The 57,671-nt window shown below is 69.4% G+C and carries 45 protein-coding genes (2 of these 45 running past the window's edge); 21 read left to right on the top strand and 24 right to left on the bottom strand.

Annotation, left to right across the window (positions count from 1 at the left end):
* The 8 genes in view from OHA25_RS48180 to OHA25_RS48215 are tightly spaced (at most 47 nt apart) and all read left to right on the top strand, a layout consistent with a single transcriptional unit that may run on beyond the window.
* Window positions 1-1,724 carry the 3' portion of an AGE family epimerase/isomerase gene (locus OHA25_RS48180; RefSeq protein ID WP_327583550.1) on the top strand. 76 nt of this gene lie to the left of the window's left edge, so 1,724 of the gene's 1,800 nt are visible here — the last part of the coding sequence; the start codon falls outside the window, past its left edge; its stop codon occupies window positions 1,722-1,724.
* Window positions 1,721-2,065 carry an STAS domain-containing protein gene (locus tag OHA25_RS48185; protein WP_327583551.1) on the top strand — a complete coding sequence of 115 codons (345 nt, stop codon included), beginning with the start codon at window positions 1,721-1,723 and terminating at the stop codon, window positions 2,063-2,065. The genes OHA25_RS48180 and OHA25_RS48185 overlap by 4 nt, the downstream gene beginning before the upstream one ends.
* Window positions 2,062-4,176 carry a glycogen debranching protein GlgX gene (gene glgX / locus OHA25_RS48190; protein ID WP_327583552.1) on the top strand — a complete coding sequence of 705 codons (2,115 nt, stop codon included), beginning with the start codon at window positions 2,062-2,064 and terminating at the stop codon, window positions 4,174-4,176. Before OHA25_RS48185 ends, glgX begins: the two co-directional genes overlap by 4 nt.
* A 17-nt stretch (window positions 4,177-4,193) precedes the next feature.
* Complete coding sequence (locus OHA25_RS48195) at window positions 4,194-4,505, top strand: STAS domain-containing protein (protein WP_327583553.1); 312 nt, start codon at window positions 4,194-4,196, stop codon at window positions 4,503-4,505.
* Window positions 4,506-4,512: 7 nt separating this feature from the next.
* Window positions 4,513-4,929, top strand: a complete 417-nt coding sequence (locus tag OHA25_RS48200; RefSeq protein ID WP_327583554.1) for an ATP-binding protein — start codon at window positions 4,513-4,515, stop codon at window positions 4,927-4,929.
* Complete coding sequence (locus OHA25_RS48205) at window positions 4,926-6,125, top strand: PP2C family protein-serine/threonine phosphatase (RefSeq protein WP_327583555.1); 1,200 nt, start codon at window positions 4,926-4,928, stop codon at window positions 6,123-6,125. The genes OHA25_RS48200 and OHA25_RS48205 overlap by 4 nt, the downstream gene beginning before the upstream one ends.
* On the top strand, window positions 6,125-6,859 hold the full coding sequence (locus tag OHA25_RS48210; protein ID WP_327583556.1) for a MinD/ParA family ATP-binding protein: 735 nt from the start codon (window positions 6,125-6,127) through the stop codon (window positions 6,857-6,859). The genes OHA25_RS48205 and OHA25_RS48210 overlap by 1 nt, the downstream gene beginning before the upstream one ends.
* Before the next feature lie 47 nt (window positions 6,860-6,906).
* Window positions 6,907-8,202, top strand: a complete 1,296-nt coding sequence (locus tag OHA25_RS48215; RefSeq protein WP_327583557.1) for an NDP-sugar synthase — start codon at window positions 6,907-6,909, stop codon at window positions 8,200-8,202.
* A gap of 13 nt (window positions 8,203-8,215) precedes the next feature.
* On the opposite strand, the gene OHA25_RS48220 is transcribed toward OHA25_RS48215, so the two are convergent.
* The 6 genes from OHA25_RS48220 to OHA25_RS48245 form a co-directional block, all read right to left on the bottom strand.
* Entirely contained in the window at window positions 8,216-9,142 is a 927-nt protein-coding gene (locus OHA25_RS48220) for an aldo/keto reductase (protein ID WP_327583558.1), read from the bottom strand.
* Window positions 9,139-11,007 carry an AfsR/SARP family transcriptional regulator gene (locus tag OHA25_RS48225; RefSeq protein WP_327583559.1) on the bottom strand — a complete coding sequence of 623 codons (1,869 nt, stop codon included), beginning with the start codon at window positions 11,005-11,007 and terminating at the stop codon, window positions 9,139-9,141. The genes OHA25_RS48220 and OHA25_RS48225 overlap by 4 nt, the downstream gene beginning before the upstream one ends.
* 66 nt (window positions 11,008-11,073) lie before the next feature.
* Window positions 11,074-13,425 (bottom strand): AfsR/SARP family transcriptional regulator, encoded by a 2,352-nt coding sequence (locus OHA25_RS48230; RefSeq protein WP_327583560.1) that lies wholly within the window; start codon window positions 13,423-13,425, stop codon window positions 11,074-11,076.
* 345 nt (window positions 13,426-13,770) lie between these two features.
* Window positions 13,771-14,955, bottom strand: coding sequence for an IS701 family transposase (locus OHA25_RS48235; RefSeq protein ID WP_442941975.1), 1,185 nt, complete (start codon window positions 14,953-14,955; stop codon window positions 13,771-13,773).
* 150 nt (window positions 14,956-15,105) lie between these two features.
* Entirely contained in the window at window positions 15,106-16,779 is a 1,674-nt protein-coding gene (locus OHA25_RS48240) for an FAD-dependent oxidoreductase (RefSeq protein ID WP_327583562.1), read from the bottom strand.
* A 108-nt stretch (window positions 16,780-16,887) separates the two neighbouring features.
* Window positions 16,888-17,148 (bottom strand): UBP-type zinc finger domain-containing protein, encoded by a 261-nt coding sequence (locus OHA25_RS48245; protein WP_327583563.1) that lies wholly within the window; start codon window positions 17,146-17,148, stop codon window positions 16,888-16,890.
* Window positions 17,149-17,484: 336 nt separating this feature from the next.
* Between OHA25_RS48245 and OHA25_RS48250 the strand changes: the two genes are divergently transcribed.
* Together OHA25_RS48250 and OHA25_RS48255 are read left to right on the top strand one after the other, a co-directional pair.
* On the top strand, window positions 17,485-17,856 hold the full coding sequence (locus tag OHA25_RS48250) for a winged helix-turn-helix transcriptional regulator (protein ID WP_327583564.1): 372 nt from the start codon (window positions 17,485-17,487) through the stop codon (window positions 17,854-17,856).
* A 254-nt stretch (window positions 17,857-18,110) separates the two neighbouring features.
* Window positions 18,111-18,521 carry a SemiSWEET family sugar transporter gene (locus tag OHA25_RS48255; protein WP_327583565.1) on the top strand — a complete coding sequence of 137 codons (411 nt, stop codon included), beginning with the start codon at window positions 18,111-18,113 and terminating at the stop codon, window positions 18,519-18,521.
* Between the two features lie 14 nt (window positions 18,522-18,535).
* Here OHA25_RS48255 and OHA25_RS48260 read toward each other — a convergent pair whose 3' ends face one another.
* The 3 genes from OHA25_RS48260 to glyA all read right to left on the bottom strand — a co-directional run bounded on the left by OHA25_RS48260 (window position 18,536) and on the right by glyA (window position 22,997).
* Window positions 18,536-19,216 (bottom strand): NADPH-dependent F420 reductase, encoded by a 681-nt coding sequence (locus OHA25_RS48260; protein ID WP_327583566.1) that lies wholly within the window; start codon window positions 19,214-19,216, stop codon window positions 18,536-18,538.
* A 602-nt stretch (window positions 19,217-19,818) separates the two neighbouring features.
* Window positions 19,819-21,081 (bottom strand): diaminobutyrate--2-oxoglutarate transaminase, encoded by a 1,263-nt coding sequence (gene ectB, locus OHA25_RS48265; RefSeq protein WP_327583567.1) that lies wholly within the window; start codon window positions 21,079-21,081, stop codon window positions 19,819-19,821.
* 335 nt (window positions 21,082-21,416) lie between these two features.
* A complete protein-coding gene (gene glyA, locus OHA25_RS48270; RefSeq protein ID WP_327583568.1) occupies window positions 21,417-22,997 on the bottom strand; it encodes a serine hydroxymethyltransferase in 1,581 nt (526 codons plus the stop codon).
* A 332-nt stretch (window positions 22,998-23,329) separates the two neighbouring features.
* Between glyA and OHA25_RS48275 the strand changes: the two genes are divergently transcribed.
* Window positions 23,330-24,331, top strand: a complete 1,002-nt coding sequence (locus tag OHA25_RS48275) for an EamA family transporter (RefSeq protein ID WP_327583569.1) — start codon at window positions 23,330-23,332, stop codon at window positions 24,329-24,331.
* A gap of 31 nt (window positions 24,332-24,362) precedes the next feature.
* Complete coding sequence (locus OHA25_RS48280) at window positions 24,363-24,632, top strand: tautomerase family protein (RefSeq protein WP_327591153.1); 270 nt, start codon at window positions 24,363-24,365, stop codon at window positions 24,630-24,632.
* A gap of 297 nt (window positions 24,633-24,929) precedes the next feature.
* Here the strand turns inward: OHA25_RS48280 and OHA25_RS48285 are convergent, their stop codons facing one another.
* The 3 genes from OHA25_RS48285 to OHA25_RS48295 all read right to left on the bottom strand — a co-directional run bounded on the left by OHA25_RS48285 (window position 24,930) and on the right by OHA25_RS48295 (window position 27,827).
* A complete protein-coding gene (locus OHA25_RS48285; protein ID WP_327583570.1) occupies window positions 24,930-26,531 on the bottom strand; it encodes a ricin-type beta-trefoil lectin domain protein in 1,602 nt (533 codons plus the stop codon).
* Window positions 26,532-26,647: 116 nt separating this feature from the next.
* A complete protein-coding gene (locus OHA25_RS48290) occupies window positions 26,648-26,812 on the bottom strand; it encodes a hypothetical protein (protein ID WP_327583571.1) in 165 nt (54 codons plus the stop codon).
* Between the two features lies 1 nt (window position 26,813).
* Window positions 26,814-27,827 (bottom strand): ATP-binding cassette domain-containing protein, encoded by a 1,014-nt coding sequence (locus tag OHA25_RS48295; protein WP_327583572.1) that lies wholly within the window; start codon window positions 27,825-27,827, stop codon window positions 26,814-26,816.
* A gap of 157 nt (window positions 27,828-27,984) precedes the next feature.
* On the opposite strand from OHA25_RS48295, the gene OHA25_RS48300 reads away from it, so the two are divergent.
* The 3 genes from OHA25_RS48300 (at window position 27,985) to OHA25_RS48310 (ending at window position 30,446) form a co-directional block, all read left to right on the top strand.
* Window positions 27,985-28,323, top strand: coding sequence for a hypothetical protein (locus OHA25_RS48300; protein WP_327583573.1), 339 nt, complete (start codon window positions 27,985-27,987; stop codon window positions 28,321-28,323).
* Window positions 28,324-28,347: 24 nt separating this feature from the next.
* Window positions 28,348-29,187 carry a prephenate dehydratase gene (locus OHA25_RS48305; RefSeq protein WP_327583574.1) on the top strand — a complete coding sequence of 280 codons (840 nt, stop codon included), beginning with the start codon at window positions 28,348-28,350 and terminating at the stop codon, window positions 29,185-29,187.
* 269 nt (window positions 29,188-29,456) lie between these two features.
* Entirely contained in the window at window positions 29,457-30,446 is a 990-nt protein-coding gene (locus OHA25_RS48310) for a hypothetical protein (protein ID WP_327583575.1), read from the top strand.
* Between the two features lie 289 nt (window positions 30,447-30,735).
* Here the strand turns inward: OHA25_RS48310 and OHA25_RS48315 are convergent, their stop codons facing one another.
* Window positions 30,736-32,040 carry a condensation domain-containing protein gene (locus OHA25_RS48315; RefSeq protein ID WP_327583576.1) on the bottom strand — a complete coding sequence of 435 codons (1,305 nt, stop codon included), beginning with the start codon at window positions 32,038-32,040 and terminating at the stop codon, window positions 30,736-30,738.
* A gap of 26 nt (window positions 32,041-32,066) precedes the next feature.
* Window positions 32,067-33,527 carry a condensation domain-containing protein gene (locus OHA25_RS48320; protein WP_327583577.1) on the bottom strand — a complete coding sequence of 487 codons (1,461 nt, stop codon included), beginning with the start codon at window positions 33,525-33,527 and terminating at the stop codon, window positions 32,067-32,069.
* 328 nt (window positions 33,528-33,855) lie between these two features.
* Here OHA25_RS48320 and OHA25_RS48325 point away from each other — a divergent pair, with 328 nt between their 5' ends.
* From OHA25_RS48325 to OHA25_RS48335, 3 genes are read left to right on the top strand one after another with little or no spacing between them, the layout of a single operon-like run.
* Entirely contained in the window at window positions 33,856-34,773 is a 918-nt protein-coding gene (locus OHA25_RS48325) for a thiamine pyrophosphate-dependent dehydrogenase E1 component subunit alpha (RefSeq protein WP_327583578.1), read from the top strand.
* A 5-nt stretch (window positions 34,774-34,778) separates the two neighbouring features.
* Window positions 34,779-35,789, top strand: a complete 1,011-nt coding sequence (locus OHA25_RS48330; RefSeq protein WP_327583579.1) for an alpha-ketoacid dehydrogenase subunit beta — start codon at window positions 34,779-34,781, stop codon at window positions 35,787-35,789.
* Complete coding sequence (locus OHA25_RS48335; protein ID WP_327583580.1) at window positions 35,786-36,904, top strand: 2-oxo acid dehydrogenase subunit E2; 1,119 nt, start codon at window positions 35,786-35,788, stop codon at window positions 36,902-36,904. Before OHA25_RS48330 ends, OHA25_RS48335 begins: the two co-directional genes overlap by 4 nt.
* Before the next feature lie 18 nt (window positions 36,905-36,922).
* Here the strand turns inward: OHA25_RS48335 and OHA25_RS48340 are convergent, their stop codons facing one another.
* From OHA25_RS48340 to OHA25_RS48370, 7 genes are all read right to left on the bottom strand, one after another.
* The gene (locus OHA25_RS48340; protein WP_327583581.1) at window positions 36,923-39,961 is read right to left on the bottom strand and encodes a non-ribosomal peptide synthetase; all 3,039 of its coding nucleotides are present in this window, start codon (window positions 39,959-39,961) and stop codon (window positions 36,923-36,925) included.
* On the bottom strand, window positions 39,958-41,874 hold the full coding sequence (locus OHA25_RS48345; protein ID WP_327583582.1) for a non-ribosomal peptide synthetase: 1,917 nt from the start codon (window positions 41,872-41,874) through the stop codon (window positions 39,958-39,960). The genes OHA25_RS48340 and OHA25_RS48345 overlap by 4 nt, the downstream gene beginning before the upstream one ends.
* Window positions 41,875-41,889: 15 nt before the next feature.
* The gene (locus OHA25_RS48350) at window positions 41,890-42,054 is read right to left on the bottom strand and encodes an MbtH family protein (RefSeq protein WP_327591154.1); all 165 of its coding nucleotides are present in this window, start codon (window positions 42,052-42,054) and stop codon (window positions 41,890-41,892) included.
* Between the two features lie 94 nt (window positions 42,055-42,148).
* Window positions 42,149-42,388: a phosphopantetheine-binding protein gene (locus OHA25_RS48355; protein ID WP_327583583.1), complete on the bottom strand. Its 240-nt coding sequence runs from the start codon at window positions 42,386-42,388 to the stop codon at window positions 42,149-42,151.
* Window positions 42,382-43,884 carry a condensation domain-containing protein gene (locus OHA25_RS48360; RefSeq protein ID WP_327583584.1) on the bottom strand — a complete coding sequence of 501 codons (1,503 nt, stop codon included), beginning with the start codon at window positions 43,882-43,884 and terminating at the stop codon, window positions 42,382-42,384. Before OHA25_RS48360 ends, OHA25_RS48355 begins: the two co-directional genes overlap by 7 nt.
* A complete protein-coding gene (locus tag OHA25_RS48365) occupies window positions 43,881-45,395 on the bottom strand; it encodes a class I adenylate-forming enzyme family protein (RefSeq protein ID WP_327583585.1) in 1,515 nt (504 codons plus the stop codon). Before OHA25_RS48365 ends, OHA25_RS48360 begins: the two co-directional genes overlap by 4 nt.
* Window positions 45,392-50,734 (bottom strand): non-ribosomal peptide synthetase/MFS transporter, encoded by a 5,343-nt coding sequence (locus tag OHA25_RS48370; RefSeq protein WP_327583586.1) that lies wholly within the window; start codon window positions 50,732-50,734, stop codon window positions 45,392-45,394. Before OHA25_RS48370 ends, OHA25_RS48365 begins: the two co-directional genes overlap by 4 nt.
* A 628-nt stretch (window positions 50,735-51,362) precedes the next feature.
* Here OHA25_RS48370 and OHA25_RS48375 point away from each other — a divergent pair.
* Window positions 51,363-54,704: a family 16 glycoside hydrolase gene (locus tag OHA25_RS48375; protein ID WP_327583587.1), complete on the top strand. Its 3,342-nt coding sequence runs from the start codon at window positions 51,363-51,365 to the stop codon at window positions 54,702-54,704.
* Window positions 54,705-54,865: 161 nt separating this feature from the next.
* Here the strand turns inward: OHA25_RS48375 and OHA25_RS48380 are convergent, their stop codons facing one another.
* Window positions 54,866-55,027: a dioxygenase gene (locus OHA25_RS48380; RefSeq protein WP_327583588.1), complete on the bottom strand. Its 162-nt coding sequence runs from the start codon at window positions 55,025-55,027 to the stop codon at window positions 54,866-54,868.
* A 65-nt stretch (window positions 55,028-55,092) separates the two neighbouring features.
* Entirely contained in the window at window positions 55,093-56,409 is a 1,317-nt protein-coding gene (locus OHA25_RS48385) for a M28 family metallopeptidase (RefSeq protein ID WP_327583589.1), read from the bottom strand.
* A 76-nt stretch (window positions 56,410-56,485) separates the two neighbouring features.
* Here OHA25_RS48385 and OHA25_RS48390 point away from each other — a divergent pair, with 76 nt between their 5' ends.
* Both OHA25_RS48390 and OHA25_RS48395 read left to right on the top strand, forming a co-directional pair.
* Entirely contained in the window at window positions 56,486-57,313 is an 828-nt protein-coding gene (locus OHA25_RS48390; RefSeq protein ID WP_327583590.1) for an alpha/beta hydrolase family protein, read from the top strand.
* 73 nt (window positions 57,314-57,386) lie between these two features.
* Entirely contained in the window at window positions 57,387-57,596 is a 210-nt protein-coding gene (locus OHA25_RS48395; protein WP_327583591.1) for a hypothetical protein, read from the top strand.
* 13 nt (window positions 57,597-57,609) lie between these two features.
* On the opposite strand, the gene OHA25_RS48400 is transcribed toward OHA25_RS48395, so the two are convergent.
* Window positions 57,610-57,671: the 3' end of a phosphotriesterase family protein gene (locus tag OHA25_RS48400; protein WP_327583592.1), read on the bottom strand. The gene runs 889 nt beyond the window's last position; the window shows 62 of its 951 coding nt (coding positions 890-951); its start codon lies beyond the right edge, outside the window; it ends in the stop codon at window positions 57,610-57,612.

Raw genomic sequence — 57,671 nt, forward strand, 5'->3', positions numbered from 1 at the left:
GGACCGTCGACGACCGGGAGTTCGCCGTGTCGCTGGCCGGCTCTCCCAGTGCGGAGCTCCTGCGCAACCTCGGCGAACCGTACATCGACGCCAGCGGACACCTGGAGGACATGCTCGAACCCGGGCGGTTCCTCTTCGCCTACGGGATCTTCTACCCCGGTGGCCGGTTCGACGCCAAGCGGTTGATCTTCCTGGGTCGGCGCGGCGGCGCGGCCCGGTTCGAGGAGTCGAGCTGGTGGATCAGCCAGCTCAAGGAGATCGCCTCCTTCTACCGCAAGGCGCAGTTCGGCGACGGGCCGGTGGACTACACCGAGTACCGCACGAATATCAGGCTGGGCGGCGAGAAGACGAGCAGCCACCGGCAGGAGACCGACACGATCTCCCGCCTGGTGTACGGCATGGCCACGGCCTACCTGCTCAGCGGCGAGGACGCCTATCTCGAGGTGGCCGAGCGCGGCACCGAGTATCTCCGCAAGCAGATGCGGTTCGTCGACGTCGAGGAAGACGTCGTGTACTGGTACCACGGGGTCAGCATCGACGGTGATCGCGAGAAGAAGCTGTTCACCTCGGAGTTCTCCGACGACTACGACGCGATCCCGATGTACGAGCAGATCTACGCGCTGGCCGGGCCGGTGCAGACGTACCGGGTCACGGCCGACCCGCGCATCAAGAAGGACGCGGACGCCACGCTACGGCTCTTCGAACGGTTCTTCCTCGACCACCAGCACGGCGGCTACTTCTCGCACATCGACCCGATCATGCTCAGCTTCGAGCACGAGTCGCTCGGCCCGAACCTGGCCAGGAAGAACTGGAACTCTGTGGGCGACCACGCGCCGGCGTACCTGATCAACCTGTACCTGGCGACCGGCGAGCGGCGCTACGCCGACTTCCTGGAGTCAACGTTCGACACCATCGTCGAGCGGTTCCCCGACGACAAGAACAGCCCGTTCGTGCAGGAGCGGTTCCACCGGGACTGGACGCCGGACACCACCCACGGCTGGCAGCAGAACCGGGCCGTGGTCGGCCACAACCTGAAGATCGCCTGGAACCTCATGCGCATGAACTCGTTGCGCCCCAAGGCGGCCTACTCCGACCTGGCCGCCCACATCGCGAGGACCATGCCGGCGGTCGGCAGCGACCGGCAGCGCGGCGGCTGGTACGACGTCCTGGAGCGGACGCGCGAGGAGGACATCGGCGGGCACGCGTTCGTCTGGCACGACCGCAAGGCGTGGTGGCAGCAGGAGCAGGCGATCCTGGCCTACCTCATCCTCGCAGGGGTCACCGGTGAGGAGTCCTACCTGGCCGAGGCCCGCACCGCCGAGTCGTTCTACAACGCCTTCTTCCTCGATCACGACGAAGGGGCGGTCTACTTCAACGTCCTGGCGAACGGCCTGCCGTACCTGCTCGGTACCGAGCGGCTGAAGGGCAGCCACTCGATGAGCATGTACCACTCGGCCGAGCTGTGCTATCTGGCGGCCGTCTACAACAACCTGCTGATCAATGGGTCGCCACTGGATCTGCACTTCCAGCCGGATCCGTCCGACGTGCCGCGGCGGATCCTGCGGGTCTCGCCGGACCTGTTGCCGCCGGGGCGGGTCCGGGTCGCCGAGGCCGAGGTCGACGGCGAGCCCTACAAGGATTTCGACGCCGAGGCGCTCACCGTGCGGCTCCCGGACGTGTCACGCAGGGTCAGGGTCAAGGTGCGATTGGAGGTGACCCGATGACGGACACGACGCTGACCTCTCAGCGGGTCGGCGAGCTCACTGTGGTGCGGATCTCCGGCGAGATCACCAGCGCGACCTCATCCGGCCTGCAGGATCGCCTGCTCCCGTTGATCGGGCAGGGTGCGAGCCTGCTGGTCGATCTGACCGCCGTGCCGTACATCTCCAGCGCGGGACTGCGCACCATGCTGCTCGCCCACCGGCGGGCACAGGAGGTCGGCGCCGCGATCAGGTTGTTCGGCCTGTCGGACGAGGTGCGATTCGTGATGTCGGCGACGGGCTTCCTGGCCTTCTTCCACATCGGTGAGGACCTGGAGACCGAGCTGGGGCGTGCCAGGTCATGAGCGTTCAGGAGAACTGGGAGAGAATCGACGTCGTCCCCACCAGGGAGATCTCCGGATATCGCGTCAGGCGCGGTAGACCGATGCCCTACGGGGCGACCATCGTGCCCGGCGGTGTGAACTTCTCGGTCTTCTCCGATCGGGCCACCTCCATGGCACTGGTGCTTTTCGAGCGGGGTGCCCCGAGCCCGACCGCGGTGCTGCCCATCCCGGAGTCGTTCCGGGTGGGCAGCGTCTTCACGATCACCGTGTTCGGGCTCGACCACGAGAACCTGGAGTACGGCTTCTACGCCGACGGTCCCTACGATCCGGCCCGCGGTGACAGGTTCGACTCCTCCAAGGTCCTCACCGACCCGCACGCCCGGCTGCTGTCCGGCCGGGAGACCTGGGGCGCCGAACCGAACTGGGACGACATCTATCAGTACCGCTCCCGGCTGCTCTACGACGACTTCGACTGGGAGGACGATCGGCCGCCGGGCATCCCCTTCGAGGATCTGATCATCTACGAGACCCACGTCCGGGGCTTCACCCGCCACCCCTCGTCGGGGGTGAGCGGGCCGGGCACCTTCACCGGACTGCGGGACAAGATCCCGTATCTGCGGGAGCTCGGCGTCAACTGCGTCGAACTCATGCCGATCTTCGAGTTCGACGAGTTCGACAACCCGCGCGTCAACCCGGTCACCGGTACCAAGCTGCACAACTACTGGGGCTACAACACCGTCGGGTTCTTCGCCCCGAAGGCCGGCTACGCCGCCACCGGGCAGTACGGGATGCAGGGCGACGAGCTGAAGACGCTCATCAAGGACCTGCACAAGGCGGGCATCGAGGTCATCCTCGACGTCGTCTTCAACCACACCGCCGAGGGCAACGAACACGGGCCGACCATTTCGTTCCGCGGCCTGGACAACGCCACCTACTACATGCTCACGCCGGAGGGCTACTACTACAACTTCAGCGGCACAGGCAACACGGTCAACTGCAACCACCCGGTGGTGCGCGACTTCGTGCTCGGCTGCCTTCGCTACTGGGTGTCGGACTATCACGTCGACGGCTTCCGGTTCGATCTGGCCGCGATCCTCGACCGCGCGCCCGACGGCACGCCGCTGCCCAACCCGCCGCTGCTTGAGCAGCTCGCCTACGACCCGCTGCTGCGCCGCTGCAAGCTGATCGCCGAGGCATGGGACGCGGCGGGCCTCTACCAGGTCGGCGGCTTCCCCTCCTACGGCCGCTGGTCGGAGTGGAACGGCCGCTATCGAGACACGCTGCGCCGCTTCATCAAGGGCGATCCCGGCGTGGCCGGCGACATGGCCACCCGCATGGTCGGCTCCCCTGACCTGTACCACGGCCGCTCGGCGTCGGCGTCGATCAACTTCGTCACCGCCCACGACGGCTTCACGCTGATGGACCTGGTCTCCTACAACGACAAGCACAATGAGGCCAACGGCGAGGGCAACGGGGACGGGGCCAACGACAACAACAGCTGGAACTGCGGGGCCGAAGGACCCACCGACGACCCCGTGATCCAGGAGCTTCGCCTGCGGCAGATGAAGAACGCGATGGCGCTGCTGCTCGTCAGCCAGGGTGTGCCCATGATCCTTTCGGGCGACGAGGTCGGCCGCACGCAGCAGGGCAACAACAACACCTACTGCCAGGACAACGAACTGTCCTGGTTCGACTGGTCGCTGGTGGACGACAACGCCGAGCTGCTGCGGTTCGTCCGCCTGATGATCGCGTTCCGGCACGCCCATCCCCTGGTGCGGGCGGCAGCGCATCCGCTGGGCGCCGATCCCTCCGGACGAGGCGGCCCGCCGGACGTGAGCTGGCACGGTGCACGCGCCTGGGCGCCCGACTGGTCCCCGGGGAGCCGGCTGGTCGCCGCCCTGCGGACAGGAACAGACCAGGACGGCAAGGTCGAGCGCATCTACGTGGCGGCCAACGCCCACTGGGAGCCCGCTGAACTCGAGCTGCCGGGGAGCGGCTGGCGAGTCGTCGCGGACACGGGAGCCGCGCACCCGTACGACATCTATGAGTTCCGTTACGAACAACCGACCGTGGAGGACCGCTACCTGCTGGGTCCCCGATCCGTCCTGATCCTCGTGGGCCAGGACAACTGACGCGTAGGAGATCACTCATGGCCTTCACTGCGACTCTGACGACCGAGGCGGGCACGGCGACCATCAAACTGACCGGTGAGATCGACGCCTCCACCGCGGCGCAGTTTCACGACAAGCTGGACGAGGCGGTGGCCTCCGCGGTGCAGAGGCTGGTCTTGCAGGCGGAGGAGCTGACCTACCTGGCCAGCGCCGGCCTGCGGGTACTGGTGTTCGCCCGGCAGAAGCTGGGCGAGAACGTGAGCATCGTGATCACTGGTGCGGCCGACCCGGTGGCGAGAACCATCCGCATGGCAGGGCTCGACCGTAGCATCGAGATGACGGTCGCGTGAGTGGGCGATGCGCTGCCTACCTGCGTCTCTGACATCCCTCGAAGAAGTCGCCCGCTATGTGCGCACGCTTGCCGACAGTGCGGGACTGCCCGCCCACGACGCGCATCGGCTGCGGCTGGCGGCAGACGAGTTGGTGACCAACATCGTCCTGCACGGCTACGGGGATCGGGAAGGCTCGCTGACCCTCGAAGGCGGCGTGGACAAGGAAGGGGTCTGGCTAAGGATCCAGGACGAGGGCAAACCCTTCGACCCCAGGGCCGGCTTCCAGCCGCCCGAGAACGGTGTGCCACCATCGGAGCGGCGGATCGGCGGCCTTGGGATCTTCCTCGCCCTGTCGTCGCTCGACGATTTCAGTTACGAACTGACGGCCGGACGGAACACGAGCACACTCGTGGTCCGCTCCGGCACGGATGAGAAAACATGAACAAGATCAAGGTTCTCGCGCTCAATGACCAGCGCGAGCTGCCGACCGACCTGGCCGACTCCTTGCGGCGACTTGAACTGAACGTCGAGACCCGCTCCCCGGGGGAGATCCTCGGGGCGTCGAACGTGCCCGCGGCCGATGTGCTGCTGGCCGCGTGCGACGTGCCGCCCAACATCGTCCGCGCGGTCGGCCGCCGGCTGTCCGAGGGCGGCCACTATCCCGTCGTCCTGGCCTACACCGTGGACAACTTCGGGGCGCTGGAACGCCACATCCGCGTCGGCGTCGACTACCTCGTGCCGCCGTTTCTCCCTGCCCTGGTGCAGGCGCGGATGCGTAGCTGCGCGGAGCGAGCGGAGATCAACCGCACGATCCGGGAGACCGCGGAGCAGGCCGACCTGCTGCGCTACGAGCGAGAGCTGGAGATCGGCAGGGAGATCCAGCTGGGGTTCCTGCCGGACTCGCTGCCGAAGCCCGACGGCTGGCGGCTTTCGGTGCGCTACCGGCCGGCCCGTACGGTGGCGGGTGACTTCTACGACGCCTTCGAGCTGGTCAACCGGCGCAGGCTCGCGCTGATCGTGGCCGATGTGTGCGACAAGGGGGTCGGCGCGGCGCTGTTCATGGCGTTGATCCGCAGCCTCCTGCGGCACTCGGCCGAGCAGGCCGGCATGCCGGGAGTGGTCGGCATCGACCGGCTGGCCGACGATCTGCGGGGCGCGCCGCTGATCGGCGAGGCGCCGCTGCTCAACGCGGTGATGGGCACGAACGACTATCTCACGCGCAACCATCTGCGGCAGGGCTACTTCGCGACCCTCTTCTTTGGCGTGCTGGACCCGGTGACCGGCAACGTCGTCTACGTCAACGGCGGGCACAACCCGCCGGTGCTGCTGCGGGCCGACGGCGGGGATCCGGTGGTGCTCGACCCCACGGGGCCGGCGGTGGGAGTCGTACGCGACTCGCCGTTCGCGCTCGGCTACGCGCAGCTCAATCCCGGCGATCAGCTCTTCATCTACACAGACGGTGTGACGGAGGCCAGGGCCGAATCGGGGGAGTTCTTCGGGGAGGACCGCATGTTCGACGTCCTCGCGTCCGGCGATGTGGAGATCCTGCAGAGGATGGATGAGGAACTCGGCGCCTTCGTGGGCGAGGCCGAGCAGTCGGATGACATCACGATGATGGCCGTCTACCGGATGCCCTGATGCCTCAGGTCCTGACGGTCCACTCCTACCGCGGGGGCACCGGGAAATCCAGTGTGGCGGCCAACCTGTCCGTGCTGTTGGCCAAGGAGGGATGCCGGGTGGCGGTGCTCGACGCCGACATCCACGCGCCCTCCCTCGATACGATCTTCGGAATCAATCCCGGCCCGGGGGCCTGCTCGCTCGTCGACTACCTGGTCGGCGAGTGTGAGATCGAGGACGCGGTGTTCCCGCTCGAGCCTCCGGGGCTGTTCGCCGTCGTGGCCAGGACCAGCGTCGCCTCGATCAACGCGCTCACGACGTCCGGGTATGACGTCGGGCTGCTGAGCGAGGGCTACCTGCGGCTCATCGGCGCGTTCGGGCTCGACCTGCTGATCCTGGACACCCGTACGGGGCTCTGCCCCGAGACCGTCACGGCCATGGCGAGCTGTGACCGGCTGATCGTCGTCTCCCGGGCGGATCGGCTGGCCCTGGTGGGCGCGTCGGAGACCATGGCCCTGACCAACCGGCTCGGCTGCTCCGAGCGCGCGCTCGTGGTGAACATGGCGCCGGACGGTCAGATCGGCGAGGACTTCCGGCGCCGGCTGGAGGACCTGCACGGCTGCCCGATTGAGGCGATCCTGCCGTACGAGCCGCTGCTCGCGGCGCACGACGGCGAGGGACTGTTCGTGACTGCCCATCCGAACCATCCGCTGGTCACCGGCTTCCGCCGGATCATTTCCGCAGTGATCAAATAACCGCCACAGACAACTGTCCTTCGCAGTGACAGAGCTAAGGGGGAACGGTGTTCGCGATCGCGCTTGCCGGCGGAAGGGGGGTGCGCGCACGCCCCTTAACGCTGACGACGCCGGACTACCTGCGGAGCAAGGCGGCCATGCGGGTGGCCGGGCGCAGCCTCATCGAGTGGTCGGTCGACCTGCTGGCCGCGCAGGGAGTGCGGGATTTCTACATCGCGGCCTGCGGGAGCGAGAACCGCGGCCAGATCAAGTCCATCCTCGACTACGGCGACCGGCTGGGTGTGTCGGTTCGCTATTCGCGCATGCGCTTCGACCGGCACAACACCGGGTCGGGCGAGGCGACGCTGCGGTGCCTGGAACATTGGAACCTCGACGGGCCCGGGCTGGTCTTCCCCACCGACTCGCTCTTCGAGTTCGATCTGCCGGCTATGGCGGGGGAACACCGCGCGGCGGGGGCCGCGGTCACGGTGGCCGCGGTGCACCGTTCGACGGTGCAGGCCGAAGGCAAGTACGGCGTGCTCGACTGCGACTCCGACGGGGTCGTGTCGCGATTCGTGGAGAAGCCGGACCGCATGACCGCCCGCAGCCTGGCGGATCGGCACGGGCAGGTGCGGACGAACGCCGGCATGTACCTGATCGACGGCGCGCGGCTGCGGATGGCGGCCCGCGATCCCGAACTGACCGCGCTGGTCCGCTCCCGCCTCGACTGGGGCCGCGACCTGCTGCCGTATCTGGTGTCATGCGGGCATCGCGTGACCTCTCACGTGATCGACAGGTTCGGTGACCTGGGCAGCCCGTCCGACTTCCTCGACACGCTGCGCGACGTGCTCCATGACAAATATCCTCAGGTCAGTGACCGGATGGGCGCCCGCATTCACGAGAGCAGCCTCTATCTCAAGGACTCCGTCTCCAGCCGGACGCTCGCCGAGAAGATCCGCGACGGCTCCGTTCGCGTGGGCGACAACGTGCGGATCGGCCGGGACGTGGAGATCGGCCCGGGGGTGGAGCTCTTCGACTCCGACATCGGCGACGGCGTGGACGTCGGAGCGGGCGCGAAGCTGCACCGGGTCTCCTGCGGAGATCACAGCATCATCGGGCCGGGCGCCCGCCTCTCCGACGCCGTCGTCGGTCAGATGGTCGAGATCAGGTCAGAGCGGAACCACCCGGTGGTCCTCGTGGGATACTGCGCGCTCGGGGACGAGGTCCGGGTGCACGCGGGATTGCAGCTGCGCGGCGTCAGCATCTTCCCCCGACTGGAGGTCTGGTCCGACGCACGCGTCCCGCCGGGCACGTGCCTGATCGAGCCCCGGGACATCGTCCGGTGGTCGCCCCGCTCGGCATGACGCCGCCGTCCTCCTAGGCACTGACCTTGTCAAGCAGGGCGAGCTCGTCGGAGGTGAGCCGCAGCGTCAGGAAGGGGAGCAGCTCGGCGAGCTGGGCGGGATTGCGCGCCCCGGCGAGCGGCGTCGCGACGGTCGGCTGGGCCGCGAGCCAGGCCAGGGCGACCGCGGCCAGCGTGGTGCGGTGCGCCGCGGCGATCTCGTCCATGGCCGCGAGCACGGCCGGCCCGTTGCCGCCCAGATGGGCGCGGGCCCGCGCGGCGCGCGGGCTGGCGACCTCGGGCCCCCCCGGACGGTATTTCCCGGTCAGGAAACCACGGGCCAGCGCGACGTACGGCAGGCAGGACAGCCCGCCGGCGGCCACCGTGGGGGCGAGGTGGATCTCGTAGTGGGTACGCTCCACCAAGTTGTACTCGGTCTGGAGCGCCACGTACGAGGCGAGCCCGTTCCGCGCCGAGGTCTCCAGAGACGCCGCGAGCCGCTCCGCCGTGAAGTTGGACGCCGCGATGTGGCGCACCTTCCCGGCCCGCACCAGCGCGTCGAACGCGGCGAGGGTATCGGCGATGGGGGTGGCGTGGTCGTCCATGTGCGCGAAGTAGAGGTCGATGTGGTCCGTGCCGAGCCGCCGCAGCGAGTTCTCCACCCCCCGCCGGATCGTCCCCGGCGCCAGGTTTGACATGCCGGGAACCGCGCCGATCTTGGTCGCGATCACCATCCGGTCCCGGATGCCGCGGGACTTCAACCACCGGCCGATGATGGTCTCCGACTCACCCCCGCCGGCACCCGGCCGCCCGTACAGGTCCGCCGTGTCGATGAAGTTGCCGCCGGCGGCGGCATAGGCGTCCAGCACGGCGAACGACGTCTTCTCGTCCGCGGTCCACCCGAAGGGATTGCCTCCCAGGCACAGCGGGGACACATCCAGATCACTCGTGCCGATTCTCATGCCGTCAACGCTCCATCCATATCACGAAAGGTCTCCGTAGCCGGCGGTGCCCACTCGCCCGCCGCCTTGCATGGGAGTGGCCGGGCGGACATCGCCCGCTCCAGGGCCGCGGAGAGCTGCTCATCGCTCTCCTCGGCCTCCGCCCGCTCGCGGGCGTAGGCGAGTACAAGATCGGGACAGGCGAAGCCCGCTCCGCAACGACGCAGGAGATTCGCCTCCACCAACTCCTCGAGCAGGTCGGCGGTGTGGCCGAGCGGTGCGTCCGCCAGGGCGGCGGCGATCCACGGGTGCACCTGCCCGTCGCCGAGGGCGCCGATCCGCCGCAGCAGCAGCCGCGAGTCGGCTTCGAGGTCGCGATAGGCGCAGTCCAGGGCCGCCCGGATCCGGAGGTCGCCGCTTTCCAGCTCCTTGAGCAGGTTGTCGGATTCCAGCACCTGTACCATCCTGTCCAGGCGCCAATGTGGCCTGGCGATGAGCCGGGCCGTCACGATGCGCAGCGCGAGCGGAAGCCCGCCGCAGATGGAGATCAGCCGCCGGGTGGCGGCGGGTTCACGGGCCAGTCGCTCGGCCCCCGCTCCGTGCGCGAGGATCGCGTGGGCCGCGACGGGCGTGAGCGGCGCGAGCGCGATGTGACGCGCGCGGGGAAGACCCGTGAGCGGACTCCGAGCGGTCACGATAGCGCCCGAGCCTGTCCCGAAAGGGAGCAGTGGCTGGATCTGTTCGGCGCTTGACGCGTTGTCCAGGACGATGAGCACGCGGCGCTCGGCGAGCAGCGCGGCGAACTGCGCGGCGCGCCGCTCGAGGCCGACGGCGATGTCCCCGGGGTCGACCCCCAGGTCCCGGAGGAATTCCGCGAGCATCTCGACGGGCAGGACCGGCTGTCCGCGGCGGCCCTTGAGATCGGCGAAGAGCTGACCGGCGGGGAACTGCTCCTGGACCAGATGCCCGGCCTCGGTGGCGACGGTGGTCTTGCCGATGCCGCTGGGGCCGGTGATCATGATGATGCGGTTTCCCGCGGCGAACGCCCGCCGTACCTGCTCCACCTCGTCCCGGTGCCCCACCGTATTCAGGAGCGCGGCCGGTAACTGGCGGGGAACGCGCCTGGCCGCCAGGGTAAGGTCGAAGGCCCGGTCCTGGAGGAGAATCCGCTGGTGCAGGCCGCTGAGGGCATCACTCGGCACGGTCCCCAGAGTGCTCTTCAGCCGCAGGCGCAGCGACTGGTAGGTCTGGAGCGCGTCCGACGCCCGGCCGGAGCGGTAGTAGGCGAGCATCAGTTGCTCGTGGAACTTCTCGTGCAAAGGGTGCTGGTCGGCGAGAGCGCGCAGTTCGGGGATGATCGCGCGATGCCCGCCGAGGGCGAGTTCGACGTCCATGAGCTCTTCCAAGGACGTCAGCCGCAGCTCTTCCCAGTACGTGCGGGCCGCCTCGGCCAGCTCGATGTCGACCCCGGTCAGCAACGGTCCCCGCCACAGCGCCACAGCGCGCCGGAACCCCTTCGCCGCGTCGGCCAGGCGTTCTTCCTGTACGGCCGCGTGCGCCTCGGCCAGGAGGCCTTCGAACTCGAGGGTGTCGATGCCCGCGGCGGCGTGGAGCACGTAACCGGAGCGACGGGTCTCGATGTCGATGCCGCGTGCGCGCAGCGCGCTCACCCCTCGGTGTACCTGGTTGGCCGCGCTATCGGGCGCGTCTTCCCCGTACAGTGCCTGGATCAGGGAGCTCTGCGGCACCTCGCAGGAGGGGTTGAGCAACAGCCGGGCCAGGACGATCCGCGGTCTTCGGCCTTCGATCGCGACCTCTTCCCCATCTCGGGTGACGAGCAGGGGTCCCAGCAGCCCGAAATGCCACGAGTGCGGTTCCCTCACCATGCTTCTCCTTTCACGCTAGGCGACGATGCTTCGCGAATTCGTGGATCAGGGTGGCGCAGGAGCCTTTCAGATGGCGCGAACGTCGGATGCGAGCGTGTTGCCCAGCGCCTCCAGCACGGTGACCAGCCCGTGCAGAGCGCGGGCTTGATGGACGGCGTCTGCGGTGCGGCGGAAGAGCTTCATGGCCCGCGCGTAGGCGTCGCGGGCGCGGCGCAACTCTTCGCCGCGGTAGGCGATCAGGCCGAGGTCCAGGGCGATGAGCCCCTGTCCGTGGAGGTCCTCGATCCGCTCGAAGAGCGCCTGCGCGCGTTTCAGTAACGTCATCGCCTCCTCGTGCGCCCCGCGGAGGGTGGCGCGGTGACCCAGTGAGTACCACAGCATGGCCTGGCCCCGCTGGTCGCCCGACCGGTGGACGGCCTCCAAGGCCACCTCGTGACCGCCCAGCCATTCGTCGTTGTAACCACCGGACTCGAACAACGGCAGCAGCGAGATCGCGAGCTCCCAGCAGTGTTCGGCCAGGCCGTACTCGGCGCAGCACCGGATCGCCTGGTTGATGGTGCAGAGATTCGCCGCCAGCCACTCCCGCCCGAGCTGCGCGGGCACGTGCGAACCGATCGGCCGGCGCGCGGCCGACGCATAGGGCGGCTGCCGGCCGTGAATGGACGCGTAGGCCGCGTCGGTCTGGGTCAGCAGCGTGCCCATGACGCGCTCGACCGCCGCTCGCTGCTGGTCCTGGGATTCTTCCGCGTCGGCCCGTTCGCGGGCGTAGGCGAGGATGATGTCGTGGCACTGGAAGCGGGCGGGTTCAACGGCCCGCAGAAGGTAACCGTCGGCGAGCGTCTCCAGCAGATCGCCGGCGCTTGCCTCCGTGGCGTCGGCCAGGGCGGTGGCGGTCCAGTCGCAGACGTCGCTGAGCCGGAGTGAGCCGATCAGGCGGAACAGCCGCCGGGCCTCGGGGGGCAGCGAACGGTAGGTGACATCGAGGATGGCTCGCATGTGCAGCCCATCGCTGCGGAGCTCGTCCAGCGGGTTTTCCTTGATCCGGCTGAGCAGGTGGGAAAGGCTCCAGTGCGGCTTGGCCGTCAGGCGGGCGGCGAGGATGCGCAGCGCGAGCGGGGAGCCGCCCATCAGCTTCAGCAGGCGATCAACGGTTGCGGGATCGTCGGCGAGCTGCGCCGCCCCTATCGCCTCCGTGAGCAGCCGGCGGGAGTCCTCCCTGGTCAAGGGAGCTAGCGGGGTACGGCTCGCGCCGTCGAGTTCGGCCAGCGGGGGGCGGCTGGTCACGATCACCGCGCTTCCCGGCGTTCCCGGGAGCAAGGGGCGTACCTGGGCGGAGGAGGCGGCGTTGTCGAGCACCAGCAGGACCGGACGTTCGGCGACGATGGAGCGGAAGCAGGCGCTCCGCCGGTCGAGCTCGTCCGGAATCTCGGGGTCGCTGAGCCCCAACTCACGGAGGAAGCGGGCGAGCACATCGCCGGGTTCGGCGGGCCAGTCGGACGCGCCGCCGAGATCGATGAAGAGCTGCCCGTTGGGATACTCGTCCTTGATCTGGTGGGCCACCTCGACGGCGACCGTCGTCTTGCCGATCCCGCCGGGCCCGGTGATCAGGGCGATGCGGTTCTGGTCGAGAGCCCGGCGCACCTGGCCGACCTCGTCGCCGCGACCCGTCAGGCCCGGCGTGGCGGGGGGCAGTTGCCGCGGCCCGGGCGTCGTGGCGGTGGCCGGGGCGGGCGCGAGCAGAGTTTGGCGCAGGGTTCGCAGCTCGATACACGGATCGGAGCCGAAGGTCTCCGCTAGGTACGCGCGGAACGACTCATACACCTTCAGAGCGGCGGCTGTCCGGCCCATGTGGTGCAGCACCCGGATGTACTGCTCCTGGAACTTCTCGCACAGCGGGTAGTCGCGGACGAGCCCGGCGAGCTCCGGGGCGAGCGCTTGGTACAGGCCGAGTTCGAGCTCGGCGTCGATGCGCTCTTCCAGGGCGATGATGCGGCGCTCCTCCCACCTGCCCGCGCTCGCCATCAGCACCGGGCTGTCGAGTTCGCTCAGCACGGGCCCCCGCCACAGGGCGAGCGCCGCCCGATAGGCACGCGCCCCCTCCCCCGGGTTTCCCGACCTTACAGCCGTGCGGGCGCGCGCGCAGAGATCGTCGAAGACGTAGGCGTCCACACAGTCGCGGTCGACCCGCAGCACGTACCCCGTGCTCTCGTTCCGGATGTCGAGGCCGAGCCGGCGTAGCTCGCTGACGCCGCGCTGCACCTGGTTACGGGCGGTGGTGGGCGGGTCCTCCGCATACATGGCCTGGATGAGCTGCTCGGTGAGGACTACCTGGCCGGGCGTCAGTAACAGGGAGCCCAGCACCACGCTGGCCCGGCGTCCGGGCAGCTCCAGCTGTCTCTCGTCACAAAAGACACGCAAAGTCCCCAGGATCTCAAACCGAAATCGCAGAAGGTTTCCCATCACCTTGTGTCCGCCCCTTCGAAGAGGACAGCTGCGACCAAACGTCTGATCATTACCACAGCATAGGTGCAGCGGTCAGGTCTTTGTGTAGCGTTCGTAACACTCTGCGCTGAGCTGGAATCCTTTAGATCCTCTCGCTAAAGGGCGTCGGTCGAAAGGTGCGTCATTAAAGCTATGCCATTCCATATTACGTCCACGTAACATCTGCGAAATGAGGGCGACGGGAGAAGGATATGATCTTGGCGGCAGAAGGTTGAAATTTGAATGCCCACGTACGGGCGGGTCACTGCGGCGAGCGTGGCGTCACGCCCGCCTCCTCAACATGTCCGCGGTGACGAGACCCGGGCGCTCACCTATGGTTTCGGACAGCAGCTTTCTGAAGGCGTGGGCGGCCGAGACCAGGGTCACGTGATGGTGCCACCCACGATAGGACCGGCCCTCGAAGTCGCGGAGTCCGGTGTCGTTGGAGACGAGCATCCGCTGCTCCCTGACGCAGTCGACCGTCCTGGTGAGCCGGAACAGCGCGAGCGACGTCACGTGCGTGATGCTGGTCAGCCAGTACTCGGTGCTGCCGCCGCTGGTGACGCCCAAGAGCACGAGCGGGGGCTCGTCGGCCGTCCGCTGGTCGGCCTGGCCGGGCATCTTCACCCGCGTGCACTGCACCAGTGTCGGCCGATGGCCGGGTGGGCCACCGCTCACCGGCTGGCCCAGATCCCGCAGCGCGTGGATGAGCTGGGAGGCCTGCATGCGACGGCCCGTCAGGAAAGGGACCCGGGAGTCCGTGGGACTGATCGGGGTCGATCCGTAGACCCGGACGGCGAACGGGATGCCGTGGCGGGAGAACTCGTTCATGATGGTCTCGAAGTTGAGCGATCTCGCGTCCATGACCACCGGCCGCGGCCGGAGTCCCCACCCGTGCAGGACGTTGATGGCGGCCTGCACGCCGAGTTCGCCCGCGTTCGCCACGGTGGCGTCGTCCGGCACGCCCGCGCGCCGGCGGCGCTCGTCGTCGAGCCAATTGCCGGACAACACCATCTGCCAGTCGATCGGATACGCGTCGTGCTCGGCCGCCAGCCAGATGCCGAGCACCTCCTGAGAAGAGATCATCCGTCCCAGCTTCTGGTGGAAGCGCCGCTCCACGCCCACCGAGTGCTCGCCGGCCTTCGAGATGAGGACCTGTTCCACCACTACGGCGGCGAACTTGCCGTTCTGCTCCAGATAGGAGGCGAGCGCACGCCGGACCGGGGCCCAGTCCCAGGGCGAGTGGCTGATGAACTGCTGCAGACTCTGCTCCACGGCCGGCCCTGATTTGGCGGCCATTCTCCGAATGGTCTTGCGGCCCTCTGTGGTGAGCAGGCCGCGGAGGTAGCGTTGCGCGTGCTGCCGCTGATCACGCCGTCTGAGTGAGGCGAACAGCACGTCGCAAAACTCCGAGAACAGCTCTGATGATATTCTCTGCCGAATGATCGACTCGTCGATTGTGCTCACTGCGTCTCCCCGTGCAGAAACCCCCGTGCACTGGAAATAGTTGCAGCACGCACTGTCGCTGTGCTGTCTCTGCGTCACTGCTGTTCAGAGAGCCGACGGCGCGAGTATCGTGAGGCCGTAATAATTGTTCGGTTCGCAGATCAGATCAAGTCAGTTCCTCGATCGGTAGAGATGCACGAGAGCGACGGCCATGGCGCCTTCGCCGACCCCGGAGGCGACGCGCTTGACGGACCGAGCCCGTACGTCGCCGGCGGCGAAGACGCCCGGCACGCTGGTCTCGAGGTAGTACGGCTCGCGGTCCGCCGTCCAGGACTCCGGGATCGTCCCGTCACGGGTCAGATCAGGACCGGTGAGGATGAAGCCGTGCTCGTCGCGGGCGACCGCCCCGTCCAGCCACTGCGTGCGCGGGCGCGCGCCGATGAAGGTGAACACGAAGCCGGCGGATTCCTCGCTCTCGGTCTGGGTGGCGTCGTCGAAGAGACGGATCCGCTCCAGGCGCTCACCGCCAAGGAACTCCAGGACCCTCGTCCGCAGCCGTACTTCGATGTTCGGCGTCCGGAGGATCTCGTCGACGAGATACTGCGACATCCCGGCTTCCAGGGACGACGAGCGGATCAGCATGGTGACCCGCGTGGCGTATTTGGAGAAGTGCATGGCGGCCTGACCGGCGGAGTTCGCTCCGCCGACGATGAAGACGTGCTGGGAGGCGCAGGACTGGCTCTCGGTGGTGGCCGCTCCGTAGTAGAGTCCGGCACCCGCGAAGCGGTCGGCGCCGGGAACGTCAATCTTGTTGTACGAGACACCCATCGCCAGGAGCACGATCTCGGCGCTGATCTCGGTGCCGTCGGTCAGGGTGACGATCTTGGCCGGGTCCGCCCGGCGCAGCCCGTCGGCCTCGACCGGGTACAGCAGTTCGGCTCCGAACCGGCGGACCTGGGACACGGCCCTTCTCGCCAGATCCCCGCCGGACAGGCCGGACGGGAAGCCGAGATAGTTCTCGATCAGGCTCGACGTGCCGGCCTGCCCCCCGGGCACGTTGGCGTCGAGCAGCAGGCACGACAGCCCCTCGGACGCCGCGTAGACGCCCGCGGCCAGCCCCGCGGGGCCGGCCCCGATGATGACGATCTCGTAGTGGGGCCGGGACGCGGTCGTGGACAGGCCGAGCCGGTCGGCCAACTCGGCGCCGGCCGGGGCAGACAGGCGGTCACCATTGGGGAAGATGACCACGGGGAGGGCGAACTCTCCGTCACCTGCCAGCTTCTGCGCTTCCGGACCGAGGTTGATGTCCATGAACTGGAACGGCTGCTCGTTGCGCGTCAGGAAGTCGCGGACCGTGTGGGTGGCAGGGGAGACCGCGTTTCCGATCACCTTGATGCCCTGGTAGCTCTGCCGGTGAGCGGCCTGCCAGTCGGACAGCAAATCGTCCAGGATGGGGAAGAGCCGCTCTTCCGGCGGGTCCCACGGCTTCATCAGGTAGTGGTCGAGCCGGACCCGGTTGATGGCGGTGATGGCCGCGTCCGTGTCGGCGTAGGCGGTCAGCAGCACGCGCTTGGCATCGGGAAACCGGCTCACCGCCTCCAGCAGGAACTCCACGCCGGTCATCCCGGGCATGCGCTGGTCGACCAGGAGCAGCGCGGTGTCGAGACCACGCGTCTCGATGGACCCCAGGACCTCCAGCGCTTCCTGCGCCGAGGCCGCGCCCAGGATCCGGAACCGGTCCGCGTACGTGTTGCGCAGGTCCCGCCGGACCGCCCGCAGCACCTGCGGGTCGTCGTCGACGGCGAGGATCACCGGCTTGGGCGCGTGGTTCTCGGTCCTGTCCATGCTGACTCCTTCGCGGGGAGCGCCAGAACCCATGGGCTCGCTCATTTCCTCATTCCTCATGAGAGTCGGAGAGGCTCCTGGATGCCTTCGGGACGGTTCACGTCACGCTTACATCGCCTCCAGAACCACCTCGTCGACGTAACACCACGCCCAGTCCTCACCCGGTTCGACGGAGGCGGCGATAGGGTGACTCGTCGCCCGGTAGTGCTTGGTGGCGTGCCGGTTCCGGGAGGAGTCACAACATCCGACGTGGCCACAGCTCAGGCATTTCCGGAGATGTATCCATCCGCTGCCGATCGCCAGACACTCCTCACAACCCGCCGACGTCGGATTCACATCCTTGACCTGGTCCACATGCGTGCACTCCATGCCGACCTCCCTGTTACTCTTTATTCTTGGCACTAACGTGCAGAATCTTAGGCAGAACCAGGGGCCGCTTCGGGCGGAGTTGACTTACTTATGCGAATTCGCGCCCAACCTGACTTCCCGCTTCACCCTCCTGGATTTGGGCGTGTGGAGTGACCCCGGCCACTTGCGCCGAGATCACGGGACGGTGACTCACTCGCCTGCTGGTACGCCTTTAGCTCCCACGTTTCGACCGCGATTTCCGGCAAATGACGCGGCGGCCAAACCGACGGTGTTGATCTTGGACGTGGCTCCGCGATCAGCGGCGCGATTGGGCGGTCTCGTCATAGTCTGGATGAAGTGAGCGATTCCAACCTCTTCCTTGCCGACTGCCCGGCCCGCACCACACTCGACATCATCGGCCACACCTGGTCGGTCGTGGTGATCGTCGCCCTGGGCGAGCGTCCGCTACGCCACGGTGAACTGCTGTCCCGCATCGGCGGGATCAGCAAGAAGATGCTCAACCAGACGCTGCGCCGGCTGGGCTCGCACGGCCTGCTGATCCAGGCCAATGGCCGCTACGAACTCACCGATCTGGGCCGTTCGCTGCTCATTCCGGTCCGTGCGCTCGCCTCGTGGGCCGAGACCCATACCGGGGCCCTGCTGGAGGCCCAGGATCGGATGGCGGGGGAACCGATCGGTTCCCACCTGTCTCCTACGGTCGATCCATGAACCGCATCGCGACTGTCAATGCGCCGCCGAAGGCAGGCGAGGATCGGTCCCTGCCCCTTGGGCCGTGATCCGAGAAGACATAAATAGACGGTCGCCATGCGCTCATATGCAATGACGCCCGCCCTTTCTTTGCCGGAAACGACACCGCCGGCCTGATACGCCTTCGGGGTGACAGCGACCCTGAATCGACCGAAAACCGGTGGTGTTTTCCGCACGCCACAATGGCGGATTCGGTTTGCACGTGAGGAGCCATTTTGACGCAAGCGCTGGCGGTGGCCGCCACTGTATGGGGCATGCTCGGCCCATTGTCGCTGCTCGCCCAGCGGCAGGCGATCATCCGGGCCGGTTCCAGCAGGGGAGTTTCCCTGGTCTATCTGATGACGACCTCCATCGGTTACATGATCTGGCTGCTTTATGGCGCTCACATCCAGGACTTCGCATTGATTATCGTCGACGGGATCGGCTTGATCACCGGCGGCGTCACGTTGTACTGCGCCCTGAGACTGCGGATCTCGGAGGCTCCGGCGACGGGGAATGCGAATGGCGCCCGGGGTGGGCGCCATTCGCGTGAGCTGGATAATGACCGGGGCTGCACCTGCAGGTCGGCGGGCTCGGCCGCAGACGGCGGCGAACGCCTCTCCCCGAACGGCACCAGGGCCGGCTGATCAGCGGATACGCTTCAGCGCTCGGCGGCCTCCAGCGCGGTCCGGATCGTCGCGCTGCCGGCCGGCACCCCCGGTGAAGCCCAGAAGTCCGCGGAGCCGCCCGCGTAGGGCCTGCCGTAGACGGGGGTCCCGGGCTGGAGCCGCCATCCCTCAGCCAGCGGTCCCGCGTCGACGGTGTCGTAGCCGATGGTGTCGAGGAACGCCGTCACCGCCTTCTTCACGGCGTCGTCGTCGCCGGCGATCGGCAGGGCGCTGCGGTCGGCGGCGCCGGAGGGGCGGGCCAGTGTCCCGAGGTGGCGGAAGAGGATGTTGTTGAAGACTTTGATGACCTTCGACGTCGGCAGGTGCTGTTGCAGCAGTTCGCTCGATGTCGTCGACGCATCGTCGAGCCGCGGGAACTGCCCGTCCCGCCGCGGAGAGTAGTTGCCGGTGTCGAGGACCGGTTTACCGCCGAGCGGCTCCACCGGGATCCGGCGGTACGCCGTCAGCGGGATGCTGACGACGACGAGGTCGCCCGATGCGGCGGCCTCCGCCGAGGTCGCCGCGCGGGCTTTCGGGCCGAGCTCGTCGACCAGGTCCTTCAGCGTCTCCGGGCCGCGCGAGTTGCTCAGTACGACGTCGTATCCGGCTGCCGCGGAGAGCCTGGCGACGGTGCCGCCGACGTGTCCGCTGCCGATGACTGCGATGGTCGTCATGCTGGCGCAAACCTTGGCCGCGGTGGGGGCATTCCCGCTCAGTTAACGTAGTCCTCGCCAGTCACTCTCGTGATCACCCCGTGGCACTGCCATTGTCCGCACGCGGGCGGCTCCGCCCCGCGCCTGGCTGAAACCGGCGCGAAGGCGTGGTGAAACCCGGGTCGCCGAGCTTGTGGCCATGAGCATGACCACGCAGACGACGGCCGTGAGCGCTGTCCGGGCCGAAGGGCTGGTCAAGTCGTTCGGCGCGAAGCTCCGCCGCCTCCGGCCGTAGCGGCCTCCCGCCGCCGTCATCCGCCGTGGCCGGCGTCGGCGGCCACGGCGGTTTCGTTACCCCTCTGGAACAGGCCGACCGCCCGGGCTGTCGGCGTCGGCCACGTTCGGCCATCCGCCGTGCCGGGCACGCTCGCGCGCCGGGGCCTGGGTTTCCAGCGACTTCTCCCGGATGTACTCCAGCTCGGGCTCGGCCATGCAACGGGCCGGTCAGCATTTCCAGCTCGATATCGTGGCAGCCCAGTTCCCCGGCGATCGTCAGGAGTTCGTGCGTGCTGCGTTAGGTTGTGTCGACGAGCTGGTTCTCCAAGCCCAGGCGGCGATTGCGGTCAAACGGGTACCTTCGCGCGGACTGCGTGCACCGACTCGGCGATGATCTCCAGGCCGCGGTCGAGGTCCTGCGCGGTCGTCGTCAGCGGCGGAAGCAGCTTGACCACCTCGCTCCGCGGGCCGGAGGTCTCCATCAGCAGGCCCAGGCGGAACGCCTCGCCGCAGACCCGGCGGGCCATCTCGGGCTTTCGCATGACCAGGCCCCAGGCCAGGCCGCGGCCGCGCACGCCCGCGACGTCGCCGGCGTTGTCAAGTGCGATCTCATTCAGCGCCCGCTCGACCTGCTCGCCCTTGGCGAGGGTCTGCCTCTCCACGCCCTCGCCGGTCCAGAAGTCCTCCAGCGCGGCGGTGGCGGTCACGAACGCGGGGTTGAAGCCCCGGAACGTGCCGTTGTGCTCGCCCGGCTCCCACACGTCCAACTCGCGCCGCATGAGCGTGACCGCGAACGGCAGGCCGTAGCCGCTGAGAGACTTGGACAGGCACACGATGTCCGGAGAGATGCCGGCTTCCTCGAAGCTGAAGAACGCTCCGGTACGCCCGCAGCCCATCTGCACATCGTCCACGATCAGCAGGATGTCGTGCCGCTTGCACAGGTCGGCCAGGCCGCGCAGCCACCCGGCGGTGGCGACGTTGATACCACCCTCGCCCTGGACGGTCTCGACGATCACGGCGGCGGGCCTGTCCAGGCCGCTGCCGCTGTCGCCCAGCATCGTCTCGAACAGCAGGAAGTCGGGCGTGCGGCCGTTGAGGTAGTCGTCGTAGGGCATCACCACGCTGTGTCCCAGCGGCACGCCGGCGCAGTGCCGTTTCATGGAGTTGCCGGTCACCGCGAGCGCTCCGAGCGTCATCCCGTGGAAGGCGTTGGTAAAGCTGACCACGGTCTCGCGGCCGGTGTACTTGCGGGCGAGTTTGAGTGCCGCCTCCACCGCGTGATTGCCCGCCGGCCCGGGAAACTGCACCTTGTAATCGAGCCCGCGCGGAGCGAGGACGACTTCGTTGAAACGCTCCAGGAAGTCGCGTTTGGCGGCGGTGAACATGTCGAGGCTGTGGACTATCGCGTCACCGGCCAAATAATTCATCAGCCGGCGTTTCAGCTGCGGGTGGTTGTGTCCATAGTTCAAGGTTCCCGCGCCGGCGAAGAAGTCGAGATAGGTCTTGCCGGTCTCATCGGTCATGTGACTGCCGCGCGCGGTGGTGAACACCGTGGGCCAGCCCCTGCAGTAGCTGCGTACTTCGGATTCAAGGTGGGCAAAAACGTCCATGGCTTCTGCCTCCGGCAGGTGGGAGGGGTAAGTCTGGCATCCATCAGGAAAGGGAGCATTACTGGGGATGAGCGACATCTAGTCGAACGGCGCCGAGGCGACATCGCAGGGTGAACCGATACGAAATGATCGCCTCATGATCGCCACTGATGGCCCGCTGAAGACGCATCCCGGCGCCCGAACCGGGCATGGAGGGGCTCGTCGCGCTCGATCACCCCACGGGCGGTACGTGGCGGCATCTCCACCCGTGTTGATCCCTTGACGGTCCGCGAGCTATCGGCCACGGCCTGCGAGCAGAGACCGCATGATGATCGGCGCGGAGTGAAGTCGTGGGGTCAGATGCCGAGCGGGTGATCGTAGAAGGGGTACGACATGCAGATGCGCTCGATGTGCCTGCGGGCGGAGGTGGCAGCCTCGCCGCCGAGGTCCGCGCCGGTCCGAGCGGCGTCGAGAATGTCGGCGATCAGGTTACCGACCTCGCGGAACTCCGCGTCGCGCAGACCCCGCGACGTGGCGGCGTTGACGCCCAGGCGGATGCCGGAGGTCTTCTTCGGCCCGCGCGGATCGAAGGGGACCTGGTTCATGTTGCAGATGATGCCCGCCTCCTCCAGGTGCGCGGCCGCTTCCGCTCCCGTGATCCCGGCCTCCCGCAGGTCCACGAGGGCGAACGGCAGGTCCGTGCCCCCGGAGACGATGTGGTAGCCGCGGTCGATGAGCGTTCGGGCGAGCACCTGCGCGTTTTGCACGCTCTGTGCCGCGTAGTCCTTGAATTCCTCGCTCGCGGCCTCTTTGAAACAGATCGCCTTGGCTGCGATGTGATGCGTCTGGACCCCGTCCTGCACTCCGGGGGTCACGGCGGAGTCGATTTTCCCGGCGAGGTCGGTGCGATTGGTCAGAATGATCGCTCCACGGGGCCCGCGCAGGCTCTTGTAAGTTGTGGACGTAACCACGTCCGCGAAACCGATCGGGCTGGGATGAAGTCCCGTCGCGACCAGGCCCGAGAAGTGTGACATGTCCACCAGAAAAAGACTGCCGACCTCATCGGCGATGTCCCGGAAACGGGAGAAGTCGATCTCGCGGGGATACGACGATCCCCCGGCGATTATCAGGTGGGGCCGGTGCTCCAGCGCCATCCGCCGGATTTCCTCGTAGTCGAGCGTCCCGGTCTCCGGGCCGACTCCGTACCTCGAAATGGCGAACAGGCGTCCGGTGAGGTTGGACGGCGCGCCGTGGGTAAGGTGGCCGCCGGCCGCCGTGTCCATGCTGAGGATACGGTCGCCGGGCTGCAGGAGCCCGATGATGACCGCGTGGTTCATCTGACTGCCCGAATGCGGCTGCACGTTGGCGTGGGCGCATCCGAACAGGTCACGGACCCGGCCGATGGCGATCTGCTCGATCCTGTCGGCCAGGTCGGACCCGCGCAGGTAGCGCTGCCCGGGATAGCCTTCGAGCTGCGTGTTGGTGAAGACTCCGCTCAGCGCCTGGCGGACCGCTTGGCTCACAAGGTTCTCCGAGGCGATCAGAGAAAGCCGCCTCCGTTGGTTCTCGTATTCCCGCGAAAGAATCCAATAAAGCTCGTCGTCGGTTCTTCCGACATCATTCTGGAAATGTGTTGAGCTCAACGTCAAACCCTTTGCCCCGATTGCGGACGAATGAACGATTTGGACGGTGAATTTACCTGCAGACGACTCGGGAGTCAATGCTGCGACACGACGCCTCCACGCGAACGGATGGCGCGAACCATGTATATGCAGGCTTTCCTTATTCAATGAACCCGGACCAGGTCGTGGCGCAGAGGCGCATCGACCGCGGGCGGAGTTCGGTATTGAGTCGGGTCGGGCCACCAGACAGGATGGGACCGCAAAACAGGACGCACGCAGGCGCGACACACACCACAACGCCAGAGGGGTGCGCATCCCAGGGTTAGACCATCGAGTCTTCCATTTCGAGCCGGCCTAGGCCGGAATCTTCAGGTCCACGTGATCACCTCCTATCCCACGTGGTAGTCAACACATGGTGGTTCCGGAAGTCAACGCTCTTCGCATATGGAGGCATACTTAGCCAAGTTCGGTTCTTGGGCAGTATTTCTTTCACCTGAAACCCGTATAACTCGGGCGCCCTGGACGGGCAGAGGGTGCTCGAAATGGGGTGTTCCGCCTGGGATCGACGCCCGCGGTTGAATGGGGCCAGAACGCGCATTACGTTGGACCACTCGCCGACCGTGGCGAAGCGGCGACGAGGATCGGAGGTGGCGGTGGACGGCGCGATGCGCACCCGCGCTTGGGGCGTGGGCCTGGCGGTGTTCTCCTCGGTTTGCTTCGGCGCGTCCGGGCCGTTCGGCAAGGCCCTCATCGAGGCCGGCCTGAGCCCTCTGCAGGCGGTGTGGCTGCGCATGGCGACGGCGGCGCTGGTCCTGGTCCCGCTCGCGGTGATCCTGCGCGGCCGCGGCCTGACCCGCGGCCTGCGTCCCCACCTCGTGCCGCTGCTCGGCTACGGGACGGCGGGCGTTGCGGGCGCCCAGGCGTGTTACTTCGTGGCCGCGTCCCGGCTGCCGGTGGGCGTGGCGATCCTGCTGGAGTTCAGCGGACCGGTCATCGTGCTGGTGTGGCTGCGGCTGGTCCGCCGCGTCCCGGTTAACCGCAGCGCCGCCACCGGTGTCGCGGTCGCCCTGGCCGGGCTCACCCTGGTCGTGCAGGTGTGGACGGGCCTGAGTCTGGACCCGGTCGGGCTGGCCGCCGGGCTCGGCGCGGCCGCCTGCCTGGCCGCCTACATCCTCATCATTGACCGCCTCACCGGGCACGTCGACGCCCTGGTCATCACCGCGTCCGGCAGCGTCGTGGCGGCCGCGGTGCTCACCGCGCTCGCCGCCCCCTGGGCGATGCCCTGGGACGTGCTGCCCGCCCAGGTCCCCGTCGCCGGGTACGCAGTACCCGGTTGGACGCTGGTCGCCTGGATCGGGCTCGTCAGCACCGTCCTTGCCTACCTCGCCAGCGTCGCCGGGCTGCAGCGCCTGTCCGCGCAGGTCGGCGGCGCGATCTGCTACACCGAGGCGGTCGCCGTCGCGCTCATCGCCTGGGCCGTCCTCGGCGAGCGCCTCACCCCGGCGCAAATGGTCGGCGGCGCGATCGTGCTCACCGGCGCCTACATCGCCCAGCGCGCCGCCGCCCACCGCCCGAACCTTTCCGCGAACGCCGCCTGCACACCCCCGGAGGCCACGCCCCCGGAGGCCGCGCTCCGGAGGACGAGCTGAAGAACAGTCCCCGCGGACCGCGGGTATTCGCCTGCGGACCGCGGAGCAGAAGAGAGAAATCTCCCGCAGGGTGTCCGAGGCGCTCGTCTCGGTGGCCAAGGCAGCACCGGGAACCGTACAAGTGCTCTTCCGCATGGCACGCCCACACGATCAGTATTTCAACCCGTCCGATCTGGTGGCCGCGTTCTATCCAGCGGCCGGCAACGCCGAAGTCACGTTCCGTTCCAGGGTCCAGGTCCGTAAACGGATAAGCGGAATCACGTATTGCGTTCCCGCGGTCTGCGGACGCGCCGGGCAGTGATGCCTGACTTGGCTCACGTTCAAGATCGAATCCGGGCTGTAGGCCGTTGACCTGATGGTTCGCCGCGGAGTGCGCACGCCGCTTTCCGCGGCTCACAGGAGATCGAGCACATCGGCTCCGCGAAGGACGCAGAGTCGGGGATGCTCAAAGCGGTCGCGCGACAGGCGGCCGGCCGCCGGGCAGGAAGAACTGGACCTCGGGCTGGACGACGCTCCGGGGTGCCGTCCAGGATCACGTAGACTACCCGCCCCCGGTGGCCCAATGCCTTCGTGATCACGTGCTTCTGTTGGTGTGGCCTCAAGCGTCCCAGCGCTGGTTGGCGCCGCCCCAGCAGGTGTACTGCTGGAGGCGGGCGCTATTTGCCGTCGACTGGCCGGACACGTCGAGGCACTTGCCCGAGTGCCGGGCGACGATCTCGACGTAGCTCGTGCCGGACACGGTGCGGAGATGCCACTGCTGGTTGGTGCCGCTGCCGCACGTGTACTGGATGACGGCCGCGTTGTCCGCGGTGGAGGCGTTGTTCACGTCGAGGCACTTGCCGGAGTGCTGCGCCACGATGTTGTGGTAGCCGTTGCCCAGATCGCGCAGTTGCCACTGCTGGTTGGCGGCCCCGGTGCAGGTGTACTGGATGATCTCGGCGGCGTTCGCGGTCGAGCCCTGCAGGACGTCGACGCACTTGCCGGAGTTCTGGTTGACGATCTGGGTCGTCGTCGCGCCACCGCCGCCGTCGACGGCGTCGCCCCAGCCGTAGCGCAGGCGGTTCGCGCCGGACTGATTGCGGATCGTGAGGTTGAGGTCGGTGCCGCTGCCGCTCCTGGCGTACATCGAGTACCAGTCGTAGCCGATGTCGCCGGGCTTGCCGCCGATGGCCGGCCAGTAGGTGCCGCCCATGGCGTTGTCCCGCATCACCTGGGTGACGGCGCGGATGTGGCGGACGAAGTTGTCCGTGCTGTTCGCGTCGGCGTAGTTCAGGCCGTTGTTCATCGGAGCCCCGAACTCGGTGACGACCGCCCGCGAGGCGCAGGTGCCAAGGCGGGTCTGGACGTGGGACCGCCAGCCGTCGTACGTGTTCGCCGAGTAGAAGAACGCGTAGTGGTGGAACGAGAACAGCGTGCCGGCGAAACGCGAGTCGTTGCACAGGTCACGGAGGTCCTGGCTGTAGCCGGTACCGCCGACGAGCACCCGGTTCGGCGGGGCCGAGTAGTGGTAGCCCAGCCAGTCGGCGGCGATGTTGCGCCACTCGGCCGAACTGTAGCCGTGCGGCTCGTTCATCGGCTCGAAGTACACGAGGCTGTTCGATCCGTACTGGGAGGTCACGGTCGACCACATCGAGTTCCACGCCGACAGGTTGGTGATGCGGCCCCCGGAGGCCGCGCCGTCCTCCCAGTACGCGAGGATGACCTTCCACCCGCGCGCCGTGGCGGCGTCGACGGCGCCGCGGTAGGCGTTCCACCAGGTGGTGCCGACGGTGTGGGTGTTGATCGGCAGCCGGACCGTGTTCACGCCGAGTGTCGACTGCATGTCGTCGTACAGCGCGTTGGCCTTGGCCTGCACCGTGGCGTAGCTGTCGGAGCCGCTCAGCCCGTCGACGACGAGCGGGCCGGTGCTGAAGTTGTCGCCCAGCACCGCCCAGTTCATGCCGCGGAACTGACTGGTCGCGGCCGCTGCGGGCGTTGTCCATAAGCTCACCACGGTGATCGGCAGGAGCACCAGGGCTGCCAGTCCGGCGAGCAGCCGCCTGGCTCGGGATGTGTCCATGGGGGAACCTTTCTCGTGCGTCGTCGCGGTGGTCTGCTCACGGGCCGGAAGGTCGCGTCGGCCGATCCGGCCGAGATGGTCCTGGTGCCTGGCGTAGTCGCGCGCGGTCGGGCGGGCACGACGAGACGTGGTGCTTGTCATGCTTCTCCTTGAGGGCATGCACCATGGACCGGCGGCACTGCCGGTTTGTGCACGCTCACGGCGTGATCGTTGACACCCGCCCGGAGAGAAATCCGTCTACCAAGCCCAAGTTAGCGCTAACACATCGCCGAGAAAAGAAGCAAAGCGGCGTCGCCCGGGGCCTCGGTGAGCGCCCGGGTGAGCCGATCGAGCTCGGCCAGGTCCGTACGGGCCTCGTGCGGGGCGTCGTCGAGCACGCGCCGCGCGCCCAGCGTCCGTACGAGATCGCCGGCGAGCAGCACGTCACTCGCCGGCGGGACCCCCGGTCTCCAGCAGCCGCCCTTCGGACAGCTCCAGCCAGCGCTCCACCTTGATCTCCGCGAGGAACCGCTCGTCATGGCTGACCACCGCGAACGCCCCCTCGTACGCCCCGAGCGCGCTCTCCAGCTGCCCCACGCTGGTCAGGTCGAGGTTGTTGGTCGGCTCGTCGAGCAGCAGGAGCTGCGGCGCCGGCTCCGCGCACAACACGCAGGCCAGCGTGGCGCGCAGGCGTTCGCCGCCGGACAGCGAGCCCACCGGCAGGTGCGCCCGCGGCCCGCGGAACAGGAAACGGGCCAGCAGATTCATCCGGTCCGCGGCCGGCATGCCGGGGGCGAACGCGGTCAGGTTCTCGGCCACGGTGCGCTCGACGTCGAGCAGGTCGAGCCGCTGCGACAGGTAGGCGACCCGGCCGTCGGCCCGGCCGGTCGTACCACCGTCCGGCTCAAGGTCACCGCTGATCAGGCGCAGCAAGGTCGACTTGCCCGCGCCGTTGGGGCCGGTCAGCGCGATGCGCTCGGGCCCGCGGACGGTCAGGTCGATGCCCGGCGCGGCGAACAGGCCGCGCGCTTGCAGGCGTTCGCCGTGGAAGACCGTACGCCCGGCGGGCACGTTGGTCCCCGGCAGCTCCAGCGCGATCCTCTGGTCGTCGCGCAGCGCCCGCCCGGCCTCCTCCAGCCTGACCTTGGCGTCGCTGACGCGGGCGGCGTGCACCTGACCCGCCCGCCCGGCCGACTCCTGCGCGCCGCGCTTCATGTTCCCGGCGAAGATGCGTGGCAGCCCGGCGTTCTTGAGATTGCGGGCGGCGTTGCCGGCCCGGCGCTCGGCGCGCTCGCGTGCCTGCTGCATCTCCCGCTTCTCGCGCTTGAGCTCCTGCTCGGCGCTGCGCACGTCACGTTCGGCGGCTTCCTGCTCGGTACGCACGGCGTCTTCGTACGTGGTGAAGCCGCCGCCGTAGAAGCGGAGCTCGCCGCGGTCGAGCTCGGCGATGCGGTCCATGCGGTCGAGCAGGCGGCCTGCTCCGGGTGAGGGTCTCGCCAGGGCGACGCGGCTGCCGTTCGCCGTGTCTCCCCGTCATCTGACTGATGTGTCGGAATCCCCTGCCCGAAACAGTAAGAAATGCGCTTTCCTTGTGACACGACACGGAGGACTCCACATGATCAACAGACGCACCTTCGGCAAGGCCGTCGGTGTGGCCGACCGGCGCGACCGGCGCCTCGCTGGCGGGATCGCAGGCCCTCCCGCCCGCCTCCGCCACCACGCGCGGGGCGGCCCCGAGGTTGCCGGTGGTCACGCCGGCACGCACACGTCCTTCGCCTCGCCGAAGCAGGTCAAGGCCGGGTTGCTGGACATCGGTTACGCCGAGGCCGGCCCGGCCCGCGGCTACCTCGTCACGAGCCTCGAGGCCAACCTCGAGCCGCTGCCGCCGAAGGCGGAACACGCCTGGTCACGACGATCCGGCGCGGCGGTGGTCACGGCCTGGCCATGGCGCTGAACGGCCGCATGGGAAACTGCTGCGGTGACCGCACGACGTATCGCCTACCAGGGCGAGCCCGGCTCGAACTCCCACATGGTGTGCAAGCACCACTACCCCGACTGGCATACGGTGCCGTGCGCGTCCTTCGAGGACGTGTTCGCGGTGGTGGAGAACGGGGAGGCGGAGCTGGCGATGATCCCGATCGACAACTCGATCGCCGGCCGGGTCGCCGACATCCACCACTTCCTGCCGACCTCGGGCCTGTACATCGTCGGCGAGCACTTCCTGCGCATCCAGTTCAACCTCATGGCGCCGCCGGGTGCGACCCTGGACACGATCAAGGCCGTGCACAGCCACGTGCATGCCCTCGGCCAGTGCCGCCGGATCATCCGCGAGCACAAGCTGGTGCCGGTGATCGCCGGTGACACCGCCGGCGCTGCGCGCGAGGTGGCCGAGGCGGACGACCCGACCCAGGCGGCGATTGCGCCGCCACTCGCGGCGGAGATCTACGGTCTGCACATCCTCGCCCGCGACGTCGAGGACGAGGAGCACAACACCACGCGGTTCGTGGTGCTCAGCCCGGACTTCGTGCAGGCACCGCGCGGCGAGGGCCCGGTGGTCACCTCGTTCGTCTTCAACGTCCGCAACCTGCCGGCCGCGCTCTACAAGGCGCTCGGCGGGTTCGCGACCAACGGCATCAACATGACCAAACTGGAGAGCTACATGGTCGGCGGCCACTTCGCGGCCACCCAGTTCCTCGCCGAGGTCGACGGGCACCCCGAGGACCCCGGCCTGAAGAACGCGCTGGAGGAATTGGCGTTCTTCACCACCGACGTGAAGATCCTCGGAGTCTACCCAGCCGGCCCGTCCCGCGCCGACTGAATCTCGAGACGGGCGCTCTGGCTGGTGTGATTGCACCAGATTGGAGGCGAAGCCCCTTGTCCGCGAGGAGCAGGAGTCCCGGGGGGCGGCAAGGCCCACCACGGACCACCACCGAGCAGGCCGAACACCCTGGTACGGCTGGCCCTACCACCCATGGGAGGGCCGGCCGTCCTCTGGTTCGGGGGGTCGCCAGGCTGGGACGGAACCGCGCCGATTCCTAACGTCGAGGCTGTTCCGTCATCGCGGCTTCCGCTTCGAAAGGCGTGCCGATGCCCGCAGTCCTCGAACCAGCCCGTACGGCGGGCCGCCGCCTGCACCGCCCGCTCCTGATGATGGTCGCCTCGATGGCACTGCTGCTGGTCGTCTCGGCCGTGGGCATGGTGGCCGACGACCGTGTCCTGCTCGGTGCGCCGGTCTGGGGGAAGCCCCTCAAGTTCGCCGTGTCGTTCATCGTGTACGGCCTGACGCTGGCCTGGTTGTTGACGCTGCCGCACAGGGCGAGCCGCTGGACCTGGTGGATGGCGACGCTGCTGGCCGTCACCGGCATACTCGACGTCGGCGTCGTCGTGGTCCAGGCGGCGCGCGGTACGTTCAGCCATTTCAACCAGGCGGACGACCCGTTCAACAACGTCATCCAGGTGATCTTCGGCGTGGGCGTGCAGCTGCTCATGCTGGCGAACTTCGTCCTCGCCGGGCTCCTGATCTTCCAAAGGGTCGGCGACCGCGTGCTCACCTGGGCGATTCGCGCGGGCCTGACCTTCGTGATCGCCGGGATCGGCCTCGGGCTCCTGATACCGATGAGGTCCAGCGAGGTGTGGACGGCCAAGGACGCGGCCGGGCACGCGATCCCCCTGGCCGCCCAGCACAACGTGGGCGTCCCGGACGGCGGTCCCGGGCTGCCACTCACCGGCTGGAGCACGGTCGGCGGCGACCTGCGCATCCCGCACTTCGTCGGCCTGCACGGGCTGCAGGTCATGCTGGTCGTGGCGCTGGTGCTCGGGTTCCTGGCGAGCCGGGTCACCCTGCTGCGCGACGAGCGGACCCGGGCGGGCCTGATGATCGTGGCGGCCGCGGCGTACGCGGGCCTGATCGTCCTGGTGACTTGGCAGGCGCTGCGCGGCCAGGCGCTGATTCACCCCGACGGCCAGACGCTGGGCGCCCTGGCCCTGCTCATGGCCGCCACGACGGCGGCGAGCTGGGCGGTCCTCGCCGCGGGCGGTTCGCCGGGCCCGCGCCGGGTGGTTCGCTCGGTGACCTGATCGACGCCCGGTCATGCCCTGCTGACGGCGCCTCTTCTCATGATCGCGGGAGCGGGAGCCTGCCCGATGGCTGTCGACCACCGTGGCGGCTGGCAGGTGCTCGTAGACCGCCCACACAACCTCCGGAAACGTCAACCTGGACTCCATCACCCCGCGGGCCACGTGACCGGTGCTCGAGGCGGAGAACGTCGTGAGGACGTGCACTTCCGCCCTCGTGGCCGGGACTGTGTCCAGCCGTAGCGAGGTCGAAGTGTGCTGCCTACGACGATCTCTCAAGATCTCGTTTGACTCATGTGGCGCATTCCCGGCGAGCCGAGCCGACCACGAAGGCCTCCAGCCGGTGCAGCAGGGCGGCCATCTCGCCCTCGGGCAGGCGGGTGGTGTCGGCGCTCAGTTCCACGCCGAGCGTGCCCTTCCAGCGCATCAGGGCCACGCAGAAGTCGCAGCTGCGCCGGTACATGCCGGGCAGCCACTCCAGTTCGGACTCCCCGTCCGCGTGGTCGGCGCCGCCTGGATCCTCGCCGGGGCGCAGGTCGTTGAAGCAGCACAACGGGAACATGGGGACGCCCCGGTCGGCGCTCATTCGGTCGACCATCGCATGCAGGGCCAGCGAGTCGAAGCGGGCGCGCCGGTAAGACGCGAGAACCGCCGGATAGGCGCTCACCAGGGTCTCGGAAAGGCTTCCGCACGGGCCCAGGGTGAACAGTCCCAGCTGGTTCAGGCTGCTGACCAGGTCCCGGGTTCGGTCGCTGAAGCGGTTGTGCACGATCGGGGTGATCGCGCACACTTCATGCCCGGTCAGCTCGCGCAGCAGCATGGCGACCGCCACCAGCAGGACCGTGGCCGTGCTGACGCCGGTACCGCGGGCGAGCACGTGTGCGGCGTGGTTGAGCCGGGGCGACGACAGCACGGCCCGCGCGAACTTAGGCGTCGTGCCGCTCCCGACAACGGTGGGAAACATGGAGGACGGTACCGTCCGAAGAAGCGCCTCCCACTGCGCGATCGCCCGGTCCGAACGGGCCGATGCCGCCTCCTCCTCCCGTACCAGGTCGAGCACCTGCGACGACGGCGGCCGCGCGATCACTCCGCGGAGCAGCAGCATCCGCAGGTCGCGCACCACGACGTCGGCCGCGCGCCAGTCCGCGACGACATGATTGATCACGAGCGCAACGTGAGTGACGGCGCCGTCGCAGACCACGAGTCCGGCGCGCAGCGGCTGCTCGCCGTCGCCGAATGTTCGTCCGGCCAGGCGGGCGACAAGTTCCGCCGCGGCATCGTCCACGTCGCCGCGTGCCGACTCAACCATCTCGATCGACAGGGTCCCGGCCGCCGCCACCTCCTGATACGGCCCGGCCACGCCGAGCCGTACCAGGGATCGCAGGGCGTCATGCCGGCGCATCACCTCGGCCAGGGCGGCCGCCACGGCCGAGGGATGGCGCGGCCCGCCCGCGCGCGGGACTGCGAGCAGCCGGGGCACGTTGAAGTAGCGCGCGTCCGGCCCCACCCGCTGGATGGCCGTCCAGATGTCCCGCTGTCCCCACGCGAGCTCCGCCGTGCCGGAACGGTCGGCGGCGAAGTCCACCGAAAGCTGCATGACATTCCTTCGGCTCTCAGACACCCCTAACTCCGGACTTTCCAGTCCGCGGCTCCCAGTTCAGACAGCCGCAGACCCGGGTCGCCGCCCGCGCGCGTCACCACGCGCGCGAAGGCATCCGCCAGCCGGTGCGCGGTGGCGGCGTCGAACAGGTCGGTCGAGTACTCCAGCCAGCCGCCGATCCCCTCGGGCCCCCGGTACACGTCAAGGGACACCTCCACCCGGGCCCGGCCCAGGTCAGGCTGTGGATACACCTCCACGGCCAGGTCCCCCAACTCGGTACGGAGCAAGTCTCCGGTGGGCAGGTTGTGGGTGAGGTTGAACATCGCCTGGTACAGCGGCGGACGGCTCAGGTCGCGGGGCACCCGGAGTGCGCCGAGGATGCGATCCAAGGACGTACCGCCGTGGGCGAGGGCCTTCAGGGTGCTGATTCGGGTACGCCGCAGCAGCTCGCCGAAGGGCGGATCCCCCGAAAGGTCGGCCCGCGCGACGAGCGTGGTGGAGAAGTAGCCGATCAGCGGGGCCAGCTCGGGCCGGTCCCGGCCGACCACGGGCACGCCTACGCAGAAGTCGTCCTGCCCGGCGGCCGCACCCAGCGTGACCTGCCACGCGGCGAGCAGGGCCATGAACGGGGTGGCCCGGTGGGCGCGCGCGATGAGTTCCAGGCGGGTGACATCCGCGTCCGGCACGGCCACGCCGGCCTTGGCGCCGCGGCCGGTCCAGCGGGCGGGGCGAGGGCGGTCGAGGGGCAGGTCGAGCGGCGGCGCTCCGGCGAGCCGCTCGATCCAGTAGTCCAGATGGTCCCGGTCCTCCTCGGCTCGCCGCCGCTCCGTCACGGCGAAGTCGCGGTACTGCGTGGGCAGCTCGTCCAGCATCGGAGGACGGCCTTCCCGGTGGGCGCGGTAGCATTCGCCGAGCTCGCGCATCAGCACGTCGAGCGACCAGTGGTCGACCACGATGTGGTGCAGCACGATGCACAGGACGGCGTCGTCGGCGGCCAGGCGCAGCAGCCCCGCCCGCCATGCGGGGGCCGCCACGAGGTCGAACGGCCGCCCGGCGTAAGCGGCGATCGCCGGCTCGATGTCGGAGCAGGCGGGATCCAGGTGGTCCAGCCGCACTTCGCGGGGCTCGTCCACGACCTGGGCGGGCAGGTCGCCGTCCAGGACGAAGCGGGTGCGCAGCACCTCGTGCCTGGCGGCGATCACGGTGAACGCCGCGGCGAGACCAGTCTCGTCGATGGGGCCGCGCAGCCTTACCGGCCACGTGATGTGATAAGCGCAGTCGTCAGTGTCGAAGCGTTGCAGGAACCACAGCCGCTCCTGCCCGGTGGACAGCGGCCAGGTCCGCTTCTCCTGGCCGCCGAGCAGCGACCGGCGCAGCGCAGCGCGGCGTTCGGCGGGCAGCGCGGCCAGGCGCCGCCGCAGTTCCTCGCGCTCGGCCGTGCCCTGCTCTTGATGGTCGGCGACCACCCTCATCTCGGGGCTCACGAGCCCTCCTCGTTGATCGGCAGCGTCTCCGGCTCGCGCGTTCGCCGGCGGAATGTGGTGCGGGCGCCTTTTGGGAACGCTCCCAAAAGAGGCTAGGTTTCGCCTCCGAGCAGGTCAAGATCTCCTTCTTGCCCTTCGCCGCAGCCCAATGTGATCCGACCGGGACGGTAGGCGATCCCTGCACGTGGCGCGGGCCATTCCGAACGATTCATTCTCGACGTTTGACAGCCTGGAAACTTCTTCGTCTGATGCTGACGACATCCAACTGATCGAATAGAATTCGTGGGAGCGCTCCCACCGCCTCGACACCCACCAAGGAGTGCCGATCGTGCCAGAAGGATTGCTGGAAGAGATCACGGAGGACCTGTCCGATGACGACCTCGGGCTGCTCCTGCTGATCAGGCACTTCGAACGCAAGCTGCTCGACCTGTTCGGCCAAGGGCTGGTACAGGGCACCACCCACACCTGCCTGGGGCAGGAGTACGTGCCGGTCGCGTTGGCGCCGCTGCTGGGCGAGCGGGACTTCGTCTTCAGCAATCATCGCGGGCATGGCCACTACCTGGCCCGATTACGGGACCCGTACGGGTTGCTCGCGGAGATCCTCGGGCGGGAGGGCGCGGTCTGCGGCGGCGTGGGCGGCAGTCAGCACATTCTGTCCGGCCGCTACCTGTCCACCGGGATCCAGGGCGAGAGCCTGCCGGTCGCCGCGGGCGTGGCCCTGCATCTGCGGGACGCCGAGCCGGGCGCGCTGGCGCTGGCGTACATCGGCGACGGAACGTGGGGACAGGGCGCCGTCTACGAGGCGCTCAACATGGCCGCGCTCTGGCGGCTGCCGCTGGTCGTGGTGACCGAGAACAACGGGATCGCGCAGACCACACCGACGTCGGCGCAGATGGCGGGCACGATCGGGGATCGGGCGCGGGCGTTCGGGTGCCGGTTCCTGCACGTCGGCTCGCGGGACATAGGCGAGATCCGGGACGGGCTGCGGCCGCTGTTCGAGCGGACCAGGGAGGGCGCGGGGCCGCTGGTGGTGGAGTTCGCCACGCACCGGCTCGGGCCTCACAGCAAGGGCGACGACACCCGCTCCGCCGAGGAGATCCGGCGCGCCCGCGACCACGACTGGTTCCCGCGCGAGGGCGCCACCGTGTCCCCTCGCTTTGCCCGCATGGACGCGGAGGCGCGCGCGTTCGTCGAGGTGGTGGCCGGTGAGGTGCTCGGGCGACCGCTGTCGGCACGGGAGGGCTGAGGGAGATGCGGGTCGCGGAGAGCCTCAACCAGGCGCTACACGAGGTGCTCGCCGGCGATTCGTCCGTGTGGATGCTCGGCGAGGACGTGCTCGATCCGTACGGCGGGGCATTCAAGATCACCAAAGGGCTGTCCAGCCGTTTTCCCGGCCGGGTGCTGGCTACCCCGATCAGCGAGAACGGCATCGTCGGCGTGGCGGGCGGCCTGGCCCTCGCGGGCGGCAAGGCCATCGTCGAGATCATGTTCTCCGACTTCGTGACCCTGGCCTTCGATCAGATCGTGAATTTCGCCAGTAAATCGGTCTCCATGTACGGCCGGCCGCTGCGGCTGCCACTGATCGTGCGATGCCCGTCCGGGGGCGGCCGCGGCTACGGACCCACGCACAGCCAGAGCCTGCAGAAGCACTTCATCGGCGTACCCGGTCTCGCGGTGTACGAGGTGTCCCCCTTCGACGACCATCGCGAGCTGTTCGGCGAGATGCTCGCGCGCGGCGAGCCGTGCCTGCTGTTCGAGGACAAGACCCTCTACACCCGGCAGATCTTCGGCGGCGGGGTCGCGGACGATCTGTTCCGGTACGACGTGCTGCCGCGGGCCGCCACGGCCGGCGAGGTGACCAGGGTGTACCTGGACGATCCCGAGCAGGCGGACTGCGTGATCATCGCGCCGGGCGGGCTGGCGCACCGGGCCCTGGCCGCGATGCGCACGCTGCTGCTGGAGCGGGAGATCACCTGTCTGCTGCTCGTGCCGCGGCGCCTGTATCCCTTCGACGTGACCCCGCTGTCGCCGCTGCTGGAGCGGGCCGGTGCCGTGGTCGTCGCCGAGGAGAGCACCGCCGGCGGCACCTGGGGGGCCGAGGTGGCGCAGCAGGTGCACAGCCGGCTCTGGGGGCGCCTGCGGCGTCCGGTGTCCCTCGTCCACTCGGCGGCCAGTGTGATCCCGGCGGCCGTCCATCTTGAGCGTGACGTGCTGGTGCGGGACACCGCGATCGTCCGCGCCGTACAGGAGCTCTTGCCTTGACCGAGCTGAGCGTGCCCAAACTCAACAACAACGACACCGAGTACCTGCTGGTCGAGTGGCTGGCCGAGGACGGCGCCGGGGTGCTGAAGGGCGATCCGGTGGTGGTTCTGGAGACCTCCAAGGCGGCCGAGGAACTGGTGGCCGAGGCCGATGGCGTACTGCGGCGGACGGCGGAGACCGGCGCGACCTGCGTGCCCGGGGAGGTGATCGCGTACATTTCCGATGACTCGGCGCCTCCGCCGGCGGCCGCCGATCACGAAGCCCCTGCGCGTGAAACCGACGGTGAGTCCTCCGAGCCGATCATCACCGCGCCCGCCCAGGCGCTGATCGACGAGCACGGCGTGGACCCGGCGCGGATCCGCGCGCTGGGGAAGAAGGTGATCAGGCGCGCCGACGTGACAACCCTGATGGAGACCGGTGGCGACAACGCGTCGTCGCGGCCGAGGACGCTGCCGGCCGTTCAGCGGGCCGTGGCCGCTGCGGTCACCCGTTCCCATCAGACGATCCCGGCCGCCTTCACCGCCGTGAAGCTGGACGCCGGCCCCGCCATCGCCCGGGCCCGCGTCCTCAGCAAAGAGGCCAGGGCGCTGATCGGCCTGCCTGAGCTGCTGGTTTCGGCGGTCGCCTCGCTGCACGGGCAGTTCCCGATGTGCTTCGCCGAGCCGGTGGTGGTGGACGGGCCCGGAGGCGAACTGGCCGTGGTCCCCTCGTCGGCGCCGAACGTCGGTGTCACCGTGGACGTCGGCGATGGCCTGTACGTCCCGGTGCTGCGCGGCGCCGACCGCCTGTCCCTCGGGGAGATCGCGCAGCGGCTGACGGCGTACCGGACGACGGCGATGCGGGGGGCCTTCCGTGAGGAGGACCTGGCGGGCGGGAACATCGTCGTCACCCTGCACACCGACGCGGCCGTGCTCCTCGCCGTGCCGATCGTGTTCCCGGGGCAGACCTGCGCGCTGTCGCTGTGCGCGCCGCAGCACGAGTTCGCCCTCGACTCGACCGGAAACGTCGTGAAACGCACCACGGTCACCCTCGGGCTCGCGTTCGACCACCGCGTCGTCAACGGCCGCGAGGCGGCGATGTTCCTGAATGCCGTGCGGAAGACCGTCGCCCCCTGAGCGGGGGTGACGTGCACGTCATCCGGACTGCCCGGTCAGGGCGCGCCGCGCCTCCTCCTCACTCATCGCGTCGATCTCCTCGATGAGCAGGTCCTCGACGGCCTCGGCGAGCTCGGCCACGGTGCCGCAGCCGAACACGGTCCGGATCGGCACCTCCACCTCCAGCATCGCCCGCAGCCGCGCCGCGACCCGGGTGGTCATCAGCGAATGCCCGCCCAGCTCCAGCAGATCGTCCAGCACGCCGACCCGTTCGAGGCCGAGCACCTCGGCCCAGATCTCGGCGACCAGCGCCTCGCTGTCGGTGCGCGGCGCTGTGTGGTCCGTCCCGGTGACCCGGTCCGGCTCGGGCAGCGCGGCCCTGTCGACCTTGCCTCGGGAGGTGAGGGGCAGCTCCGCCAGCTGTGACCACAGGGTCGGCACGAAGCCCCTCGGCAGCCTGCGCGCGGCGTGCGCGCGCAGCTCGGCGGGATCGGCGGGGCCGGTGAAGTAAGCCACCAGGTCCTCCCCGCGCGCCGCCACGGCCACCTGCCCGGCGCCTGGGTGCTCGCGCAGGGCGGCCTCCACGTCGCCGGGCTCGATGCGCACGCCGCGGACCTTGACCTGGTCGTCCAGGCGGCCCAGGAACTCCAGCAGTCCGTCCGAACGCCACCGCGCCCGGTCGCCGGTGCGCAGGCGCCGGGTGCCGGGGTCGCCGTACGGGTCGGGCTCGAAGGCGGCGGCGGTGCGGCCGGGCAACCCGGCATACCCGCGCGTGACCCCGGCGCCGCCGATCACCAGCTCCCCCGCAGCGCCCGGCGGCACCGGCTCGCCTCGAGGGTCAAGCACCCGCACCGACGTGGCCGACAGCGGCCGGCCGATCGGCGGGCGCCCGCCGGAGTCGGTCCCGTCCAGCTCGGCCCAGGTGGCGATGACCGTGGCCTCGGTCGGCCCGTACGTGTTGACCAGCCGGACCCCGGGCCCCTCGCGATGCCAGCGCGCCACCGCCGCCCCGTCGGCCTGCTCACCGCCGAGGATCACCAGCCGCAGCGCCGGCGGCCAGGCCACCTCAGCCGGCGACTCGACGAGCCGATGCCAGTACGCGGTCGGAAGATCCAGCACGGTGATCCGCCGTCCGTCCGGCTCGGCCAGCAGATCGGGCAGGCTCGCCGGGCCGTCCGGCAGCGGCACCACCGCCGCCCCGGACGCGAGCGCCGGGAAGATCTCCTCGACGTGGGTGTCGAAGCTCAGCGACGCGAACTGCACCACATGATCCCCCGGCCCCAGGCCGTACTCTCGCCGCATCCACCCGACCCTGGCCGCCACCGAACCATGCTCGACGAGAACCGCCTTGGGCAGCCCGGCAGACCCCGACGTGGTCATCACGTAGGCGATTCCCTTCTCTGGCCCCTTGGCCGCGCTCCCCTCCCCCACGGCGCGCACGCCGTCCTCGCCGATCAGCCACGCGGCACCCGCGGCGGCCATGGAGTCTGTGTGCCGGGCGAACGGGTCGGCGGGGTCCAAGGGAAGGTACGCGGCGCCCGCCCGCCACACACCCAGCAGTGCGGCGATCACCTCGGCGGACGGGGCCAGCCGTACGGCCACCACGTCGCCCTCCCGGACGCCGCTCTCCCGAAGGGTGCCGGCGAGCGTGCCTGCCCGGTCCCAGAGAGCCGCGTACGAGACCACGTGATCATCGCAGCGCACGGCGACGGCGTCCGGCATCCGGCGCACCACGTCCGCCACCAGGTCCAGCACCCCGTCCGCGACCGGCTCGGCGGGCCCGGCGGCCAGCTCGGCCATCGTCTTCTCGTCCTGTGCGGTCCACGCGGGAAGCCGCGAGATCGGCGTGTCCGGCTTGGTCACGGCCCCGGCCAGCAGCGTCAGGTAGCGCTCGGCGATCGTCTCCACCTCGCCGATGTCGAACACCGCGCCGTCGTACCCGAAGCAGATCGCCAGCTCGTCCCCAGCCGGCCAGACCTCCACCAGCAGATCCACCACGATCTGGTCGTGGTTTCCCTGGGGGTCCGACACCCGGACTCCTCCGTACACCCGGTCCTGCCCGGCGGCGTAGTCCTGCATGATGAACACGGTCGGCAGCAGCGTCTCGACGCCGCGCGCCAACCGCTCCAGCAGCGGCGCGGGCCGGCCCATCACGTCCAGCACCACCCTTTTGACCCGCCCGAGCAGCTCGGCGAACGTCGGATCACCCGTCAGGTCGCCGCGCAGCGGCAGGGTCTGGGTGAGGTATCCGACCATCCGCTCCAGCTCGACCCGATCCCGCCCGGCGACCACGGTGCCGACCAGCATGTCCTGCTGCCCGCTGTGCCGGAACAGCAGCGCCTGGTACGCCGCCATCAGCACCATGAACGGGGTCGCCCGATGGGCCAGGGCCAGCCGCTCCACTTCGGCGAGGTGACGCGCGCCCAGCCGTACCCAGTGATATCCGCCCTCCCGGACGGCCGCGCGCGCCCCGGGACGGGCGAAGGGCAGCTCGGTGACCGGCGGCGCGGCCAGCGCCTCGCTCCAGTACGGCATGGCCTTGTCCGCCCTGCGCCGCTGCCAGCGGGCGTAGTCGCTGGGCAGGATGCGCAGGTCGGGCAGGCGGGCGGGGCGGCGCTCCACGGCGGCGGCGTAGTACTCGCCCAGGTCGTCGAGCATGATCTCCAGGGAGTGCCCGTCGGCCAGGATGTGGTGCAGGGTCAGGCACAGCACGTGATCGTCCGGGGCGATCTCGATGACGGCGACCCGCAGCGGAACGCCCGCGGCCAGGTCGAAGGCGGCGTTGGCACGCTCGTCGACCAGCGCGCCCACCTGCTCCTCGGCCGCCGCCAGCCACTCGATGGGCGGCGCCCAGCCGACCGGCCCGGCCACCGCCCAGGGCGTGCCGTCCTCCTCAGTGAAGGCGGTCCGCAGGCTCTCGTGCCTGGCCACGAGCGCCCCGAGGGCGCCGGTGAACGCGTCGCGGTCGAGCGGGCCGCGCAGGCGTCGTACCAGGTACATCGTGTACGAGGCGTCGCCCGGCACCAGCCGCTGGAGCATCCAGAGCCGTTCCTGCGCGGGCGACAGCGGTGCCCTCATGACCCGGCCGCCAGATCGTCGAACAGCCCCTCGAGCTCCTCGGCGCTGAGGCCGTCCAGCTCGTCGCGCAGCGCGGCGACGTCGGCCAGGCTGAGATCGGCGTCGTCCATGTCGTCGAGCCGGGCGGCGAATCCGGCGATCGTCGGATGCTCGAACAGGACGACGATCGGCACCTCCAGGCCGTACCTGGCCTGGACCCTGGCGATGATCTGCGTCGCGGCGAGTGAGTGGCCGCCGAGCTCGAAGAAGTCGTCGTCGGCGCCGATGGGCTCAGTGGCGCCGAGCACCCCCGCCCAGAGCTCGGCGAGGTCGGACTCGACCGCGGTGGCCGGGACCCGGAAGGCGGCCGTGCCGGGGCGCGTCCACGACGGGGAGGGCAGGGCGGCGCGGTCGAGCTTGCCGTTGGGCGTGAGCGGCAGGGAGGTCAGGGTCGTGTGCCGGACGGGGATCATGTAGTCGGGGAGCGATGCGCGCAGTCGTTCCCGCAGCGCCGCCCAGTCGACGGCCTGCCCTCGCGGAACCAGATACGCCACCAGACGCCCGTCGCGGACGGCGACCGCGGCGTCCTTGACCTCGGCGGCCGCGCGCAGGGTGGCCTCGATCTCGCCCAGTTCGATGCGGAATCCGTGGATTTTGACCTGCTGGTCGGCGCGGCCCAGGTACTCCAGCCGACCGGCGGGCGTGATTCTGGCCAGGTCGCCCGTGGCATACATGCGGGCGCCAGGGGTGCCGGCGTACGGGTCGGGCAGGAAACGCGCGGCCGTCTGACCGGGCAGCCCGTGGTATCCCCGGGCGACCCCCGCGCCGCCGATGAGCAACTCGCCGATCTCCCCGTCGGCGACCGGCGTCCCGTTCTCGTTCAGCACGTGAACCGAGGTCCGCCCAATGGGCGACCCGAGATCCACGGCCTCAGGTCCTGGCCGCACCCGGCCGGCCGTGGACCACACGGTGGTCTCCGTGGGGCCGTACACGTTCCACAGTTCGGCGCCGTCCGCCAGCAGTTCGTCCGCGAGATCGCGGGGCAGCGCCTCACCACCGCACAACCGCGTCCTGATCGTCGCGGGGATTCCGCCGGACTCCAGCAGGATGCGCCAGCCCGCCGGTGTCGCCTGCATGATCGTGACCCCCTCGGCGGCGGCCCGTTCGCGCAGCGCCCATCCGTCGGAGACCTCCCCGGTGGTCGCGATCACCACCCGGCCTCCCGTGAACAAGGGCAGCAGCAACTCCAGAACCGAGATGTCGAACGACAGCGTGGTGACGGCCAGCCACCGATCCTCCGGCCCGATCGGCAGCAGTTCGGCGAATGACTCCAGCAGGTTCGCCACGGCCCGATGCGGCACCGCCACCCCCTTCGGGCGACCTGTGGACCCCGAGGTGAACATCAGGTACGCCAGCCGATCCACGACCGCCGGGGGCGGCGCGGCGGCGGCCGGCCGGATTGCCGGGGGCACGGCCGGGATCCGCGCGGACGAGAGGGGAGCCCCGTTCAGCGGCCGGCCTCCGGGTGAGAGCGTGAGAACGGTGGGAACGCCGTCCAGCAGTGCGGGATCGACGCCCGCCTGGGTCAGCACCAGGCCGATGCCCGCATCCTGGCGCATCATCCGCAGCCGTTCGGCTGGGAACGCCGGATCCAGCGGTACATAGGCCCCGCCCGCCGTCCATATGGCGAGCATCGCCACGAGCATCCCGGTGGTCCGCTCCACGCACAGCCCCACGGGCACCTCGGGACCGACGCCGTGCCTGCGCAGCACGGCGGCGAGGTCATCGACGCGCCGGTACAGCTCCCGGTAGGTCACCTGACCGTCGGAGCCGGTCACGGCCACCGCGTCGGGCGCATTGTCCAGCCACCGCCATAGCGTGCCCGCTCCGCCGTGCACTGCCCCCCGCGGGGGCGGCGTCGTGTCGTCACTCAACGTCGATATCGCCTTTCAGTTTCGCAGGCTGAGCGGGCGCATGTCCGTCCAGACGGTCTCGATGTGGGCCAGGCACTCCTCCCGAGTGCCCGCGAACCCGGCGTCGGACCAGCCGGACGGCAGGTCTCGATCGGCGGCCCAGATGGAGTACTGTTCCTCGTGGTTGACGACCACCCGCATCTCGGCACTCACGTGTTCTCCTCGTTGACCAGTAGCGTGCAGGTGTGGGGGGCGGGCCCGACGATGAAGAACACCTCGGTTGTCACGGGGGCGATCATGATGGGCGGTCCGCCACCTGCGACAGGTGCTCGACCAGCCCGTCGAGCGTGTCGAGGCTGCCGTTGAGCTCGACGTCGAAGCCGAACGCGTCCTCGATCGCGTCGATCAGCCGTATGTAGCCCAGCGAGGTGAGGCCAAGTGCCGTCAGCGAGCAGTCGGCCGCCAGTATCTCCGCCGTGGTGAGTTCACCGTCGCTGGCCTGGGCCACCAGCGCGGCCACGCGCTCCCTCAACATGTCTGCTCCCGCAGGCGGGCGACCTCCGCCGCGATCCGCGTCGCGGTGGCGTCGTCGATGAACACCTCGAAGGAGAGCTCCACACCGAGCCGCTCCTTGGTCCTGACCATGATCTGGGTGATCGTGAGGGAGTGGCCGCCGAGATCGAACAGGTCGTCGTCGGGTTCCACGTCGTCCAGCTCGAGCTCCTTAGCGAAGATCGCCTGAATCTCCCGTACGAGATCGGCGTCCACCGGCCCGTCTTTGACGGCGGCGGTGACGGCGGTCACGGACACCGCCGGAACGGGACTTGGCAGCGGCAGCCGGTCCAGCGGCGTCTCCGGATCCGCGGCGACCGCCGCCAGCAGCGCGGCGAGGTGCTCCCGGATCCGCCCGGCGCCCGTCCGGTCGAGGAGCGCGGGGTTGTACTGCAGCCGCGCCGCCGTACCCGCCTGGTCATCGACGATCTGCAGATGGAGCGTGTTGCGCACCCAGCCGTTGAACATCATCCACTCCACCGACGCGCCCAGCCCGGGGAACAGCGGGCTCGGCTCCGGCCGCCGGCGGTAGCTGAGCGACACGGCGGTGAGCGCGGCGCGCGGGCCGATCCCGTCCACGGCCCGGGCCAGCGGAACCTCGCGATGCCGGTACAACCGCCGCAGATCGCCCCGCAGGCTCCGGGCGAACTCGCCGAACGTGCCCCCCTCGGGCACCCCGATCACAGGCAGCTCGTTGACGAAGGCGCCCACGTGGTCCCGGCTCCGCTCGGTCCGCGTGGACAGATCCACGCCGACCGCGGGCCGCGCGGTGCCGTACGCGTGCAGCAATGCGACGAACGTGGCCAGCACCGCCTCGAATCGGGTGACCTCCAGCCGCGCGGCGAGCCCGGCGAGGTCCTCGATCTCGAAGTCGAGGGCGGAGCCGGGAGCCGCGGCCAAGGACACACCGGTCAGGCCGGGCAGGCGCAGCTCCCGCTGGTCCTGCCACCGGTCCTGCCAGTACCGCCGCGCGCCCGGCAGTGCCTCCCCAAGCCTGGCCTTCTGCTGGACCATCACCTCCGGGTACGTCGACCCCAGCGGCGCCGGCGTCGCGCCCCCGTACCAGGCGGCCAGATCCCGCAGCAGAATGTCCTTGGACTCTCCGTCGAACACCGCGTGATGGGCCTGGAACAGCAGCACATGCCGCTTGGCGTCCTCCCTGATCAGCGTGAACCACGCCGCGGGCCCTTCCACCGGATCGACCGCTCTGGCCAGCTCCTCCTGGAGATCGCCGCCTTCGCGCATCGGCGGCATCGCGTGCGGGACCACCCGCAGCTCACCGCCGTCCTCCACGAGCACGCCGCCCAGCACGGGATGCCTGCGCGCCACCTGCTCACATGCCTCCCCCAGGGCCATCACGTCGAGCGGCCCGTCCAGCCACACGGCCAGCGGCATGTGAAAGGCTCGCCCGGCAACCCCGGCCCGCTCGGTGAGCCACATCCCCTGCTGCGCAGGGGAGGCCGGCCACGATCCGGTCATCTCCCGCCTTCTTTCTGAAAAGGGCCCGACTTCTCCGCCGAACCCGCTTCCACCACAGAATCCGCCTGCTTCAGGAGATCACGCAGGCCGGACTTGACGACCTTGCCCGAGTGGTTTCTGGGCAGGCGGTCCACGAAGATCACTCGTGCCGGTAGTTCGTGCGGGGCCAGCCGTGTCATGAGGAAGGCCCGCAGCTCCGTCACGAGCGGTGCCCGCGAACGGGGCACGACGGCGGCGGCCGGCACGGTGCCGAGCACGGGGTGCGGCACGCCGGCGACCGCCGCCTCGGCCACGTCAGGGTGTTCGTGCAGCGCGGCCTCCACCTGCACGGTCGACACCTTGTACGCCCCGGACTTGAGGACATCGCTTTCCCGGTCGACGAGATAGAGGTAGCCGTCCTCATCGAGGTAGCCCAGGTCGCCCATCCGCACCCACCCGCCACGGAAGGTGTGCGTGCTGGCCTGCTCGTCCCGGTAGTACGAGCGCGTGGTGGCGGGTGACCGCAGCCAGATCTCCCCCGTCTCCCCGGCCGCGAGTGGCCCGCCGTCGGGGCCGGTGATCTTCAGTCCGCTGCCGAGCGCCGGCCGGCCTAGAGCCGCAGGCCGCGACGGGTCGTAGATCATGACGGTCTGGGCGGGCGCCGCCTCGGTCGAGGTGTAGTAGTTCGTCACGGTCGCCTTGGGGAACGCCGCCGCCAGCCGCTCGCACAGCGCCGCCGGCAGCGCCGACGCCGCCGACCCGAGCAGGACCACGCCGGAGAAGTCGTGCCGTTCGTGCAGCCCGGCGTTGAGCAGCTCGAGGGCCATCGCGGGCACCAGGAACACGGTCCCCACCTGCCGCGACTCGATCAGCCTGGCGAACCTGCCCGGGGTGAACCGCGCCAGGGTCAGCACCGACGGGCGCGCGTCCAGGGCGTTGATCAGCATGGCCTGGCCGGCGTTGGTGCCGATCGGAAACGCGTGCAGCAGAAGCCGCGAATGCCCGAACCTTCGGCGATTGGCCCGGGGGGCGCAGCCATAGGTGAGGTTGGCGTGGGTGGCCGCCACCGCCTTGGGCCGGCCCGTGGTGCCAGAGGTGTAGAGGATCTGCGCCAGATCCCCCGGCCCCGGCGGCTCGGGTTCCCGTGAACCGGGCTCCAGCTCGGCCGGCACGGCGCTCCAATACCCGCCGTCCGGCGGCCCCTTGCCCGCGTGCAGCACGCCTGTCGCCGAGCAGTGCTCCAGCATGTACGCCACCTCGGCCGGAGCGAACCGATCGGAGATCGGTACGGCAACCCCGCCGGCGAGCTGCGCGGCGCAGTAGGCCACGGCGAAGTCGGTCCAGTTCTCTGCCCCGAACAGCAGCCCCACCCGGTCGCCCCGCCGCACCCCGCGCCGGACCAGCCCGCGCGCCAGCGCATCCGCCCGCGCGTGCCATTCCGCGAAGGTCAGCGTGCCGCCCCCGGCGACCTCCAGCGCGGCCCGCTCGGGCTCCTCCGCGACCCGCCTGGCTAGCAACTCCGGCACGATCATGACTCTCCCCCGGCGCGCCGCCGCAGCTCCTGGATTCCGACGAGATCATCGGGCAGCGCGTCGGGCACCTCGCTGTCGAACCGCGCCAGCACCCGCACCCGCATCGCCCACACCGCGATCAGCGCGATGGCCAGCCCGAAGGCCACGTACATCAGCCCGATCCCGCGCCCGTCCCCCGTCCCCAGCAATGCCCCCGCTGTCGCGGCCAGCGGCCCGTCCGGCGCCATCAGCGGCTCGAACACCGCCGCCCCGTACGGCGCCACCAGGCCGAACCCGATCGGCAGCGTGGACCAGGCGACGAGCGTGTTGAGCGCGATGACCCGGCCATGGAACCGCTGCGGCACCTTGACCTGAATGATCGTCGCGTACACCCCGTTGAGCAGCGTCAGACACAGCGACATCCCGAACGCCCCCACGATGATCGCCACCAGATCCGCCCGTACGCCGACGACCACGCAGAACACCGCCAGCGCGAGCGTGAACAGCAGCACCCCGCGCAGGCGTCGCCGGCGCGGTCCGCCCCACACGGCCATCAGCAGCCCACCGGCCAGCACGCCGATCCCGCCCGCCAGCGACACCTGCCCGACGTCCTGCAGCGTCGCGAACGACAACACCAGCGGCGAGATCATCAGGAACAGCGGCGACAGGAACACGTTCAGCACGGCGAAGAACACCAACATCCCACGGAAGCCCCGATTTCCCCAGGTCAGCCGCCAGCCGCCGGCGATCTCCGCCATGACCGTCTCGCGGCGCCGCCACGCCATGCTCCGGGGGAACCGGACAGCCAGCACGACCGCGGCCGCCAACCCGTACGACACCACGTCGATGATCAGGATCCCCTCCAGCCCGATGACCGCCATCAGCCCGACCGCCAAGAGCGGCACCGCCACCTGGGCCGTACCGGTGACGAGCTGTACCACCCCGTTGGCGTGGCCGAGGAACCGCTTGGGGACGAGTTGCGGGATCGCCGAGGCGTACGCGAACCGCTGGAAGGTCAGCGCGACCGACAGCAGCGCGAGCAGCGGGTAGATGTGCCAGATCTCCAGGTTGCCGGTCCACAGCAACAACCCGAGGATCAACTGCACGCCGCCCGCCGTGACGTCCGCGGCGAGCATCACCACGCGCCGGTCGTGCCGGTCCACGATGGCCCCGGCCAGCGGCGCGACCAGCATGCCCGGCAGCAGCCCGAGCACCGCGAACAGCGCGAAGTTCACCAGCGAGCCGGTAGTCGTGTAGATCCACAGCGGCACGGCGAATTCGGTCAGCGCCGACCCCAGGATCGACACCAGCTGCCCGGCCGCGACCATCGCGAACCGGCCCATGCCCGGCCGCACCCGAGGAGCCCCGTCCGCGGCCGGAGAGTCTCCGGAGGACACGCCTTCCAGCCACCACGTCGATCGCGGTGTACGTGCCAGCCGCTCGGCCCGCCCCTCGGCGATGGCGCGGTGCGTGCCGGTCACGATGTCCGCCAGTTCTCTGGCCCGATATTTCAGGAAGAAGTGTCCCGCCTCGTCCAGCACGACCAAGGCCGTCAGCTCCGACAGCACGTGCCACTCGCGGTACCGCTCCTGGTAGAACTCCATCGCCGGGTCGCGTTCGCCGGCCAGCGCGATCACCGGCGCCCGCAGCGGGGCCGCGGACTCCTCGAACATGCCGGTGAAGTACCGCTCCGCCTGCCGGGTGCCGCGCCGCCGGTTGCGGACCATGAGGTCGAGCTGGTCGCGGCCCACTTCCTCCACGTCCAGACCGGCAGACCGCAGGTCGTTGATCCAGGCCTGGTCGCCACGGATGCGCTCCATGAGGTCGGTCAGGCCCGCGAGGCGGCCGCGGGGACGGGCGAAGGGGAAGACACCTCCGAGGTACACCGCCTCGACCTCGCGGCCGGCGGCCTCCAGCTTGCGGGCGATCTCCGCGGCCAGCATCACGCCGAGGCCGCAGTGGCCATACAGGGCGACGGGGCCCTCGATGCCGTCGAGGATCTCCTGTACGCACCCGTCGGCGACCTCGTCCAGTGACCGGGCCTCCTCGCCCAGTTCGTGCCCGGGCACGGCGATCGAGTACAGCGCCCAGTCGGCCGGCAGCGCGTCCGCCAGCGGCTGGTAGATGACCGCGCTGCCACCTCCGTACGGCGCGCAGATCAACGTCGAAGCGGCCGTCCTGGTGGGCGTGAGCCGGTGCAGCAGGCGGCGCGGGCCGTCGGCGGCCGACTCCAGCGTCGCGGCCAGCTCCCGCACGGTGCGGTGCTTGAACAGGTCGAGTACGGTGACGCTGCGCTCCGGCGCCACCTGCCTGAGCCGGGCCACCACCCGCATGGCCAGCAGGGAGTGCCCGCCGAGCTCGAAGAAGTCGTCCGTTGCGCCGACCTCGGGGACGTCGAGCAGCTCGGCCCACACGGCGGCGACGGCCTGTTCGGCGATGGTCCGCGGCGGCACGAACCGGCCGGTCGTCTCCGGCGCCGGGTCGGGCAGGGCGCCCCGGTCCACCTTGCCGTGCGACTTCAGCGGCGGCGGCTCATCCAGCCATACGTACCTGGCGGGGATCATGTAGTCGGGCAGCCGCTCGGCCAGCCACGCCCGCACCTCGGCGGCCTCCGGCCGGGCCCCCGCGGACTCGCCGACGAGGTACGCCACGAGCAGGCCGCCGCGCATGTCGGCGATCGCCGACGTCACGCCGGGACACCGGCCGAGCACCGATTCGATCTCGGCCAGCTCCACCCGGTAGCCGCGGATCTTCACCTGCAGGTCGCGGCGGCCGAGGAACTCCAGGTTCCCGTCGGGAAGGTGACGGGCCAGGTCACCGGTGCGGTACATGCGTGCACCGGCCGGACCGTACGGATCGGGCAGGAACCGTTCCGCGGTCAGGGCGGGACGGTCGAGATACCCCCTGGCCAGCCGATCCCCGCCGAGGTACAGCTCCCCCGCGACGCCGATCGGCACGGGCTCCAGATGCTCGTCCAGCACGTACGCCCGTGCCCCCGGCATCGGCCTGCCGATGGGCAGCGTCGTTGTCGTGCCGCCGCCCTCGACCGGATACGTGGTGACGCCCACCGTAGCCTCGGTCGGCCCGTAGTGGTTGACCACCCGGCACCGCCCGGACGCGGCCAGTTCCTCGGCCCAGTCGCGAGGCGCCGCCTCACCGCCGAGGATCAGCAGCTTGCGCGGCAGCACGTCGGCCTGCAACGCGGCCAGATGAGAAGGAGTGATCTTGAGGTGGTCGATGCCCGCGTCCCGGACGTATTCGGCCAGCTCATGCCCTGCAGTGCGTGGCGCGATGATGTGCAGCGTCCCGCCGGTGACCAGGCACGTGTAGAAGACCGTCACCCCGAAGTCGAAGGCCAGCGACTGCAGCAGCCCATACGAACCGCCGGGTTCGATCTCCAGGCGCTCCCGCAGGCCCGCGAGATAGACGAGCGCCTGCCGATGCTGGATCGCGACGCCCTTGGGCCTCCCGGTGGTGCCGGACGTGTAGATGACATAAGCCAGGTCGTCGGGAGTCACGTCACGAGGGACCGGCACGCCGTCGAGATCCCCATGGGGTTCTTCCAGTGCACCGGAGCCATCGAGGCCGACCGTGACCAGCCCATCGGGTAACCGCCCCCTGGAGGACGAATCGGCCACCGCGATCCGCACCCCGGCGTCCCGCACCACATATTCCAGCCGCTCGCGCGGATGCTCCGGATCCAGCGGCAGATAGGCGGCCCCCGCCTTGAGCACGCCGAGCACCGCCACGGCCAGTCCGGCGGACGGCTCCAGGCACACCGCCACCCGTTCCCCGGGCCCGGCGCCGAGGGTCCGCAGCCGCCGGGCCAGCCGATCCGCGCGGATGTCGAGCTCGCCGTACGTGAGTGAGACGTTGCCCGCGACCACCGCGACCGCTGTGGGATCCTGGCCGTCGATGACCTCGTGCAGCAGCCGGATCCCGGCGGGCGGCGCCGGCTCGGCGACCCCGAGCGCCAGCACGCGCCGCCGCTCGTCCTGGCCGAGCAGCGGCAATCGGGAGATCGGCAGCCCGGGGTCGGCGACCGCCGCCCGCAGGAGCGTCTCCAGGCATCCCACCAGCCGCCGCGCCGTATCCTCCCGGAATAACGCGGTGCTGTACGCGAGCTGCCCGTGCAACCCGCCTCCGCCCTCGAAGAGATAGAGCGCCAGGTCGAACCGGCTGGCCACGGTGGGGATCGGATACGGTTCCGCACCCAATCCGGAGGTGTCCAGGGTCCGGCCGCGATAGTTCTGCAGCGCGAACATGCTCTGGTACACCGGCGTACGGCTGACGTCCCGCTCCACGGCCAGCTCGGTGACGAGCCGGTCGAACGGCAGCGCCTGATGCGCGAACGCGTCCAAGGTCGCGTCGCGGACCCGGCCGAGCAACTCACTGAAGGTCGGGTCGTCGCGCAGGTCGGCCCGCATGGCCAGGGTGTTGATGAACGGCCCGACGACCCCCTCCAGCTCGGGCAGCTCCCGTCCGGACACCGGCGACCCCACCGCGAAGTCGTCCTGCCCGGCGAACCGGCCGAGCAGCACCTGGAAGGCGGCGAGCAGCGTCATGTACGGCGTGGCTCGATGTGCCTTGCCCAGCTCCGCGATCGACGCCGTGAGCGCGGGGTCCACGATGACATCCACGGCGGAGCCGGTCCAGCGCTGCTCGGCGGGCCGCGGCAGGTCGGTCGGCAGTTCCAGGGCAGGCACCCCGTCCAGCCGGGACACCCAGTAGCGCATGTCGTCGTCGAAGGTCCGGCCGCGCTGCCAATGCGCGTAGTCGCCGAACTGCAGCGGCGCAGGCGGCAGTTCCCGGCCCGCGTGCAGCGCCAGCAGCTCTTGAAACAAGATGTCGCACGACCAGCCGTCGGTGATCGCGTGGTGCATGGTGAGCAGCAGCACGTGCTCGCGCGTGGTCTCCTCGGGGGCCGACCGCACCAGCAGGGCGCGCAGCAGGGGCGGGCGGGCCAGGTCGAACGGCCTGGTCAGCTCCCCGTCGAGCTCGCCGGGATCGGCGGTGACGCGGAACTCCACGACCGGCTCCTCGGCGATCACCACCTCCGGATGGCCGTCCGGGGTGGTGACCAGGCTGGTACGCAGGCTCTCGTGCCGCCGTGTGAGCTCCGTCAGCGCCCTGGCCAGCGCGTTCTCGTCGAGTTCGCCGGTCAGCTTGACCGCGAACGGCACGGTGTAGGCGGCCGTGCCGGGAGCGTACTGGTCAAGGAACCACAATCGCTCCTGCATGGCCGAAGGCGGCGGCGCGGTGCCGGGGGCACGGCGGGGAACGCTGACCTTGGTGGCGCGCGCTCGAAGGCGACGCTCCAGCAAAGCCTGCTTGGCGGGTGAAAGGGAGCTCCTGGTCACGCGTCTTTCTCCTCGGAACACGCGGTTGTACACGTATGGGGTCCGTGACGATGACGCCCAGACCGGGATGTGCTGCAGTGCGATCGGTGTAGCCGGAACGGCGAAATGTTGCGCAGCGTGGGAACGCTCCCACGAGTGAGGCTAGGTTTCGGCCCTATGGAGGTCAAGCACTAGATCGACATTTCCGATCGCAGCTCGTGGCCTAACAAGCACGATTTGCGATGTGCGCACGTCGCTTCCCTTTTTTCGCCGACCCAATTTTTCGAACCCTTGACAGATGGGAAACCCATTCGTCATCTTCCTGGGAGCGCTCCCAGGCACTTTTGACCACAATGACCACTTTGGCCACGAATAATATGGGACCGCCTCACTTCGGCTCAGCAGCACCGGCTCCTGCGGTCGCCTGCGCCCGTTGCCAGCGGTGCCCGCACCCTTCTGCCTGACGACTCATAGCTTTCTTCGATTTCTGGAGAAAGCTATGGGCAAGTTAGACATTTCGCCTTATATTACGGCGCAGAGCAGCGTTAACCCCTTCATGTTCCAGCGAATGAGACCCCGGCATCCGCCGATGGATCGCAGCTGTCCCGGCGATGCCGCACCCCCACCCCCCGCCGAGATGGGACAGCTCATGCGGAAAACATCCCTGTTATCCGTCTTACTGATCACCGCGCTCTCATACCTCGTCCTACCCGCTCAAGCGCACGCGGCGGTGCCGCCGCAGGAGCCGGGTATCACCCTGCGCACCTACGACGTCCAGGTCGAGCTGTCCAAGCTCTGCACGCTCAAGCCCGGTCAAACACCCAACGTGGACAAGCTGATGCCCACGATCGACTGGACCTCCGACGCCGACTTCGGCCTGACCGACACGTTCGTCACCGAGGTCATCGGCAACATCTCCATCGCCGCCGCAGGCTCGTACGAGTTCCGGCTCACCAGCGACGACGGCTCCCGGCTGCGCATCGACGACACCGTCGTGATCATCAATGACGGGCGGCACGGCCCGATCGCCGTGGACGGCATGATCACCCTGACCACTGGCTACCACGCGCTGCGCGTCGACCACTTTGAACACCTGTACGGCCAGCAGCTCAAGCTGGAGTGGAGACCACCGGGATCCGCGGAGTTCACCCTCGTACCGAACTCGGTGCTGAGCACGGACGCGGAAGTGGTGCGGGTCACCGCCCCCGGGCGCAAGGAGTGCGAGAGCGGCGCCGACTCGCCTGGCGACGGGCTGCCGCTGGAGTCGGTACACCCTGACCTCGCGCTCACCGACCTGCGGCCGGACGGTTTCCAGCCGCAGGTGACCGGGATGGACTGGCTGCCCGACGGCCGGTTGGCGATCGCCACGTGGGGCGGCTCGGAAACCAAGCTCGGCGAGGTCTACCTGCTCGACAACGTCACTGGCAAGACCTCAGCCGCGCAGGTGACCGCCAAGAAGATCGCCGGCGGGCTGCAGGAGCCCATGGGCATCAAGTACGTGGACGGCAAACTCTACGTGTCGGAGAAGTCCCGGCTGGTGGAGCTGAACGACACCAACGGCGACGAGGTCGCCGACAACCTCAGGACCGTGGCGAGCTGGCCGTTCGGCGGCAACTTCCACGAGTTCGCGTTCGGGCTGCTCTACCGTGGCGGCCACTTCTACCTCAACCTCTCCGTCGCCATCAATTACGGTGGCGCCACCACCGACCCGCAGCCGGCGCGGGACCGGGGCACGACCATCAAGGTCAACAAGGCCACCGGCAGGGTCGAATACATCGCCGGCGGTCTGCGCACGCCCAACGGCCTCACCTGGGGTCCGGGGGGTGACCTGTTCGTCACGGACAATCAGGGCGGCTGGCTGCCCGCCTCGAAACTGGTGCACATCAAGAAGGACCGGTTCTTCAACCACTACACCAACCCTGACGGCCCGTTCGACAACAATCTGGTGAGCCCGCCCGCGCTGTGGCTGCCGCACAACGAGATCGCCAACTCCCCCAGCACCCCGCTGGTCATGAGGCAGGGCAGGTTCGCGGGACAGATGCTGTTCGGCGACGTCACCTACGGCGGGATCCAGCGGGCCTACCTCGAGAAGGTCAACGGCGAGTACCAAGGCGCGGTCTTCCGCTTCACCCAAGGACTCGAGGCAGGGGTCAACCGGATCAGCCTGGGGCCCGACGGCGCCATCTACGCCGGAGGTCTCGGCGCCGGCGGAAACTGGGGCCAGCCGGGCAAGCTCACCTACGGCCTGCAGAAACTGACCCCGGGCGACGACAAGGCGTTCGACATCCTGAGGATGCGCGCGATCGAGGGCGGCTTCGAGCTGGAGTACACCCAGCCGCTGTCGGCGGAGACCGCCACGTCGCTGGCGTCCAAGTACCAGGTCACCCAATGGCGGTACGCCGCCGCCTCCACGTACGGTGGCCCCAAGGTGGACGAGGAGCCGCTGACCGTCACCTCCGCGAAGCTGACCTCCGGCGGGAAGAAGGTCACGCTCAAGATCGCGGGTCTCAAGCCCGGGCGCGTGGTGCACCTGCGGTCGCCGCGCCCGTTCAGCTCGGCCTCAGGGCAGCCGCTGTGGAGCACCGAAGCCTGGTACACCCTCAACTCGCTGGTCGGCGGCCCGACGACGGACACGACGTACGAGGCGGAGAGCGCGTCACACAGCGGCGGCGCGAAGCTGGGCACCGACCACCTCAGTTACTCGGGAAGCGGCTTCGTCGACGGCTACTGGACGGCGGGCGCGGCCACGCAGTTCGCCGTACGGGCAGCCGAGGCCGGCACGTACCACGTGGGCCTGCGCTACTCCAACGGCCCGCACCCCGCACCCGGCACCAAGTCGCTGAGCGTGTACGTCAACGGGACCAAGGTCAGACAGGTGCCGTTGCCCACCACGGAAACGTGGGACCTGTGGGCCACCCAGGTAGAACCGCTCACGTTGAAGGCAGGCGCCAACACCATCGCCTACAAGTACGACAGCGGCGACATAGGCAACGTCAACCTGGACTCCATCACCGTGGCCACACGACCGGTGCTCGAGGCGGAGAACGCCTCGCTGCGCGGTGGCGCGAAGGTGAGCACGAACCATCAGGGCTACACCGGCAAGGGCTTCGTCGACGGCTACACCGCCACGGGCGCGAGCACGTCGTTCACCGTACGGACGGACTCACCCGGCATGCACAACGTCGGGCTCCGCTACGCGGCCAACGCCGGCACCTCGGTGAGCGTGTACGTCAACGGTGACAAGGTCAGGCAGGTGCGGCTGGCCGCCACCGGCGGCTGGGACGCCTGGGCAGTCCAGACCGAGGCGCTCACCCTGAAGCGAGGATCGAACAGAATCACCTATAGCTACGACTCAGGCGACACAGGACAGCTCAGCCTCGACCACCTCACCGTGTCGAAGGCACAGCGGATCATGCTGTTCGACGGGTCCAACCTGGCGGCGTGGGAGAAGCGGGCCGGCGGACCGGCGACCTGGCCGATCGCGAACGGCTCTTTGGAGTCCTACGGCGGCGACATCCGTACCCGGCAGACGTTCGGTGACTTCAAGCTCCACGTCGAGTGGTACGAGCCGGACTACCCACCGGACGTGACCGGGCAGCAACGCGGCAACAGCGGCGTCTTCCTCCAGGAACGCTACGAGGTGCAGGTCCTCGAGTCGTACGGTGACACCACACCGGCTGCCAACGAGGCGGGCGCGATCTACTCCAAGCGCGCGCCCGACCGCAACGTGGCCACCGCCCCGGGAACCTGGCAGACCTACGAGATCACCTTCCGCGCGGCCCGCTACACCAGCGCGGGAGAGAAGGTCGACAACGCGCGGGTGACGGTCGTCTGGAACGGCGTCGTGGTGCACAACGACGTGGCCATCGACGGCGGCACAGGCGACAACATCCCGGAGAGCGCGGCCTGGGGCGGGATCCGCCTCCAGGACCACGGCGACCCCGGCGAGAATCCCCGCTTCCGCAACGTCTGGGTCGAACCCGTCACCTGACATCATCCGGCCCGGCAGGCCGTCCCGCCTCTGCGCGTGGCCGGTCTGCCGGGCCATGAGAGCGCCGTGCTGACCTCGTCCTGGTGATCGCCCACACGCAGACCGCGCCCGTCACCTGGCTCGGCTACGAGAAGCCGCCTTGGTTCCCTTGTTCCAGGCACTCAGATCAGATGGGTGAGCTCGACGTCCTTGGCGAAGGCGTGCAGATGGCGGACCAGGCTGGTGAGGACCTGCCGCAGCCGGGCGTCCTGGGCCCCGGCGAACGACGCCGCGACGACGTCCTCGGAACGCTCTTCGGAGAACCGAACGGGAGTCTGTGACATCGTGATCACGCCCTGGCGGCGTTGGGCTGTTGTCCCCCAGCATGGCCATGGCCGGCGGAGCGCCGCTACCCGGACGCGGTGGCGCGGAGGTCCGCCGGGGTCCAGCCAGCGGTGCCCGCGACGATCCGGACGGCCGCGCGGGCCAGCGGCTCCAGCCCCGCCACGTCGATCTTGTCGATCGTGTCGGCCGAGTCGAACAGGTACATCGGCGCCGACAGGAAGTGCACCAGCGGCACCCCCTCGGGATGGAAGAACGCGCCGTCCGTCGGCGGCATCGGCGAGAACACGTCCGGGGGCAGGACGAACGACCGCCGCAGGTCCTCCGCCTCCAGCGTCGCGGCGACGAGTTTCTCCAGCTGCGGGGCTCGCGTCGTGAACCACCATCGGACCTCGGGGTCGGCGGTCGGCACGAGCGTGCCGTCCATCGCCTCGCAGCGGAGCGCGGCGTGCTCCAGGTGCAGTTCGAGCACCACGTCGGCCAGTTCCGGCCGGTGGCGGTCGATGAAGGCGCGGGTGCCCGCCGCGTGGGCCATGTGCCCGGAGGTGAGCAGGAACGTCAGGTTGTGTGGGCGCTCCCCGGCCGGGACACGGGCCCAGTGGCGGGCGGCGGCCAGGACGAGGGCCAGGCCGGAGGCGTCCTCGACGGCCGAGGCCCATGGGGCGTCGTGGTGCGAGGCGACGATGACCGTGTGGGGCGAGTTGCCCGGGAGGGTGGCGACCACGTTGTGGGTGATCACGGTGTCGGTGGCGGACTCGGCGATCAGCTCACCCTCGCACGGGAGGCGGGCCAGGAGCCGGCGGGCGTCCGTCCCGGACAGCCACAGGGCGGGGATGGGGCGCTCGACCGCGTCGTACGGCACGTAGTAGTCGCGGGTCTCCCAGGGGACGCCGGTCAGCGCGCCTATGAAGCCCGCGGCCCCGGCGGCCAGGGCGGGCTCGACGACCTCCATCATCCGCGGGCCGAACGGGATGGTCTGGACGAGGGTGTCGAACACTCCCTCGGGGTCGTACGCCGAGGTGGCGAGCGTCTTGACGTACGACTGCGGCAGCTCGCTGAAGGTCACCTCGTCCACGACGATGTCGCCCGGCCGGGCGTCGGCGAGCCGCGCGATCCGGCCCCGCAGGCCGCCGGTCGACGCGGTGTGGGGCAGCGGCATGCCGGTCCACGAGGTGCCGTCATCGAGGCGCAGCAGACTGGCGCCCGGTTGCCAGCGCCGCACCTCGACCGGTTCGAGCGTGACCTCCAGGCCGAACTCCGCCAGGCGCTCCGCCAGCCATCGCTCGGTCCACGCGTCCGCCGGGTAGCCGGGGCGGCGGACGCCCTGCCCCACGACGGTCTCGATCCAGCCCAGCATCTCCGCCGCGGAAGGCACGTGCTCCATGGCCACGATCCAACCATTGACACGACCCACTTGTGAAGCGAGAGTTTCGGTCATCCGTACAAATCATGGAGGCTGTATGAAGTTCGTCGTGGTCGCCGTCGCGCTCGTACTCGGGCTCCTGGCCAGGCCCGCCCAGGCCGCGGACACCATCGAGGCGCACTACAAGGTCGCGGGCCCGTGGACGGTCACGACCGCCGACGCGCCCGGATACAAGCTCTACTACCCGGCCGACCTCGGGGCGGGCGGCTTCAAGCACCCGATCATCACCTGGGGCAACGGGACCAACGCGGCGCCCACGCAGTATCCGGGGCTGCTCAACCAGTTGGCCTCTTGGGGGTTCGCCGTGGTCGCCTCCACCGATACCACGACAGGCACCGGATCCGAGATGATCGCCGCGGCCCAGTACCTGATCGACCGGAACACCGACAGCTCCAGCGTCTTCTACGGCAAGCTCGACGTGACCAAGGTCGGCGCGGTCGGCCACTCCCAGGGCGCGGGCGGTTCGGTGAACACCGCCACCAAGTCCAACGGCCTCATCGACACTGTCGTCCCCATCGCGCTGCCCGCCCCGATCTGGGTGAGCGCGGGCGACGCGTTCCACGTGGACCAGCTGACCTGCCCCGTGCTGTTAGTCAGCGGGTCCAGCGACACGATCATCTCCCCCAACTCAGCGCTGCAGACGTACTACGCCCAGGTCCCTGGCGCGGCGGCGAAGGCGCTGCTCAAGGGCGCCGGCCACAACACGATCCAGGGCACGGGCGGTGGCTTCCTCGGATACGTGACGGCGTGGCTGATGTACCAGCTCCAGGGCGACACGTACGCGCGCGACGCCTTCGCGGGCACCTCGCCCGAGATCAACACCAACGCCAACTGGCAGAACCAGGTGGAGAAGAACCTGCCCTGAGAAAAACGGATGGCCGGACGGCGCTCGGCGCACGACCAAGCGTCCCACGGACGTCATCGCCGAAGCGGTCGAGTTGATCAGGAACTCCACTTGTCCGGGCGACTACGACCAGGCGTTCGGTCCACGCCTCGATCGCGCGGACACTGCACGAGGCGACGAACGGGCCGTTTCCGAGCTGCTGTGCCTGGCCGAGCGCTCCGACGAGGATGTGCGCTTCTACGTCGCGTGGTCGCTGCCGCTGGGCCGCGACCGTACGCGCGACTCACGGGCCGGCGCCGCCTGAGGCCGCAAGTCGCCTAACGTTCCGGCCGTAGTGCGAAGGCGGCGCGCGGGTTGGCGATCAGCGCGGCCTTGGCCG

Source organism: Nonomuraea sp. NBC_00507 (assembly GCF_036013525.1).
Lineage (GTDB): Bacteria > Actinomycetota > Actinomycetes > Streptosporangiales > Streptosporangiaceae > Nonomuraea.

Bases quoted from the DNA above. Each gene is read 5' to 3' on its own strand.
- OHA25_RS48185 (WP_327583551.1), top strand. From the start codon at position 1,721: ATGACGGACACGACGCTGACCTCTCAGCGGGTCGGCGAGCTCACTGTG.
- glgX (WP_327583552.1), top strand. From the start codon at position 2,062: ATGAGCGTTCAGGAGAACTGGGAGAGAATCGACGTCGTCCCCACCAGG.
- OHA25_RS48195 (WP_327583553.1), top strand. From the start codon at position 4,194: ATGGCCTTCACTGCGACTCTGACGACCGAGGCGGGCACGGCGACCATC.
- OHA25_RS48200 (WP_327583554.1), top strand. From the start codon at position 4,513: ATGCGCTGCCTACCTGCGTCTCTGACATCCCTCGAAGAAGTCGCCCGC.
- OHA25_RS48205 (WP_327583555.1), top strand. From the start codon at position 4,926: ATGAACAAGATCAAGGTTCTCGCGCTCAATGACCAGCGCGAGCTGCCG.
- OHA25_RS48210 (WP_327583556.1), top strand. From the start codon at position 6,125: ATGCCTCAGGTCCTGACGGTCCACTCCTACCGCGGGGGCACCGGGAAA.
- OHA25_RS48220 (WP_327583558.1), bottom strand. From the start codon at position 9,142: ATGAGAATCGGCACGAGTGATCTGGATGTGTCCCCGCTGTGCCTGGGA.
- OHA25_RS48225 (WP_327583559.1), bottom strand. From the start codon at position 11,007: ATGGTGAGGGAACCGCACTCGTGGCATTTCGGGCTGCTGGGACCCCTG.
- OHA25_RS48240 (WP_327583562.1), bottom strand. From the start codon at position 16,779: ATGGACAGGACCGAGAACCACGCGCCCAAGCCGGTGATCCTCGCCGTC.
- OHA25_RS48245 (WP_327583563.1), bottom strand. From the start codon at position 17,148: ATGGAGTGCACGCATGTGGACCAGGTCAAGGATGTGAATCCGACGTCG.
- OHA25_RS48260 (WP_327583566.1), bottom strand. From the start codon at position 19,216: ATGACGACCATCGCAGTCATCGGCAGCGGACACGTCGGCGGCACCGTC.
- ectB (WP_327583567.1), bottom strand. From the start codon at position 21,081: ATGGACGTTTTTGCCCACCTTGAATCCGAAGTACGCAGCTACTGCAGG.
- glyA (WP_327583568.1), bottom strand. From the start codon at position 22,997: ATGCGCACCCCTCTGGCGTTGTGGTGTGTGTCGCGCCTGCGTGCGTCC.
- OHA25_RS48285 (WP_327583570.1), bottom strand. From the start codon at position 26,531: ATGACAAGCACCACGTCTCGTCGTGCCCGCCCGACCGCGCGCGACTAC.
- OHA25_RS48295 (WP_327583572.1), bottom strand. From the start codon at position 27,827: ATGGACCGCATCGCCGAGCTCGACCGCGGCGAGCTCCGCTTCTACGGC.
- OHA25_RS48300 (WP_327583573.1), top strand. From the start codon at position 27,985: ATGATCAACAGACGCACCTTCGGCAAGGCCGTCGGTGTGGCCGACCGG.
- OHA25_RS48310 (WP_327583575.1), top strand. From the start codon at position 29,457: ATGCCCGCAGTCCTCGAACCAGCCCGTACGGCGGGCCGCCGCCTGCAC.
- OHA25_RS48315 (WP_327583576.1), bottom strand. From the start codon at position 32,040: ATGCAGCTTTCGGTGGACTTCGCCGCCGACCGTTCCGGCACGGCGGAG.
- OHA25_RS48330 (WP_327583579.1), top strand. From the start codon at position 34,779: ATGCGGGTCGCGGAGAGCCTCAACCAGGCGCTACACGAGGTGCTCGCC.
- OHA25_RS48340 (WP_327583581.1), bottom strand. From the start codon at position 39,961: ATGAGGGCACCGCTGTCGCCCGCGCAGGAACGGCTCTGGATGCTCCAG.
- OHA25_RS48350 (WP_327591154.1), bottom strand. From the start codon at position 42,054: ATGCGGGTGGTCGTCAACCACGAGGAACAGTACTCCATCTGGGCCGCC.
- OHA25_RS48355 (WP_327583583.1), bottom strand. From the start codon at position 42,388: ATGTTGAGGGAGCGCGTGGCCGCGCTGGTGGCCCAGGCCAGCGACGGT.
- OHA25_RS48360 (WP_327583584.1), bottom strand. From the start codon at position 43,884: ATGACCGGATCGTGGCCGGCCTCCCCTGCGCAGCAGGGGATGTGGCTC.
- OHA25_RS48365 (WP_327583585.1), bottom strand. From the start codon at position 45,395: ATGATCGTGCCGGAGTTGCTAGCCAGGCGGGTCGCGGAGGAGCCCGAG.
- OHA25_RS48375 (WP_327583587.1), top strand. From the start codon at position 51,363: ATGCGGAAAACATCCCTGTTATCCGTCTTACTGATCACCGCGCTCTCA.
- OHA25_RS48380 (WP_327583588.1), bottom strand. From the start codon at position 55,027: ATGTCACAGACTCCCGTTCGGTTCTCCGAAGAGCGTTCCGAGGACGTC.
- OHA25_RS48385 (WP_327583589.1), bottom strand. From the start codon at position 56,409: ATGGAGCACGTGCCTTCCGCGGCGGAGATGCTGGGCTGGATCGAGACC.
- OHA25_RS48390 (WP_327583590.1), top strand. From the start codon at position 56,486: ATGAAGTTCGTCGTGGTCGCCGTCGCGCTCGTACTCGGGCTCCTGGCC.